This is a genomic window from Caulobacter endophyticus (assembly GCF_029543245.1).
Taxonomy (GTDB): Bacteria; Pseudomonadota; Alphaproteobacteria; order Caulobacterales; family Caulobacteraceae; genus Caulobacter; species Caulobacter endophyticus_A.
In genome coordinates, this window is record NZ_JARQWV010000018.1 from 53132 (window position 1) to 108140 (window position 55009).

The 55009-nt window shown below is 69.6% G+C and carries 55 protein-coding genes and 2 pseudogenes (2 of these 57 cut by a window edge); 32 read left to right on the plus strand and 25 right to left on the minus strand.

What is annotated here, in order from left to right; translation table 11 throughout:
* On the minus strand, window positions 1-696 hold the 5' portion of the coding sequence (locus P7A99_RS17310) for a site-specific DNA-methyltransferase (protein ID WP_277795016.1). It extends 387 nt beyond the left edge of the window; the window shows 696 of its 1083 coding nt (coding positions 1-696); the start codon lies at window positions 694-696; its stop codon lies off the left edge, out of view.
* A 202-nt stretch (window positions 697-898) separates the two neighbouring features.
* Between P7A99_RS17310 and P7A99_RS17315 the strand changes: the two genes are divergently transcribed.
* Window positions 899-1486, plus strand: coding sequence for a dihydrofolate reductase family protein (locus P7A99_RS17315; protein WP_277795017.1), 588 nt, complete (start codon window positions 899-901; stop codon window positions 1484-1486).
* Between the two features lie 48 nt (window positions 1487-1534).
* On the opposite strand, the gene P7A99_RS17320 is transcribed toward P7A99_RS17315, so the two are convergent.
* Complete coding sequence (locus P7A99_RS17320) at window positions 1535-2302, minus strand: glucose 1-dehydrogenase (RefSeq protein ID WP_277795018.1); 768 nt, start codon at window positions 2300-2302, stop codon at window positions 1535-1537.
* Window positions 2303-2595: 293 nt separating this feature from the next.
* Window positions 2596-3330, minus strand: a complete 735-nt coding sequence (gene arsH / locus P7A99_RS17325) for an arsenical resistance protein ArsH (protein WP_277795019.1) — start codon at window positions 3328-3330, stop codon at window positions 2596-2598.
* A 54-nt stretch (window positions 3331-3384) separates the two neighbouring features.
* Here arsH and P7A99_RS17330 point away from each other — a divergent pair, with 54 nt between their 5' ends.
* From P7A99_RS17330 to arsC, 3 genes are read left to right on the plus strand one after another with little or no spacing between them, the layout of a single operon-like run.
* Window positions 3385-3738, plus strand: coding sequence for an ArsR/SmtB family transcription factor (locus tag P7A99_RS17330; RefSeq protein ID WP_277795020.1), 354 nt, complete (start codon window positions 3385-3387; stop codon window positions 3736-3738).
* A gap of 2 nt (window positions 3739-3740) precedes the next feature.
* Complete coding sequence (locus tag P7A99_RS17335; protein WP_277795080.1) at window positions 3741-4415, plus strand: aquaporin; 675 nt, start codon at window positions 3741-3743, stop codon at window positions 4413-4415.
* Window positions 4412-4825 (plus strand): arsenate reductase (glutaredoxin), encoded by a 414-nt coding sequence (gene arsC / locus P7A99_RS17340; protein WP_277795021.1) that lies wholly within the window; start codon window positions 4412-4414, stop codon window positions 4823-4825. The genes P7A99_RS17335 and arsC overlap by 4 nt, the downstream gene beginning before the upstream one ends.
* A gap of 10 nt (window positions 4826-4835) precedes the next feature.
* On the opposite strand, the gene P7A99_RS17345 is transcribed toward arsC, so the two are convergent.
* Window positions 4836-5537 carry a class I SAM-dependent methyltransferase gene (locus P7A99_RS17345; RefSeq protein WP_277795022.1) on the minus strand — a complete coding sequence of 234 codons (702 nt, stop codon included), beginning with the start codon at window positions 5535-5537 and terminating at the stop codon, window positions 4836-4838.
* 135 nt (window positions 5538-5672) lie between these two features.
* On the opposite strand from P7A99_RS17345, the gene P7A99_RS17350 reads away from it, so the two are divergent.
* Together P7A99_RS17350 and P7A99_RS17355 are read left to right on the plus strand one after the other, a co-directional pair.
* Window positions 5673-6530: an SDR family oxidoreductase gene (locus P7A99_RS17350; RefSeq protein WP_277795023.1), complete on the plus strand. Its 858-nt coding sequence runs from the start codon at window positions 5673-5675 to the stop codon at window positions 6528-6530.
* A gap of 76 nt (window positions 6531-6606) precedes the next feature.
* Window positions 6607-7695 carry a Fic family protein gene (locus P7A99_RS17355; RefSeq protein WP_277795024.1) on the plus strand — a complete coding sequence of 363 codons (1089 nt, stop codon included), beginning with the start codon at window positions 6607-6609 and terminating at the stop codon, window positions 7693-7695.
* A 3-nt stretch (window positions 7696-7698) separates the two neighbouring features.
* On the opposite strand, the gene P7A99_RS17360 is transcribed toward P7A99_RS17355, so the two are convergent.
* On the minus strand, window positions 7699-8025 hold the full coding sequence (locus tag P7A99_RS17360; protein WP_277795025.1) for a TfoX/Sxy family protein: 327 nt from the start codon (window positions 8023-8025) through the stop codon (window positions 7699-7701).
* On the opposite strand from P7A99_RS17360, the pseudogene P7A99_RS17365 reads away from it, so the two are divergent.
* Window positions 8024-8503: pseudogene (locus P7A99_RS17365) on the plus strand (GNAT family N-acetyltransferase). The gene P7A99_RS17360 and the pseudogene P7A99_RS17365 overlap by 2 nt on opposite strands.
* Window positions 8504-8663: 160 nt before the next feature.
* Here the strand turns inward: P7A99_RS17365 and P7A99_RS17370 are convergent.
* Window positions 8664-9926, minus strand: coding sequence for an MFS transporter (locus P7A99_RS17370; RefSeq protein WP_277795026.1), 1263 nt, complete (start codon window positions 9924-9926; stop codon window positions 8664-8666).
* Window positions 9927-10190: 264 nt separating this feature from the next.
* Here P7A99_RS17370 and P7A99_RS17375 point away from each other — a divergent pair, with 264 nt between their 5' ends.
* From P7A99_RS17375 to P7A99_RS17400, 6 genes are all read left to right on the plus strand, one after another.
* Window positions 10191-10712 (plus strand): GNAT family N-acetyltransferase, encoded by a 522-nt coding sequence (locus P7A99_RS17375; RefSeq protein WP_277795027.1) that lies wholly within the window; start codon window positions 10191-10193, stop codon window positions 10710-10712.
* A gap of 212 nt (window positions 10713-10924) precedes the next feature.
* Window positions 10925-11500: a DUF1285 domain-containing protein gene (locus P7A99_RS17380; RefSeq protein WP_277795028.1), complete on the plus strand. Its 576-nt coding sequence runs from the start codon at window positions 10925-10927 to the stop codon at window positions 11498-11500.
* Window positions 11497-12153 (plus strand): CoA pyrophosphatase, encoded by a 657-nt coding sequence (locus P7A99_RS17385; RefSeq protein ID WP_277795029.1) that lies wholly within the window; start codon window positions 11497-11499, stop codon window positions 12151-12153. The genes P7A99_RS17380 and P7A99_RS17385 overlap by 4 nt, the downstream gene beginning before the upstream one ends.
* Window positions 12154-12523: 370 nt before the next feature.
* The gene (locus tag P7A99_RS17390) at window positions 12524-13744 is read left to right on the plus strand and encodes a CCA tRNA nucleotidyltransferase (protein WP_431307686.1); all 1221 of its coding nucleotides are present in this window, start codon (window positions 12524-12526) and stop codon (window positions 13742-13744) included.
* A gap of 87 nt (window positions 13745-13831) precedes the next feature.
* Window positions 13832-15616: an SLC13 family permease gene (locus P7A99_RS17395; protein WP_277795031.1), complete on the plus strand. Its 1785-nt coding sequence runs from the start codon at window positions 13832-13834 to the stop codon at window positions 15614-15616.
* 76 nt (window positions 15617-15692) lie between these two features.
* Window positions 15693-15902, plus strand: coding sequence for a cold-shock protein (locus P7A99_RS17400; protein WP_277795032.1), 210 nt, complete (start codon window positions 15693-15695; stop codon window positions 15900-15902).
* A 164-nt stretch (window positions 15903-16066) separates the two neighbouring features.
* Here P7A99_RS17400 and P7A99_RS17405 read toward each other — a convergent pair whose 3' ends face one another.
* On the minus strand, window positions 16067-16336 hold the full coding sequence (locus tag P7A99_RS17405; protein WP_277795033.1) for a hypothetical protein: 270 nt from the start codon (window positions 16334-16336) through the stop codon (window positions 16067-16069).
* A 136-nt stretch (window positions 16337-16472) separates the two neighbouring features.
* Between P7A99_RS17405 and P7A99_RS17410 the strand changes: the two genes are divergently transcribed.
* A complete protein-coding gene (locus tag P7A99_RS17410) occupies window positions 16473-16619 on the plus strand; it encodes a hypothetical protein (protein WP_277795034.1) in 147 nt (48 codons plus the stop codon).
* Window positions 16620-16623: 4 nt separating this feature from the next.
* On the opposite strand, the gene P7A99_RS17415 is transcribed toward P7A99_RS17410, so the two are convergent.
* Window positions 16624-16890 carry a hypothetical protein gene (locus P7A99_RS17415; protein WP_277795035.1) on the minus strand — a complete coding sequence of 89 codons (267 nt, stop codon included), beginning with the start codon at window positions 16888-16890 and terminating at the stop codon, window positions 16624-16626.
* A gap of 232 nt (window positions 16891-17122) precedes the next feature.
* On the opposite strand from P7A99_RS17415, the gene P7A99_RS17420 reads away from it, so the two are divergent.
* Together P7A99_RS17420 and P7A99_RS17425 are read left to right on the plus strand one after the other, a co-directional pair.
* Complete coding sequence (locus P7A99_RS17420; protein ID WP_277795036.1) at window positions 17123-17869, plus strand: electron transfer flavoprotein subunit beta/FixA family protein; 747 nt, start codon at window positions 17123-17125, stop codon at window positions 17867-17869.
* Window positions 17869-18810, plus strand: coding sequence for an electron transfer flavoprotein subunit alpha/FixB family protein (locus P7A99_RS17425; protein ID WP_277795037.1), 942 nt, complete (start codon window positions 17869-17871; stop codon window positions 18808-18810). Before P7A99_RS17420 ends, P7A99_RS17425 begins: the two co-directional genes overlap by 1 nt.
* Window positions 18811-18949: 139 nt before the next feature.
* Here the strand turns inward: P7A99_RS17425 and P7A99_RS17430 are convergent, their stop codons facing one another.
* Window positions 18950-19291: an endonuclease domain-containing protein gene (locus tag P7A99_RS17430; RefSeq protein WP_277795038.1), complete on the minus strand. Its 342-nt coding sequence runs from the start codon at window positions 19289-19291 to the stop codon at window positions 18950-18952.
* A 231-nt stretch (window positions 19292-19522) separates the two neighbouring features.
* Between P7A99_RS17430 and hemF the strand changes: the two genes are divergently transcribed.
* The gene (gene hemF, locus P7A99_RS17435; protein WP_277795039.1) at window positions 19523-20407 is read left to right on the plus strand and encodes an oxygen-dependent coproporphyrinogen oxidase; all 885 of its coding nucleotides are present in this window, start codon (window positions 19523-19525) and stop codon (window positions 20405-20407) included.
* Window positions 20408-20577: 170 nt separating this feature from the next.
* On the opposite strand, the gene P7A99_RS17440 is transcribed toward hemF, so the two are convergent.
* Window positions 20578-21420 (minus strand): S1 family peptidase, encoded by an 843-nt coding sequence (locus P7A99_RS17440; RefSeq protein ID WP_277795040.1) that lies wholly within the window; start codon window positions 21418-21420, stop codon window positions 20578-20580.
* Between the two features lie 28 nt (window positions 21421-21448).
* Window positions 21449-21874, minus strand: coding sequence for a DUF350 domain-containing protein (locus P7A99_RS17445; RefSeq protein WP_101718505.1), 426 nt, complete (start codon window positions 21872-21874; stop codon window positions 21449-21451).
* 160 nt (window positions 21875-22034) lie between these two features.
* Between P7A99_RS17445 and P7A99_RS25245 the strand changes: the two are divergent.
* Window positions 22035-22112: pseudogene (locus P7A99_RS25245) on the plus strand (hypothetical protein); the annotation flags it as partial.
* Between the two features lie 162 nt (window positions 22113-22274).
* Here P7A99_RS25245 and rlmN read toward each other — a convergent pair.
* Entirely contained in the window at window positions 22275-23480 is a 1206-nt protein-coding gene (rlmN, locus tag P7A99_RS17455; protein WP_277795041.1) for a 23S rRNA (adenine(2503)-C(2))-methyltransferase RlmN, read from the minus strand.
* A gap of 408 nt (window positions 23481-23888) precedes the next feature.
* Here rlmN and trmD point away from each other — a divergent pair, with 408 nt between their 5' ends.
* From trmD to P7A99_RS17495, 8 genes are all read left to right on the plus strand, one after another.
* On the plus strand, window positions 23889-24626 hold the full coding sequence (gene trmD, locus P7A99_RS17460) for a tRNA (guanosine(37)-N1)-methyltransferase TrmD (protein ID WP_277795042.1): 738 nt from the start codon (window positions 23889-23891) through the stop codon (window positions 24624-24626).
* A gap of 2 nt (window positions 24627-24628) precedes the next feature.
* Complete coding sequence (gene rplS / locus P7A99_RS17465) at window positions 24629-25012, plus strand: 50S ribosomal protein L19 (RefSeq protein WP_277795043.1); 384 nt, start codon at window positions 24629-24631, stop codon at window positions 25010-25012.
* Between the two features lie 121 nt (window positions 25013-25133).
* Window positions 25134-25598, plus strand: coding sequence for a hypothetical protein (locus tag P7A99_RS17470; protein ID WP_277795044.1), 465 nt, complete (start codon window positions 25134-25136; stop codon window positions 25596-25598).
* 439 nt (window positions 25599-26037) lie between these two features.
* Window positions 26038-27480 carry a 3-isopropylmalate dehydratase large subunit gene (leuC, locus tag P7A99_RS17475; RefSeq protein WP_277795045.1) on the plus strand — a complete coding sequence of 481 codons (1443 nt, stop codon included), beginning with the start codon at window positions 26038-26040 and terminating at the stop codon, window positions 27478-27480.
* Window positions 27480-28088 (plus strand): 3-isopropylmalate dehydratase small subunit, encoded by a 609-nt coding sequence (leuD, locus tag P7A99_RS17480; RefSeq protein WP_277795046.1) that lies wholly within the window; start codon window positions 27480-27482, stop codon window positions 28086-28088. Before leuC ends, leuD begins: the two co-directional genes overlap by 1 nt.
* A gap of 139 nt (window positions 28089-28227) precedes the next feature.
* Complete coding sequence (locus P7A99_RS17485; protein ID WP_277795047.1) at window positions 28228-28530, plus strand: putative quinol monooxygenase; 303 nt, start codon at window positions 28228-28230, stop codon at window positions 28528-28530.
* Between the two features lies 1 nt (window position 28531).
* Window positions 28532-29584, plus strand: coding sequence for a 3-isopropylmalate dehydrogenase (gene leuB / locus P7A99_RS17490; RefSeq protein ID WP_277795048.1), 1053 nt, complete (start codon window positions 28532-28534; stop codon window positions 29582-29584).
* 102 nt (window positions 29585-29686) lie between these two features.
* Window positions 29687-31609: a methyl-accepting chemotaxis protein gene (locus tag P7A99_RS17495; protein ID WP_277795049.1), complete on the plus strand. Its 1923-nt coding sequence runs from the start codon at window positions 29687-29689 to the stop codon at window positions 31607-31609.
* 417 nt (window positions 31610-32026) lie between these two features.
* On the opposite strand, the gene P7A99_RS17500 is transcribed toward P7A99_RS17495, so the two are convergent.
* From P7A99_RS17500 to P7A99_RS17525, 6 genes are all read right to left on the minus strand, one after another.
* On the minus strand, window positions 32027-33118 hold the full coding sequence (locus tag P7A99_RS17500; protein ID WP_277795050.1) for a DUF2336 domain-containing protein: 1092 nt from the start codon (window positions 33116-33118) through the stop codon (window positions 32027-32029).
* Window positions 33118-33891, minus strand: a complete 774-nt coding sequence (locus P7A99_RS17505; protein WP_277795051.1) for a hypothetical protein — start codon at window positions 33889-33891, stop codon at window positions 33118-33120. Before P7A99_RS17505 ends, P7A99_RS17500 begins: the two co-directional genes overlap by 1 nt.
* Window positions 33892-34052: 161 nt before the next feature.
* Window positions 34053-34394 (minus strand): endonuclease domain-containing protein, encoded by a 342-nt coding sequence (locus P7A99_RS17510; protein ID WP_277795052.1) that lies wholly within the window; start codon window positions 34392-34394, stop codon window positions 34053-34055.
* A 131-nt stretch (window positions 34395-34525) separates the two neighbouring features.
* Window positions 34526-35284 (minus strand): ABC transporter permease, encoded by a 759-nt coding sequence (locus P7A99_RS17515; protein ID WP_277795053.1) that lies wholly within the window; start codon window positions 35282-35284, stop codon window positions 34526-34528.
* 166 nt (window positions 35285-35450) lie between these two features.
* The gene (locus P7A99_RS17520; RefSeq protein WP_431307684.1) at window positions 35451-36185 is read right to left on the minus strand and encodes an ABC transporter ATP-binding protein; all 735 of its coding nucleotides are present in this window, start codon (window positions 36183-36185) and stop codon (window positions 35451-35453) included.
* Between the two features lie 151 nt (window positions 36186-36336).
* Window positions 36337-37317 (minus strand): ABC transporter substrate-binding protein, encoded by a 981-nt coding sequence (locus P7A99_RS17525; RefSeq protein WP_277795054.1) that lies wholly within the window; start codon window positions 37315-37317, stop codon window positions 36337-36339.
* A gap of 245 nt (window positions 37318-37562) precedes the next feature.
* On the opposite strand from P7A99_RS17525, the gene P7A99_RS17530 reads away from it, so the two are divergent.
* The gene (locus P7A99_RS17530; RefSeq protein ID WP_277795055.1) at window positions 37563-37919 is read left to right on the plus strand and encodes a GIY-YIG nuclease family protein; all 357 of its coding nucleotides are present in this window, start codon (window positions 37563-37565) and stop codon (window positions 37917-37919) included.
* 173 nt (window positions 37920-38092) lie between these two features.
* Here the strand turns inward: P7A99_RS17530 and P7A99_RS17535 are convergent, their stop codons facing one another.
* A complete protein-coding gene (locus P7A99_RS17535; RefSeq protein ID WP_277795056.1) occupies window positions 38093-40159 on the minus strand; it encodes an ATP-binding protein in 2067 nt (688 codons plus the stop codon).
* A gap of 244 nt (window positions 40160-40403) precedes the next feature.
* Between P7A99_RS17535 and P7A99_RS17540 the strand changes: the two genes are divergently transcribed.
* Both P7A99_RS17540 and P7A99_RS17545 read left to right on the plus strand, forming a co-directional pair.
* Window positions 40404-40814 carry a hypothetical protein gene (locus P7A99_RS17540; protein ID WP_277795057.1) on the plus strand — a complete coding sequence of 137 codons (411 nt, stop codon included), beginning with the start codon at window positions 40404-40406 and terminating at the stop codon, window positions 40812-40814.
* A 93-nt stretch (window positions 40815-40907) separates the two neighbouring features.
* Window positions 40908-41399, plus strand: coding sequence for a hypothetical protein (locus P7A99_RS17545; protein WP_277795058.1), 492 nt, complete (start codon window positions 40908-40910; stop codon window positions 41397-41399).
* Between the two features lie 20 nt (window positions 41400-41419).
* On the opposite strand, the gene P7A99_RS17550 is transcribed toward P7A99_RS17545, so the two are convergent.
* The 3 genes from P7A99_RS17550 to P7A99_RS17560 all read right to left on the minus strand — a co-directional run bounded on the left by P7A99_RS17550 (window position 41420) and on the right by P7A99_RS17560 (window position 47185).
* Entirely contained in the window at window positions 41420-43501 is a 2082-nt protein-coding gene (locus tag P7A99_RS17550) for an ATP-binding protein (RefSeq protein ID WP_277795059.1), read from the minus strand.
* Between the two features lie 72 nt (window positions 43502-43573).
* Complete coding sequence (locus P7A99_RS17555; RefSeq protein ID WP_277795060.1) at window positions 43574-45694, minus strand: ATP-binding protein; 2121 nt, start codon at window positions 45692-45694, stop codon at window positions 43574-43576.
* Between the two features lie 126 nt (window positions 45695-45820).
* Window positions 45821-47185 carry a hypothetical protein gene (locus P7A99_RS17560; RefSeq protein WP_277795061.1) on the minus strand — a complete coding sequence of 455 codons (1365 nt, stop codon included), beginning with the start codon at window positions 47183-47185 and terminating at the stop codon, window positions 45821-45823.
* A 339-nt stretch (window positions 47186-47524) separates the two neighbouring features.
* Here P7A99_RS17560 and P7A99_RS17565 point away from each other — a divergent pair, with 339 nt between their 5' ends.
* Window positions 47525-49861, plus strand: a complete 2337-nt coding sequence (locus P7A99_RS17565; RefSeq protein WP_431307685.1) for a beta-L-arabinofuranosidase domain-containing protein — start codon at window positions 47525-47527, stop codon at window positions 49859-49861.
* Between the two features lie 184 nt (window positions 49862-50045).
* Window positions 50046-53162 (plus strand): TonB-dependent receptor, encoded by a 3117-nt coding sequence (locus tag P7A99_RS17570; RefSeq protein ID WP_277795063.1) that lies wholly within the window; start codon window positions 50046-50048, stop codon window positions 53160-53162.
* Window positions 53163-53174: 12 nt separating this feature from the next.
* On the opposite strand, the gene P7A99_RS17575 is transcribed toward P7A99_RS17570, so the two are convergent.
* Window positions 53175-53867: a hypothetical protein gene (locus P7A99_RS17575; protein ID WP_277795064.1), complete on the minus strand. Its 693-nt coding sequence runs from the start codon at window positions 53865-53867 to the stop codon at window positions 53175-53177.
* A 62-nt stretch (window positions 53868-53929) separates the two neighbouring features.
* Window positions 53930-54328: a hypothetical protein gene (locus tag P7A99_RS17580; protein ID WP_277795065.1), complete on the minus strand. Its 399-nt coding sequence runs from the start codon at window positions 54326-54328 to the stop codon at window positions 53930-53932.
* A gap of 125 nt (window positions 54329-54453) precedes the next feature.
* On the opposite strand from P7A99_RS17580, the gene P7A99_RS17585 reads away from it, so the two are divergent.
* Window positions 54454-54708 carry a hypothetical protein gene (locus P7A99_RS17585; RefSeq protein WP_277795066.1) on the plus strand — a complete coding sequence of 85 codons (255 nt, stop codon included), beginning with the start codon at window positions 54454-54456 and terminating at the stop codon, window positions 54706-54708.
* A 164-nt stretch (window positions 54709-54872) separates the two neighbouring features.
* Here the strand turns inward: P7A99_RS17585 and arr are convergent, their stop codons facing one another.
* Window positions 54873-55009, minus strand: the 3' portion of a protein-coding gene (gene arr, locus P7A99_RS17590) for an NAD(+)--rifampin ADP-ribosyltransferase (protein ID WP_347276699.1). Its footprint extends 298 nt past the window's final position; 137 of the gene's 435 nt are visible here — the last part of the coding sequence; its start codon lies beyond the right edge, outside the window; the stop codon is at window positions 54873-54875.

The window sequence follows — 55009 nt, forward strand, 5'->3', positions numbered from 1 at the left end:
CTTGCGGCCCAGGCGCTTGGCGGCCGCGCCCGTGGTGCCCACGCCGAAGAACGGATCCAGGATCACGTCGCCCGGCTTGGTGGTCGACAGGATCACCCGGTAGAGCAGGGCTTCGGGCTTCTGGGTCGGGTGAGCCTTAGTTCCGTCGGCGCCCTTGATGCGCTCCTCGCCGGTGCACAGCGGGATGGTCCAGTCCGAGCGCATCTGCACTTCGTCATTGGCCATCTTCAGGGCGTCGTAATTGAAGGTGTAGCGCTTGGCGTTCTGGCTCTTGGAGGCCCAGATCAGGGTCTCGTGGGCGTTGGCGAAGCGGGTGCCCTTGAAGTTGGGCATCGGGTTGGTCTTGCGCCAGATGACGTCGTTGAGGATCCAGAAGCCCAGATCCTGCACCGCCACGCCGACGCGGAAGATGTTGTGATAGCTGCCGATCACCCAGATCGCGCCGTCGTCCTTGAGCACGCGGCGGGCGGCCTTCAGCCACTCGCGGGTAAACTTGTCATAGGCCGCGAAGCTCTCGAACTGGTCCCAGTGATCATCGACCGCGTCGACCTTGGAATTGTCCGGACGCAGCAGGTCGCCGCCGAGTTGAAGGTTGTACGGGGGGTCGGCGAAGATCAGGTCGACCGACTTTTCGGGCAGGGCGTTCATCGCCTCGATGCAATCGCCCTGAATGATGGTTTCCGGCCCGAACGCCATGTCCGCTTCCTTGCAAAACACCCAACGGAATCATGGAGTCCCGTGGTTACCCGGGAATGAACGGTCATGGTTAGCCACTGGTTAATCGCGATTCGAAAAGCGGTTAACGGTGCTTGATGTTCTGTAAATGTTCTCTATCGTGGACTCGACCGAGGCGCGAAACGCCCGGCCGCTTTGACGACGTTGGGGGACGTGAGGGGGCATGGCGCTGATCCGCGGGTTCATCGCGTCCAGCCTCGACGGCCGGGTCGCCGACGCCGGCGGCGGGGTCGAGTGGCTGGCGCCGTTCCGCAAGGTGGATCCCGGCTACGGCGCCTTCATCGATCTCGTGGGCACGGTGGTCATGGGCCGGACGACCTATGACCAGATCCCCAGCCTGGGCATGGGCTGGCCCTATGCCGGCAAGCGCGGCTTCGTCGTCACCTCGCGGCGGGGCGACCCGGTGCAGCGCGGGGTGCGGTTCTGGCGCGAGGGTCTGCCGGCCCTGGTCGACCGCCTGCGCGACCTCGACGACGGCGACGCCTGGGTGGTGGGCGGGGCGGGCCTGCTGGCCGCCTTCGCCGAGCAGGGGGCGCTGGATCGCCTGTCGCTGCTGATCGCCCCGGTGCTGCTGGGCGAGGGCCCGCCGCTGTTCCCCGCCCGCGCCGGCCCGCCCCGGGGCCTGGTCCTGCGCGGGACGGCCGCCCTGGCCATGGGCGTGGTGCGGCTGGACTACGAGCTTCTGCCGATGAAGCCGGGGCGGGGCAGGGGCCGGGCGGCGGGCGCGCCAGGTGAAGAGGCGCAGGCTTGAGCGACAGGCGGCTGCGGGCTGGTGAGGCCGCCCGCGGCCGCCGGCCGATCATTGCGCGGTGAAGCCTCCGTCCACCGGCAGGGCGACGCCGACGACGAAGCTCGCCGCCGGGCTGCACAGCCAGAGCACGGCCGCGGCGACTTCCTCGGGCCGTCCGAGGCGGGCGATGGGTTGCGCCTTGACGAAGCCGGCCATGGCCTCGGCCTGTCCTTCCAGCATCGCCTGGACCATCGGGGTGTCGATGACGCCGGGGCAGACGGCGTTGATGCGGATTCCGCGTGGCGCATATTCGACGCCCGCGCTCTTGGTCATGCCCAGAACGGCGTGCTTGGCGCCGTGATAGGCGGCGCGCCCGGGCAGGCCGACCAGGCCGCCCAGCGACGAGCAGTTGACGATCGCGCCCGAGCCCTGCTCGCGCATCACTCTCAGCTCGTGCTTCATGCAGGCCCACACGCCACGCTGGTTGACGGCGGTGACGCGCTCGAAGCTGTCGAGCGGTTCGAGGGCGGCGTCGGACGGCGGGACCTGGATGCCGGCGTTGTTGAACGCCATGTCGAGGCGCCCGTATTCGGCCACCGCCTTGTCGATCGCCGCCGCGGCCTGGACCTCGTCCGAGACGTCGCAGGCCACGCCGATCGCGCGGCCGCCCTCGTCGACGATGCGCCGGGCCTCCTCGTCGGCCAGCGCGCCGTCGAGGTCGGCCAGCACCACCGACGCGCCATTGGCGGCGAACGCGCGAGCCGTCGCCAGGCCCATGCCCCTGGCCGCGCCGGTCACCAGCGCCACCTGGCCCTTGAAGTCGTAGATCGGGTTCATTCGGGGGCTCCGCGTGGTGTTGCTGAACGTCGCCACGACGACTGGCCCGGCGCCCGCCGTCCGTGAATGCGACGGGGACACAGCTACTGCATGCCGCTGCCTGTGATTAGGCTCATATATTGCAACGAACTACTGAACTATTTTCATTAGTGTGTCCCCTCGCGCGTACGCCGCCCCGGGGCCGCCGAGTGAAGGCCGCGCGGGACAGGGTCACGTCGGTGAAGCCGTCTTCCGGGGCGCTCATGCTGATGTCGGCGGCCACCGCGTCGCGGGCGCTCCGAGGCCGACCAGACCTACGGCGTCGCCGTCTCGTGGCGCATCGCTTCGGCGGCCAGCGCCACGTGCTCGGGAATGCGTCCGTCCGCCTTGCGTTCGCTGTAGCGATCGACGAGGTAGCCGGCCCTGCCGCGGGTCAGCAGGGTGAACTTCACCAGTTCCTCCATCACGTCGACGACGCGGTCGTAGTAGCTGGAGGGCTTCATCCGGTCGTTCTCGTCGAACTCCTTGTAGGCCATGGCCACCGACGACTGGTTGGGGATGGTGATCATCCGCATCCAGCGACCCAGCAGGCGCAGGGTGTTGACGGCGTTGAACGACTGCGAGCCGCCGCTGACCTGCATGACGGCCAGGGTCTTGCCCTGGGTGGGCCTGACGCTGCCGATCTCCAGGGGGATCCAGTCGATCTGGGCCTTGATGACGCCGGTGATCGCGCCATGTCGCTCCGGGCTGCACCAGACCTGGCCTTCCGACCATTGCGACAGCGCCCGCAGTTCCTGGACCTTGGGATGCTGGGGGTCGCAGGCGTCGGGCAGCGGCAGGTCGCGGGGATCGAAGATGCGGGTTTCGCAGCCCAGGGCCTGGAGGATGCGTGCAGCCTCCTCGACCAGCAGGCGGCTGAACGAACGCGCCCGCAGCGAGCCGTAGAGCAGCAGGATGCGCGGCGGATGCGCGGGCGTGGCCGTCGCCTCCAGCCTGTCCGCATCGACCTGGGCCAGGAACCTGGCGTCGAGGGCGGGGAACTCGATCATGGGGGACTCCAGCAAGGCGATTGAAAGATTCGATATTTCGAGCATATTGGAAATATGGAATCGAAAGCCGCTGTCAACATGCTCTCCGCCCTCGGCCACGAGGGGCGTCTGGCGATCTTCCGCCTGCTGGTGAAGGCCGGCCCCGGCGGCGTCGCGGCGGGCGAGGTCGCGCGCGCCCTGGACGTCGCGCCCAGCAGCCTGTCGGCCAATCTGAACGTGCTGTCCCACGCCGGCCTGGTCGCTTCCCGGCGCGAAGGCCGCTCGATCATCTACTCGGCGGACTACGGCGCGATGAGCGCGATGCTCGGCTTTCTGATGGAAGACTGCTGCAACGGCGCACCCGAGATCTGCGCGCCGCTGGACTCGATCCTGGCCCGCGCGAGGACTTGCGCGCCCGGCGCCTGCTGAGCATGGAAACCTTCGGCGCATCGCGACGTCTGCTGGCCGAGGGCCTGGGAACGGCCTTGCTGCTGGCGGTGGTGGTCGGCTCGGGGATCATGGGCGAGCGCCTGGCCGGCGGGAACCTCGCCCTGGCCCTGCTGGGCAACACCCTGGCGACGGGCGCGGCCCTGGTCGTGCTGATCTGGGTGTTCGGCCCGATCTCAGGGGCCCATTTCAACCCGGTCGTGACCCTGGTCGCGGTCCTGCGGCGAGAGATGCCGTGGCGGCTGGCCCTGGCCTATGGAGCCGCCCAGGCGGCGGGCGCCGTGCTCGGCGTCTGGACCGCCCACGCCATGTTCGGCGAGCCGGTCCTGCAGGTGTCGACAAGGCTGCGCGACGGCGGCGCCCAGGCCGTCTCGGAGGTGGTGGCGACCTTCGGCCTGGTCGCCACCATCCTCGGAACGGCGCGCTTCCGGCCCCAGAGCACGCCCATGGCCGTGGGTCTCTACATCACCGCCGCCTACTGGTTCACGGCGTCGACCGCGTTCGCCAACCCCGCCGTGACTCTGGCGCGCAGCCTGTCCGACACCTTCGCCGGGATCGCGCCCTCCAGCGTCCCGGCCTTCATCCTGGCCCAGGTCGTCGGCGCGCTGCTCGCCGCAGGCGTCTTCGGCTGGCTCCTGGAGGCGGAGAAGACTGCATGAGCGACGCCGATTTCCCGATCACCATCTTTCACAATCCGGCCTGCGGCACCTCGCGCAACGTCGTCGCCATGGTGCAGGCCGCCGGCTACGCGCCGCAGGTGGTGGCGTATCTTGAGGTCGGGTGGACCCACGACCAGTTGCGCGACCTGGCGGGCAGGGCGGGGCTGACCTTCCGCGAACTGATGCGGGAAAAGGGCACGCCCGCCGCGGAGCTGGGCCTGCTGGCCGACGGCGTCGGCGAGGAGGCGATCCTCGACGCCATGGTCGAGCATCCGATCCTGGTGAACCGGCCCATCGTGGCGACGCCCAGGGGCGTCAAGCTGTGCCGCCCGTCGGAAGCCGTTCTCGACCTGCTGGACCGCAGGCCCGAAAGCTTCATCAAGGAAGACGGCGAGATCCTGCGGCTCTGATCACCCGCCTTCACGCATACGCCGCCCAGGCCCGCCAAGTGAAGGCCGCGTAGAACGGGGTCACGTCGGTGAAGCCGGCGGCGCGGAGGATGGCTTCGTCTTCCTCCGGGGCGATCATGTTGACGCTGGCGGCCACGGCGTCGCGGGCGCCCCGGGCCTGGACGGGGTCGAAGCCCGAGGCGACGGCGAAGGCGGCGTAGCGGTCGAGCCAGGCGTCGCGCCGGCCGGGGTCTTGGGGAAAGCTGCCGTGGGCGGCGACGAAGGGGGCGCCGGGCTTCAGGCGCCTGTGGATCTCGCGCTCGGTCCGCAGGCGCTCGTCATGACCCAGGAAGTGCAGTGTCAGCAGGCAGGTCGCCGCGTCGAAATCACGCTCGGCCACGTCCTCGACATAGCCCTCGACCAGCGTCACCCGCTCGTTCAGAGGGCCCAGCAGGCGCTGCGCTCCGCGCAGCATCTCGGCGGCCGGATCGACGCCGACGAAGGTCCAGCCGGGGTGTGCTTCGGCCAGCGCCTTCAGCTCCAGCCCGCCGCCGGCCCCGACCACCAGCACCCGGGCGTTCTGCGGCGCGCGCTCGGCCAGCATCACCCCGCACATGCGGTGCAGGTCGTGGAAGCCCGGCACGAAGCGCGGCGGCCCCTCGGCGTAGCGGGCCACGGCCGCCGGGTCGGAGAAGGCCGCCAGGAAGTGTTTCGATCCATCCTCGGTGCGCATGGGCAGGGCTCCGCCGTCGTCGACGCACGCCGCTCGGCCGCCGTTCACGTAACTTTATATGTTGCGAGAATCGCGGGGCTGCAAGAGGGGCGCGTTCGGCCTTAGGGTGGCGGCAATCAACAAGGAGGGAGCGCCATGAGCCTCTCGGGCAAGACGCTGTTCATCACCGGGGCCAGCCGGGGCATCGGTCTTTCCATCGCGCTGCGGGCCGCCCGCGACGGCGCCAATGTGGTGGTCGCGGCCAAGACCGCAGACCCGCATCCCAAGCTGCCCGGCACCATCTACACCGCCGCCGACGAGATCGCCGCGGCCGGCGGCCAGGCCCTGCCGCTGGTGGTCGATGTGCGCGACGAGGCCAGCGTGCAGTCGGCCGTCGACCAGGCGGTAGAGCGCTTCGGCGGCATCGACATCCTGGTCAACAACGCCTCGGCCATCTCGCTGACCGGCACCCTGTCGACCGACATGAAGCGCTACGACCTGATGCACCAGGTCAATACGCGCGGCACGTTCCTGACGTCGAAGGCCTGCATCCCGCACCTGAAGAAGTCGGCCAATCCGCACGTGCTGATGCTGTCGCCGCCGCTGGACATGAGCCCGCGCTGGTTCGGCGGCCACGTGGCCTACACCATGGCCAAGTTCGGCATGTCGATGTGCGTGCTGGGCATGGCCAAGGAGTTCGAGGCCGACGGGATCGCCTTCAACGCCCTGTGGCCGCGCACCGGCATCGCCACCGCCGCCATCCAGTTCGCCCTGACCGGCGAGGAGGGCCTGCGCCACTGCCGCACGCCCGAGATCATGGCCGACGCCGCCCACGCGATCTTCCAAAAGCCCTCGCGCGAGTTCACCGGCCAGTTCCTGATCGACGACACCTTCCTCTATGGCGAGGGCGTTCGCGAGTTCGACAAGTACCGCGTCGACCCGACCGCCAGCCTGATGCCCGACTTCTTCGTGCCGGAGGACAGCGTCCCGCCGCCGGGGGTGGTGATCGGTTAGGAAACGCCGCTTTACTTTTACATGTTGCGCCCGTCGTGTTATCGAAATGCGATATTTTTAACATGACGGGCGCGACGTGTTGAAGGCGACCTATGCCATTCCTCCGCTTCCGCCGCTCGCGGAGCTCGAGACGACGGCGGTCCTGCGCGAGGCCGCACGTGCGCACCGCTATCTGGCCGAGCTGAAGGGCCGGGCGGCTACGATCCCCAACCAGGGCATCCTGATCGACACCCTGTCGCTGCAGGAAGCGCGCGCCAGTTCGGAAATCGAGAACATCGTCACCACCCAGGACGAGATGTTCCAGGCAACGCTGTTTCCCGAGGCGGGCGAGGGCGGGCCAGGCAAGGAGGTCGCCCTCTACCGCGACGCCCTCAAGCGCGGCTTTGACCGCCTGCACGATACCGGCCTGCTGACCAACAACACGCTGGTCGAGATGTTCCAGATGCTCAAGCGCACCGGCGGCGACTTTCGGGCGACGCCTGGAACGGCCTTGCGCAACGACGCCACCGGCCAGATCGTCTACGTGCCGCCGCAGGAACGCGACGCGATCATCGGCCACATGACCGCGTTGGAGCGGTTCGTGAACGACGATGCGGTCTGCGATCTGGATCCGCTGATCAAGATGGCGCTGATCCACCATCAGTTCGAGAGCATCCATCCGTTTCCGGACGGCAATGGTCGCCTCGGCCGGATTTTGAACGTGCTCTACCTGACCCGGATGGGGCTTCTGGACATCCCGATCCTCTATCTCAGCCGCTACATCACCACCCACAAGGCCGAGTACTACCGCCTGCTGCAGCGGGTGCGCGACGAAGGCGCGTGGGAGGCCTGGGTGCTCTACATGCTGCGCGCGGTCGCCGAGACCTCGATCCAGACGCTGGAGCTGGTCCAGGGCGTCGGCGCGCTGATGGCCGACTACAAGGCCCGCCTGCGCTCGGGCCATCCCAAGCTCTATTCGCAGGACCTGCTCAACAACCTGTTCCGCCACCCCTATACGCGCATCGATTTCGTGCAGAACGACCTGGGCGTCGTGCGGCAGACGGCGGCGAAGTATCTCGACGAACTCGCCGCCGGCGGCCTGCTGGAAAAGCACAGCCAGGGGCGCAACAACTACTACGTCAACCGGCCGCTGGTGGCCCTGCTGCTGCGGGTGTCTGGCGGCTGAGGCTCAGCGCTTCTTCCGCCCCGCCACGGCCAGGGCCCAGTGGGCCCATTCCACCAGCAGGTCCGCGTCGTCCATGGCCTCGGCCGGGGCGCTCCAGTAGGCCATGGGCTTGCCTTCGCCGAAGGGATCGAAGGCGTGGCTGCCCGCCGCCTCGAACCGGGGTTTGAGCTCGGCGTCGCCTTTCAGGTAGAGGGTGTCGTCGTCGAGGATCGCGAAGAACAGGCCATTGGCGTAGATCCCGACCCCGCCGAACATCCGCTTGGGCTGCAGCGCTCCCAGGGGCGCCAGCTGCTCGAGCACGAACTCCAGGAAGTCTTCCGAAACCGCCATGCCCGTCACCGTCCGTCCCGCCGCGCCCGAAGACGCCGCCCTGATCCTGTCGTTCATCCGCGACCTGGCGGAATACGAGAAGCTGCTGCACGAGGTGGAGGCCACGCAAGCCCACATCGAGGCGGCGCTGTTTGGCGATGCGCCCAAGGCCTTCTGCGACATCGCGCAGATCGACGGCTAGCCGGTGGGGATCGCCCTGTGGTTCTACAACTATTCGACCTTCGTCGGCCGCCACGGGATCTATCTGGAGGACCTGTTCGTACGGCCGGCCGCGCGCGGCGCGGGCGCGGGCAAGGCGCTGCTGGCGGGCCTGGCCCGCCGCTGCATCGCCGAGAACCTGGGCCGGCTGGAATGGGCCGTGCTCGACTGGAACGCCCCGTCGATCGCCTTCTACGACAGCCTGGGCGCGGCGGCGATGGACGAGTGGACCGTGCGGCGGATGACCGGCGATGCGCTGGAGCGGCTGGCGGCGGGCTGATCTTCAGCCGGGCTCTCTCTTCTTCGCCTTCCTCGGCCTTGTGCCGAGGATCCATGGCGCCGCTTCCGCTGCGGCCGAGGTCGTCCGAGGTCTGAGCGGCTGAACGATGGGCCCTGGGCACGAGGCCCAGGGAGGCAAGGTTGTTGTGGCTGGCGGGTGATCACTCCAGCCGGTCGGCCTTGCGCAGCGCCGGGAACAGCCAGGCCCACAGGCCGGTGACGCCGATGGCCCCCAGGCCGCCGAACACCGCCGCGCCCACGGGGCCGAGCAGCCAGGCGACCGCGCCGCTCTCGACCTCGCCCAGCTCGTTCGAGGCGCTGATGAACACGCCCGACACGGCCGAGACGCGGCCGCGCATGGCGTCCGGCGTGACCAGCTGCACCAGGGTCTGGCGCACATAGACCGACAACATGTCGGCCCCGCCCAGGATCGCCAGGGCCGCCACCGACAGCCAGACCAGCTTGGACAGGCCGAAGACGACGGTGGCTGCGCCGAACACCGCCACGCCGGCGAACATGATCCGGCCCGCATGGCGGCGGATCGGGTTGCTGGCCAGGTAGATCGCCACCGCCGTCGCGCCGATGGCGGGCGAGGCGCGCAGCAGGCCAAAGCCGCCGGGGCCGATGTGCAGCACGTCGCGGGCGAAGACCGGCAGCAGGGCCGTGGCCCCGCCCAGGATCACCGCGAACAGGTCCAGCGAGATCGAGCCGAAGACGATCTTGTTGTTCCACACATAGGCCAGCCCCTCCTTGATCAGCTCCAGGCGCGAGCCGGGCTGGGCCACGGGCGTGGTCGATTTCCTGATCGACGCCAGCAGGACCTGGCCGACGATGTACAGCGCCGCCGCCCCGCCGAAGGCCAGGCCCGCCGAGTGCACCAGCAGGAGGCCGCCCAGCGCCGGTCCGGCGATCGAGGCGCTCTGCCAGGCCAGCGAGTTCCAGGCGATGGCGCGCGGCAAGAGCGGGCGCGGCACCAGCATCGGCCCCATGGCGCTGACGGCCGGCGACATGAAGGCCCGGCTGGCCCCGAAGAACACCGCCATGGTGAAGATCGGCCACAGGGCGTGGATGCCCTTCACGGCCAGGAACAGCAGCACCAGCACGCTCACCGTGTCGACGCCCAGGGTGATCATGGCGATGTGCTTGCGGCTGCGGCGGTCGGCCGTCTCGCCGGCGATCAGGGTCAAGAGGAACAGCGGCACGAACTGCGCCAGGCCGATCATGCTGACCATGAAGGCCGACTCGCCCACCGACATGGTCTGGCGGGCGATGGCGTAGACCTGCCAGCCCAGCGCCACGGCCTGGATCTGCACGCCCAGGGTGCCCACGAACCGCGCCCCCCAGAACAGCAGGTAGTCGCGCTCGCGCAGCAGGGCGCGGGTCGAGGTGTCGGGATCGGCGGGGAGGGCGGAGGGGTCTGACATTTCGGCGCGGACCCTGCCCCTTGAGACGAAGCGTCGCAATCGCGTTTGTCTCATAAGGTCGTCGATTTCGTTGACGTGGGGGGCGTTGGGCCGTATGCCGCGCGCCTCTGCCACGGGGAGAGCGCCGCCGATGCGACGCCAACGACGAACCTGCGCCGCGCGGACCGCCGTCCGCGCCTAAAGCCCCCCGGGAACGGCGGCCGTCGCGGCCGCGTCACGCGCCGGGGATAAAGCCCCTGTTCGCACCCGGATATTCGTCGCCTCATGACCGCTTCTTCCGCCGCCCTCGTTCCGCAAGACGTCCCCTCGATCGAGCTCGAGACCCCGCATCACGCCGCCGCCGTCGAGGCGCTGGTCGATCGCGCCTTCGGCCCGGGCCGCTTCGCCAAGTCGTCGGAACGGCTGCGCGAGACCAATCAGAAGCTCGACGCCTGTTCGTTCGTCGCCCTGCGCGGCGGCCAGGTGATCGGCAGCGTGCGGCTGTGGCCGGTGACGATCGGCGGCAAGCCCGCCGCGTTCCTGGGCCCGCTGGCCGTGGATTCCGAGCAGCGCAGCGCGGGTCTGGGCCAGGCCCTGGTCGAGGCCGCCTGCGCCGCGGCCGCCAAGGCCGGCTGGAACGCCGTGCTGCTGGTCGGCGACGCGCCCTACTTCGCCCGCATCGGCTTTTCGGCCGCGCCCGCCGCCAAGGTCGTGATGCCCGGCCCGGCCGACCAGCACCGGGTGCTGCTGAAGGCCCTGGTCCCCGGCGGCGACCAGGGTTTCGAAGGGCGCGTGGCGGTTCGCTAGGGCGGCCCCGAAGCTCCAGCCTCTTCACCATGCATCCCCGCGAAGGCGAGGACCCAAGCTGACTTTCAGGATCGGGCGCGCTCTGTGGATAGCCCGCAAGCGCGGCTTGGATCCCCGCCTTCGTGGGGAAGGTCGGATTTGGGGAGGGCGGGCGGCTGCTCCCCCGCGTGCTCCAGCTTGAGCCCGGGCCGCGCATGACCTAACTGAGGTCCATGCCCTCAGACACAGCCCGCACCGGACTCGACGGCGTCGCCAAGGCCGCCCAAGCGGCCGGCGGCAAGGGCCTGCCGCCCGTGCATCTGTGGAACCCGCCCCACTGCGGCGACATCGACATCCGCATCGCCAGGGACGGGGTCTGGTTCCACGAGGGTACGCCGATCGGCCGCGAGGCCCTGGTGCGGCTGTTCTCGACCATCCTGCGGCGCGACCCCGACGGCTTCCACCTGGTCACGCCGGTGGAGAAGATGAAGATCACGGTCGAGGACGCCCCGTTCATCGCCGTGCGCGTCGACCGCGACGGCGAGGCCCTGCGCTTCCGGACCAATGTCGGCGACGAGGTCGAGGCCGGTCCCGACCACGCCATCCGGGTGGAGGAAGATCCGGCCACCGGCGAGCCGCGGCCCTATCTGCACGTGCGCCGGGGCCTGGAGGCGCTGATCGCCCGGCCGGTGTTCTATGAGCTGGTCGAGATGGCCAGCGAGCGCGACACGGACCAAGGGCGGCGCTTCGGCGTCGCCTCCAACGGCGCCTGGTTCCCGGTGGGGCCTGCTGCGAGTGATCGGGCATGATCCCCCAGTGCAACGCCGCCGCGCGCCGGGCCTTCATCAAGAGCCGGCTCGACCCGATCGAGGCCTACGATCCCAGCCTGAAGAACGACTGGCGTTCGGACTTCGACCTCAATCCGGGGATGAAGATCGACAATCCCCACGCCCTGCGGCCAGCCGCCGTGCTGATCGGCCTGGTGCAGCGGCCAGGCAGCCTGAACGTCATCCTCACCAGGCGCTCGGACACCCTGCGCAGCCACACCGGCCAGATCGCTTTTCCCGGCGGCCGCTGCGATCCGGGCGAGACGCCGTGGGGCACGGCCCTGCGCGAGGCCAACGAGGAGGTGGGCCTGGATCCCCGCTTCGTCGAGGTGGCCGGCCTGATCCAGGGCTACGCCACGGTGACCGGCTTCCACGTCACGCCGGTGGTCGGGTTCGTCGATCCTGACTGCGAGCTGGTCGCCAATCCCGACGAGGTGGCCGACGTCTTCGAGACGCCGTTCGACTTCCTGATGGATCCGGCCAACCACCAGCGCCAGCACCGCGACACGCCCACGGGCCGCCGGTTCTTCTACGCCATGCCGTGGAACGAGCGGTTCATCTGGGGCGCGACGGCGGGCATGCTGCGGGCGTTGTACGAGCGGCTGCACCCCGAGAGCGTCGCGGTCGAGGCGTAAGCCTTTAGGTTCGAAGCCCCCAAAATCCGTCATCCCGGGCGTAGGGCCGCGTAGCGGTCCGAAGACCCGGGATCCAGGGGACTGGGCGAGACGGTCAGGCTGGCGATGGCAACCGCTGTGCGCCGGCCCCTGGGTCCCGGCTCTCCGCTTCGCTGCGGCCGGTATGACGGCCTTTGGTGCGGGGGCGGCCGAGACCTGGACCTATCGCCGACAGTTGGGGACGAGCGCGTTTCCGCTCTTGGCGCGAGCGTCCATTCCCTGAAATAGTCGTTTGAAAGCAGGACGTCCCGCCCGCGCCAACGGGTGGCGGCCTGCCGTTGCGTAAGGGGGATGTCGCGTGGAAACCCAGACCATCGGCCAGCCGCCGTGGATGACATGGCCCGAGACCAAGGCGGTGATCGCCGCCCTGGAGGCCAAGGGCCGTCCGGGCTGCGCCCGCTTCGTCGGCGGCTGCGTGCGCAACACCCTGATGAACAAGCCGGTCGACGACATCGACATCGCCACCACGCTTACGCCCGACCAGGTGATCGAGGCGCTGGGCGAGGCGGGGCTGAAGGCCATCCCGACCGGCGTCGACCACGGCACGGTCACGGCCGTCTCCGGCAAGATCCCGTTCGAGATCACCACCCTGCGCCGCGACGTCTCCACCGACGGCCGCCGGGCGGTGGTGGCCTTCACCCACGCCTGGGAAGAGGACGCCCAGCGCCGCGACTTCCGCTTCAACGCCCTCTATGTCGACGGCGAGGGCCGCCTCTACGACCCCACCGGCCACGGGGTGCAGGACGCCAAGGACGGCAAGGTGGTGTTCGTCGGCGAGCCGATGACCCGCATCCGCGAGGACTATCTGCGGATCCTGCGCTTCTTCCGCTTCCAGGCCTGGTACGGCAAGGGCGAGCCCGACGCCAAGGCCCTGGCCGCCTGCAAGGCGCTTAAAGGTCTGGTCTCGGGCCGCGCCGCCGAGCGCACCCAGAAAGAGATCCTCAAGCTGCTGGCGGCCGAGGATCCGCGTCCGGCCCTGCGGCTGATGGCGGCCACCGGCGTGCTCGCCGCCATCCTGCCGTTCGTGAAGTCGCTGGCGCGCCTGGACGGCCTGGTCGCCATCGAGACCGAGCAATTGTTCGAGAACGACGTCGAGCTGCGCCTGGCCGCCCTGATCCCCGACGACGGCGTGCTGGCCCGCGAGCTGGCCGAGCGCCTGCGCCTGTCGAACGCCCTGAAGGAACGGCTGATCGAGGCGGTCGGAACCTCGCCGCGCATCGTCTCGTGGATGAGCCCGCGCGAGGCCCGCCGCGCCGTCTACGCGCTCAGCCTGCGCACCTTCACCGACCGGGTGAAGCTGGCCTGGGCCGGCTCGACCCGTCCGGCCACCACCTCGCAGTGGCGCGCCCTCCTGGCCCTGGCCGAGAACTGGGATCCTCCGACCTTCCCGCTTACCGGCGAGGAGGTGATGCGCGCCGGCGTGGCCAAGGGTCCGCTGGTCGGCGAGGTGATGCGCGAGGTCGAGATCTGGTGGATCGACCAGGACTTCATCGAGGACAAGCTGTCGGTCATCGAGCGCCTCAAGGCGGTGGTCCAGGGCATGGCGGTTTGAGGCGGGTCTGAGCAACACCGCCGCTGAACGGATCGCCCCTCCGCTCGTTACCTTTCCGGAGCTAAGCTTTGGGGGAGGGCGCCGGACGTGACGTTGCAGCAGGGACTGTCCTTCGCGCTGGTGGGCGCCACGGTGCTGTGCTTCGTGTGGGGCCGCTGGCGCTACGACCTGATCGCCGTCGGGGCCCTGGCCGTGGGCGTGGTGTCGGGACTGATCCCAGTGAAGAGCGCCTTCGACGGCTTTTCCAACGACATCGTCATCATCATCGCCAGCGCCCTGGTGCTCAGCGCGGCGGTGTCGCGTTCGGGCATAGTCGACACCCTGATGGCCCCGCTGCTGCCGCGGCTGAAGACCGCCCGCAGCCAGGCGCCGGTGATGGCGGCGATCACCGCGGTGCTGTCGATGGCCACCAAGAACGTCGGGGCCCTGGCCCTGATGATGCCCTCGGCCTTGAGGATGGCGAAGAACACCGGCGTGCCGCCGTCGCGGATCCTGATGCCGATGTCGTTCGGCTCGCTGGTCGGCGGCCTGGCCGTGCTGGTCGGCACCTCGCCCAACATCATCGTCTCCGAGGTGCGACAGGAGGCGCTGGGCAAGCCCTTCGCCATGTTCGACTTCATGCCGGTGGGCGCGGCCCTGACGGTGATGGCCATCGCCTATCTGGCCTTCGCCTATCGCCTGCTGCCGGCCGGACGCGAGGCGGCGGTCGACATCGACGCGGCCCTGGCCGCCAACGCCTATGTCACCGAGGTGGAGATCCCGGGCGACTGGAGCTTCGAGCAGGGCCGGGTTGGCGACCTTAAGCGCGCCGCCGAAGGCGCCGTGGCGGTGGTGGCCATACTGCGGGGCCGCGAGCGGATCGCCTCGCCGAACGCCGCCCGCAAGATCCAGCCCGGCGACGTGCTGCTGCTGGAGGGCCAGCAGCAGGCGCTGAACGAGCTGATCCTCAAGGCCCGCCTGCGCCTGTCCGACGCCAAGCGGCCGGTGGTGATGGACGAGCCGACCGACGAGGTGCGGGTGGTCGAGGCGGTGATCGGCGCTGAAAGCGACCTGATCGGCAAGACCGCCAAGGGCCTGGCCCTGAACGAGACCTACGGCGTCAACCTGCTGGGCGTCAGCCGCGCCGGCTATCGCCTGGCCGGGCGGCTGGCGACGATCCGCATGAAGGCCGGCGACATTCTCGTGCTGCAGGGAAGCGAGCAGCAGTTGCCCGGCGCGCTGCAGGCCCTGGGCTGCCTGCCGCTGGCCGAGCGCGAGGTGCGGCTGGGCGGGGTGCGCCATGCGGTCCTGCCGGCCGCCATACTGGCCGGGGCCATGGTGCTGGTGGCGCTGGGCGTGCTGCCGGTGGCGGCCGGCTTCTTCGCCGCTGCGGTGCTGGTGGTGGCCACCGGCGCCCTGCGCATGCGCGAGGCCTATGCCTCGCTGGAGGGGCCGGTGCTGGTGCTGGTGGCGGCGATGATCCCGGTCAGCGACACCATCCAGAAGAGCGGCGGCACCGACCTGATCGCCGCCTGGCTGTCGGGCGCCTTCGACGGCCTGCCGCCGCTTCTGACCCTCACGGCGATGATGGCCGTGGCGATGCTGGCCACGCCCTTCCTCAACAACGCCGCCACCGTGCTGATCGTCGCGCCCATCGGGCTGGGCCTGGCCGAGCGGCTGGGCCTCAGTCCCGACCCGTTCCTGATGGCCGTAGCGGTGGGCGCCGGCTGCGACTTCCTCACGCCGGTCGGCCACCAGTGCAACACCCTGGTGCTGGGTCCCGGCGGCTACCGGTTCGGAGACTACGCCCGGCTGGGCGCTCCGCTCTCCCTGCTGATCCTGCTGACGGCGCCGGCCCTGATCGCGCTGGTCTGGCCTCTGGCCGGGCGTTGACGGTTGGGGAAGGCTTGCCGCGCTGCAAAACCTCGTCATAGTCCGGCTATCGCGACCGTTGACGAGGGGCGTCCGCATGGCGACGGGCACTGTGCTGTGGTTCGACACCGCCAAGGGCTTTGGCTATATCGCGCCCGACGGCGACGACGGATCCGAGATCCGCGTCAACGCCGCCGCGGTCGAGCGCGCGGGCCTGCCGCCCCTGGAGGACGGCCAGATCATCGCCTACGAACTGGAGCGCGACCCGTTCAGCGGCCAGATGGTGGCCGGCAAGCTTAGGGCCTGAGCGCGGGGCGTGGGCGCGGATGCGCTCAAACAACCGTTCTTCCCCGCGTAGGCGGGGACCCAAGCTGACTTTCCGAGTGAGGCGCGGCCGTGGATCGACCGCTGGCGCCGCTTGGATCCCCGCCTGCGCGGGGATGCTCGGATGAAGAGGCGGGGGGCGAACCCCTACCGCAGCTCGAAATAGGCCGTGCCGTCGCCTTCGGTGTGGGCGACGATGGCGATCTGGTGCTCGGTGCCGTCGTCGAGGGTCAGGCGAGCGTCGCCGGCGCGGAAGGCCTGGCGCATGGCCTCGGGCTCGCCCGTCAGGCTGCCCTTGCCGGAGCGGCGGCCCGCGGGGCCGCTGGAGACCAGCAGCGAGAAGCCGATCTCCTGGCTGTGGCGGGCGATGGTCAGGGCGCCTTGGCCCGTACGCGGAACGGCTGAACTTTTACGCATGAAGAGGGAACGCCCAGCTTGGCCGTTCGCTCCATTCGATGTGGACCTTTCCGTCCGAACACGGCCAAGGTTAGGAACGCAGAGGCGCCCGCCCGCGCTTCATAGGCTGGGCGGTCTGTCGACGAAGGGGAGCCGCATGGCCCGCAAGCCGAACTACAATTTCGAGCGTCAGGAACGCGAGCGCCAGAAGGCGGCCAAGGCCGCGGAAAAGGCGGCCGACAAGGCCGCCGCCAAGGCCGCCAAGCGGGCCGAGGGCGGTGAGGGCGAGCCCTCGCCCGAATAGGCGCTTACTTCTTTTCCGGGTTCCGCACCGACGGGCCTTCCATCTTGGAGGTGTCGGTGTTGATCGGCGGCACGTTGGCCGGGCGGCCGGTCAGGGTCTCGATCGGATAGACCGTGGCGCACTTGAGCCACTTGCCGGCCCAGGCGCCGCCGCGCGCCTCGCACTTCGCCTTCGGCCACACCCAAAGGTAGTGGTAGCCGAACACGCCGACGATGCTGGCGAGGAAGATTCCGATGAAGATGATCTTCAGGCGGTTGATGTTGCGGTTCATGGCGGCGTCTTAAGCACCGGGCGCGCTATGTGGCTAGTCCCATTTCACGGGCGGGAGCGCGCTGGGGCGCAGACGGCTCGTCAAAGGTGTCGTACATTTGTTTGAATGATCCTTGAGAAAGCGCATTACGCTTACGTCAGGGGAAACTTGCAAACCTGTGAGGACGCGCTAAGTCGATGGTCCAAGCAGGGGAAACCTCGAAAGAGAAGCAGCCAGGAGGCGGCGTAGACCGATGAAGGTTCTGGTCCCGGTCAAACGGGTTATCGATTACAACGTGAAGGCTCGGGTGAAAGCCGACCAGACGGGCGTCGACCTGGCGAACGTCAAGATGTCGATGAACCCGTTCTGCGAGATCGCGGTCGAAGAGGCGGTGCGCCTCAAGGAAAAGGGCGCGGCGACCGAGGTCGTCATCGTCTCGATCGGCCCGGCTCAAGCCCAGGAAACCATCCGCACGGCCCTGGCCATGGGCGGCGACCGCGGCATCCTGATCACCAGCGACGCCGACCTCGAGCCGCTGGCCGTGGCCAAGCTGCTGAAGGCTGTGGTGGCCGAAGAGCAGCCCGGCCTCGTCCTGATGGGCAAGCAGGCCATCGACGGCGACAACAACGCCGTGGGCCAGATGCTGTCGGCCCTGCTCGACTGGCCGCAGGCGACCTTCGCCTCGGCCATCGAGATCGCCGGCTCGTCGGCCAAGGTCACCCGTGAAGTCGACGGGGGCTTGCAGACCCTCGACGTCGACCTGCCGGCCGTGATCACCGCCGACCTGCGCCTCAACGAGCCGCGCTACGCGTCTCTGCCCAACATCATGAAGGCCAAGAAGAAGGAAATCGCGCAGAAGACCGTCGCCGACTACGGCGTCGACGTCGCTCCGCGCCTGACCGTCGTCAAGGTCACCGAGCCCGCCAAGCGTTCGGCGGGCGTCAAGGTCGAGTCCGCCGCCGATCTCGTCTCCAAGCTCACGACCGCGGGGGTGCTGTAATGGCCGTTCTCGTCATCGCCGACAACGACAACGCGCACCTGCGCGACGGCACCAACAAGACCGTCACCGCCGCCCTGAAGCTGTCGGGCGACGTCGACGTGCTGGTGCTGGGCAAGGGCGTCTCGGGCGTGGCTGACGCCGCCGCCAAGATCGCCGGCGTCCGCAAGGTTCTGGTCGCCGAAAGCGACGCCCTGGGTCACGGGATCGCCGAAGCCCAGGCCGACGCGGCCCTGGCCCTGGCCGGCAATTACGACGCGATCCTCGTCCCGGCCACCGCCGGCGGCAAGAACTTCGCCCCGCGCATCGCCGCCAAGCTCGACGTCGCCCCGATCAGCGACATCATCGAAGTGGTCTCGGCCGACACCTTCGTGCGTCCGATCTACGCCGGCAACGCGCTGGAGACCGTCCAGTCGGCCGACGCCAAGAAGGTGATCACCGTGCGTCCGACCGCCTTCGCGGCGGCCGCCGACGGCGGTTCGGCCTCGGTCGAAACCGTCTCGGGCGCCGATGCGGCCAAGACCCGCTTCGTCAGCGAAGAGATGGTCAAGTCCGACCGTCCGGAACTGGCCGCGGCCAAGATCGTCGTCTCGGGCGGCCGCGCCATGGGCTCGGCCGAAGAGTTCCAGGCGGTCATCGAGCCCCTGGCCGACAAGCTGGGCGCCGCCGTCGGCGCCTCGCGCGCCGCTGTCGACGCGGGCTACGCCCCGAACGACTACCAGGTCGGCCAGACCGGCAAGGTCGTCGCCCCGCAGCTCTACATCGCCGTGGGCATCTCGGGCGCCATCCAGCACCTGGCCGGCATGAAGGACTCCAAGGTGATCGTCGCGATCAACAAGGACGCCGACGCGCCGATCTTCCAGGTCGCCGACTACGGCCTGGTCGCCGACTACAAGTCGGCCGTGCCGGACCTGATGAGCGCGCTCACCGCCGCCGGCAAGTAAGGCGTCTGGAGCGATCCAGAACCAAAGGCCCGGGAGCAATCCCGGGCCTTTTTGTTTTTCAGCCCAGGCGCCATCCGGGATCCCTCTCTCTTAGAGAGAGGGAGGGGCCCGCCGCCGCAGGCGGTGGGAGGGTGAGTGGTTACGGCCTGGCCGACTGGAGCGCAGTCATGATCTCGTCGGCGGTCCCGCCGGGATCGGCCAGGACCTGCTCGTTTTGAAACCTCAACACCACGTATCCAAGCTGTTCCAAAGTTTCGGTGCGCTGGCGGTCATAGTCTTCGCGACCGTCATGGGCCGCGCCGTCGAGCTCCACGATCAGCTTGCCCGCCTCGCAGACGAAGTCCGCGAAATAGCGGCCGATCGCAATCTGCCGCATGAACTTGAAGCCTGAGAGCCGACGGTTGCGGACCAGGGCCCAAAGCGTCTTTTCGGCCAGGGTCTGCTTCTGGCGAAGGCGGCGGGCGTAGGCGGTCCTGTCCATCAGCAAAGCCTGGGCGCTGGGCTCCTGCGTTTTCAATCAAAGGCATCGGGATTTTTCTGTGAGGGCGAAACCACTCACCCTCCCACCGCTGCGCGGCGGGCCCCTCCCTCTCTCTAAGAGAGAGGGTTTCACGGGGGAACCTGCCCCCGTTTTTGATCTATATCTTCCGCAAAACCCCTTATGCGGCCGCCCGGATTTGCCTGTTATCCGGCTTGGGCTTAAGCCGATCCCATGACGCAACAAGCCGACACCCTTTCCGATCTCGAAGCCAGCAAGGCCCGCGCCCGGGCCTGGTTCGAGAGCCTTCGCGACCAGATCTGCGCCGCCTTCGAGACCCTCGAGGACGAGGCGCCGGCCGAGCTGTACGGCGACCAGCCGGGCCGCTTCGAGCTGAAGCCGTGGGATCGCCCGGCCGGCGGCGGCGGGGTGATGGGCATGATGCGCGGGCGGCTGTTCGAGAAGGTCGGCGTGCACGTCTCCACCGTGTTCGGGACCTTCCCGCCGGAGATGGCCAAGACCATGCCGGGCGCGGCCGAGGATCCGCGCTTCTTCGCCACCGGCATCAGCCTGATCGCGCACATGACCAATCCGCGCGTGCCGGCCGTGCACATGAACACCCGCTTCATCGCCACCACCAAGGGCTGGTTCGGCGGCGGCGGCGACCTGACCCCCCTGCTGGGCTACCAGCGCCAGCAGGACTTTCCCGACGCCATCGACTTCCACGCCGCCTACAAGCGCGCCTGCGACAGGCACGATCCGGACTGGTACGCCAAGTACAAGGCCTGGTGCGACGAGTACTTCTTCCTGCCGCACCGCAACGAGCCGCGCGGCATCGGCGGCATCTTCTACGACCACCATGACAGCGGCGACTGGGAGCGCGACTTCGCCTTCACGCAGGACGTCGGCCGGGCCTTCCTCGAGATCTACCCCACCCTGGTGCGCCGCCGCATGAACGAGGCCTGGACGCCCGAGGAGCGCGAGCAGCAGCTGATCCAGCGTGGCCGCTATGTCGAGTTCAACCTGCTCTACGACCGCGGCACGATGTTCGGCCTGAAGACCGGCGGCAACACCGAGTCGATCCTCAGCTCCATGCCCCCCGAGGTGAAGTGGCCGTAAGCTGATCCTTCTCCCCTTGCGGGAGAAGGTGTCGGCGTAAGCCGACGGATGAGGGGTCTCTCAAATGCAGGACGCCGCGAAAGCTGATCGGCTTTCGCGGCGTTTCCGTTCGTGCGACCCCTCACCCGACCTCCCTTCGGGAGGCCACCCTCTCCCGCAGGGGGAGAGGGCTAGACAGCCAAACACACCACCTGCGCCACGCGCAGATCCCGCCGCAGGCCGTCGGCGATGCGGCCGTAGTTGTCGGTGGTGATGGCCTCGCCCGGGGCGAACTCGGGGATGCTGGCGTCGCCGCCGCGGCGGGGCGTGCGGGCGATCAGGGTGCGCAGGCTTTCGGGGGCGGTGGTGTAGATGCGGCCGCGACGCGGCGACTCCGCCACGGTCACGCCGATCACGCGGCCGGCGCTGTCCAGCGCCGGGGCGCCGGAGAGGCCCGCCAGCGTGCCCTTCAGATTGTCGGTGCGGCCGACCTCGGCCCAGACCAGCACCGGCTCGGTGCGCGCGCCGCGCCCGTGGATCACCAGGTTCTCGCGGCCGATCAGGCGCGAGGCCACCTCGCCGGCGTGGCCCTGCGGGAAGCCGGGGTGGAAGGCCCGCATGCCCTTGCGCGGGTCGCCGAGATTGACCGGCATGGCCGGCGCGCCGCCTTCGGTGGTCAGTATGGCCGCGTCGAACCGCGGGTCGATGGTCACCCGCGCGGCCACGCCGCGTCCGTCGGCGACCAGGATGGCGGCCTGCTTGCAGCCGTCGACCACGTGGCGGGCCGTCAGCCAGACGCCGTTCTGCCCCACCGAGAAGGCCGTGCCCGAGGCCGGCTCCTGCTTGTCGGGCACCTGCACCACGATCGACGGGTCGAAGGGCGAGGCCGGGCCAAGCGGCACGCCTTCCTCGCCGGGCACCGGCGGCGGCGGCGGAGGCGCGTCGGCGCGCTCCTGGCGGCCGATGGCGACCACCAGCAGGGCGGCGACCACGGCGCCGTAGACCAGCCAGTCTGGAAGCTTGGGGAAATGCACGCGCCCCGCTCCGTCAGCCCCCTTGCTCTCAGCCCGCCACGCCGGCGGCGATGATGATGGCGGTGGCCAGCTTGGCGCCCACCAGCAGGGCGGCGGCCGAGACCTCGCCCTCGTTGATCCGCTCGGGCAGGCCCTTCAGCATCATGTCGGTCAGGCGGAACACCAGCAGCTGCAGCGCCAGCGTCGCCACGCCCCACAGCAGGATCTCGATCACCGAGGTCGAGGCCGCCAGCGAGGCGGCCAGCGGTATGGCCAGGCCCGTCATCACGCCGCCCAGCGACAGGGCGGCGGCCGCATTGCCCTCGCGGATCAGCTTGATCTCGCGGTGCGGGGTCAGAAGGATGTAGATCGCCGCCCCGGCGATCAGCATCGCCATGGTCACGCCCACATGGGTCAGGGTCGTCAGCAGGCCGTTGGCGAAGGCCTGGATCTCGGGCGACTGGATCTGAGGCATGTTTACGCGACCCCCTGGGACTTGAGGGGCAAGCTCTAACACGGGTTGGCGAGGCTTGCGTAGGGGGCTCGCCTTTGGAGCGTCGAACCCTCTCTCTTTGAGAGAGGGAGGGGCCCGCCGCGGAGCGGTGGGAGGGTGAGAGGTTTCACCGCCGGCCTGTTCAGGCCGTCATCCCGGGCGGAGCGCAGCGGAGACCCGGGACCCAGGGGCCGCCGCAATGCATCGGCGTCCGCTGGGGCGCTTGAGTTGGCCGCAGAGCCCAGTCCCCTGGGTCCCGGATAAGCCCTGCGGGCTTTCCGGGATGACGAGGGTAGGTTGTTTTAATGGGAGAGGGCGTACCCTCTCACCCTCCCATCGCCTGCGGCGACGGGCCCCTCCCTCTCTCCATGAGAGAGGGAAATTACGCCGTGTCGTCGGCGTCGTCTTCCAGCATGCCGGCCATGGCGGCCATCGACAGCTTGCGCAGGGCGCTGGCGCGGACCTTTTCGCTTTCGCTCTTCAGCTGGCCGCAGGCGGCCAGGATGTCGCGGCCGCGCGGGGTGCGGATCGGCGAGGAGTAGCCGGCCTTGTTGAGGATCGCCGCGAAGGTCTCGATCGCGCCCCAGTCCGAGCACTCGTACTGGCTGCCCGGCCAGGGATTGAACGGGATCAGGTTGATCTTGGCGGGGATGCCCTTGATCAGCTTGACCAGCGCCCGGGCCTCGTCGGGGCTGTCGTTGACGCCCTTCAGCATCACGTACTCGAAGGTCACGCGGCGGGCGTTGGAGAGGCCCGGATAGGCGCGGATGCCGGCCATCAGCTCGGCGATCGGGTACTTCTTGTTCAGCGGCACCAGCACGTCGCGCAGCTCGTCGTTGGTGGCGTGCAGGCTGATGGCCAGCATGGCCTGGGTCGTATCGCCCAGCTTCTCCAGCATCGGCACGACGCCCGAGGTCGACACCGTGATCCGGCGACGCGAGATGCCGATGCCCTCGTTGTCGCTGATGATCTCGATGGCGTCGGCCACCTGGCCCAGATTGTAGAGCGGCTCGCCCATGCCCATGAACACGATGTTGCTGAGCAGGCGGTCTTCCTTGTCCGACGGCCATTCGGCCAGGTCGTCCTTGGCGATCTGCACCTGGGCGACGATCTCGGCGGTGGTCAGGTTGCGCACCAGCGGCTGGGTGCCGGTGTGGCAGAAGCTGCAGTTCAGCGTGCAGCCGACCTGGCTGGACACGCACAGCGCCCCGACCCGGCCCACCGACGGGATATAGACGGTCTCGACCTCGATGCCCGGGGCCATGCGGATCAGCCACTTGCGGGTGCCGTCCTTGGAGACCTGGCGCTCGACCACCTCGGGGCGGGCGATGGTGAAGGTCTCGGCCAGCCGCGCGCGGGTTTCCTTGGCCACGTCGCTCATCTGGGAAAAGTCGGTGACGCCGCGATGGTGGATCCAGCGGAACACCTGGGTGGCGCGCATCTTGGCCTTGCCGTGCTCGACCACGCCGCTCTCGGTCAGGGCGGCGATCAGCTGCGGGCGGGTCAGGCCCGACAGGTTGACGGGCGGCTTGGCCGCGTCGGCCTTTTCAGCGGGCGCAACGCGGGACAGGTCGAGGGTGACGCTCAAGGGGCGGTCCGGGAAATTCGAGGAATGTGCGGGGTCGAGGCGGGGATATAGCAGATGTGAGGCGGTTTTCCAAAAAGCGAGGATCCTCCCCCTCTGGGGGAGGTGGCCCGGAGGGCCGGAGGGGGGACGTTTTCAGCTTTCTGGGCGGTGGATCGTCATCAGCTACTCCCCCCACCCTCCCCGTCGCGGACACCACCCCCCCAGGGGGGTGGCGCTCGGGGCGCGCGGCGCGCCGGCGGGGCGCCCGGGGCGGGGGGGGGGGGGCGCGCCGCGGGCCCCCCCCCCCCGAGACTGGGCGCCGTGCCGGCCGTCGCCCCCTCCGTCACGGCGCGTATCCGCACCGCGCCACCTCCCCCGCTTCGCGAGGGAGGAGCAGACAATCCCCCCATCTCCCGCTAAACCGCGCCCATGCCGTTCACCGCCACCGTCATGACCATGTTCCCCGAGGCCTTCCCCGGCCCGCTCGGCGTCTCGATGATCGGGACCGCCTGGAAGGAGGCCGACCTGTGGCGATTGGAAACACTGGACATTCGCGCCTTTTCCAAGGATAAGCGCGGCTTCCTCGACGACACCCCCGCGGGTGGCGGCGCGGGAGCCGTGCTCAAAGCGGACGTCATCGCCTCTGCGCTGGATAGCCTGGAGCTCGATGGGCGGCCGCTTTTGTACATGAGCGCCCGGGGCAGGCCCCTGACCCAGGCGCGCGTTCGTGAATGGTCCAAGGCGCCTGGCGTCGTGGTGCTGTGCGGCCGCTTCGAGGGGGTGGACCAGCGGGTGCTCGACGCTCGCGGGTTCGAGGAGGTCTCCGTCGGAGACGCGGTTCTCGCCGGTGGCGAGGCGGCGGCGATGGTGGTGATCGAGGCGTGTGTTCGACTTGCCCCGGGTGTGCTGGGGAATATCGAGAGCACGCTGGAAGAAAGCTTCGAGGACGGTCTCCTCGAGCATCCGCAGTACACGAGACCGCGGACGTTCGAAGGGCTCGACATCCCCGAGGTGCTGCTGTCGGGCGACCACAAGAAGGTCGACCAGTGGCGGCGCAGTATGCGTGAAGAAACGACCCGCGAGCGGCGTCCAGATCTCTGGGAAGCGCATCTCGCCAATCAACAGGCAAAAGGCGGCCCGAAAACGGGTAAGCCCAAGGAGAAATGATCATGGCGATCAACATCATCGCTCAGCTCGAGCAAGAAGAATCGGCCCGTCTGCTGGCCGTCCGCGCGATCCCGGAATTCCGTCCCGGCGACACCCTGCGCGTCAACGTGAAGATCAAGGAAGGCGAGCGCGAGCGCGTTCAGGCCTACGAAGGCGTCTGCATCGCTCGTCAGGGCGCCGGCGTCCACGAGAGCTTCACCGTCCGCAAGATCTCGTTCGGCGAAGGCGTGGAACGTCTGTTCCCGCTGCTCTCGCCGAGCATCGAAAGCATCGAAGTCAAGCGTCGCGGCGTCGTCCGTCGCGCCAAGCTGTACTACCTGCGCGACCGTCGCGGTAAGTCGGCCCGTATCGCCGAGCGCGTCAACGTCCGTAAGGACGCCGAATAAGCAGCTCGCTCGCTACGGCGAAGTGTTCGAAGGCCCCGGCGGAAACGCCGGGGCCTTTTGCTTTTGCGGTTGCTCCCTCTTCCGCGCCGCGCAATCCTGGGGCGAGCGACGGGGAGGGCGCATGCGGCGCGTGATGAAGGCGGCCGGCCTGCTGGCTGTAGCGGTGCTGGCGAGCGCCGGGGCGGCGGTGACGACTCCCGACCTGCCTGGAACCCGGGACGAGCCCGAGCTGCTGGCGCCGAACGGCCGGCGCGGGACGAGCGTCGACCTCAACGAGATCCGCATCTATTTCGCCGGCGGCTACGGCGGCGACTGGATCCGCCGCTCGAACATGAGGTTCGTCCGCTCGATCCACGGCATGACCTTCTACAAGGTCAATGGTCGGCTCTATGTCGACCGCGATGGCGACCGGGTGATCGACGCCGGCGCCTTCTACGTGCCCAGGACCGGGCTGGTGCTCGCCGACTGGAACTGCGACGGCCGGGGCGACCAGATCCTGTTGAGCATGCGTCCCGTGCCCAAGGGCTCGTGGGAGGGGCTGCTCAAGCGTGTCCGCGAGGAAGGCGCCAAGACCCCGGCCCGTTGAATGGTCAAGCTTGGTGCATAAGCACGCATCTTGACGGACCGTTGTTCTGTGGCATGATGATTTCACCCTCGCTGTTCAGACACGGCGGGCTTCCAGACCGTCTCCTTTCTAGTGGACGGCCCTCTTCAGGCGGAGCCATCGGCCCCTGGAGTGTACAAACGATGCCAGGGCGCGCCGACAGGTCACTACGACCGGCGCGCCCTTAGTCGTTCGAGGTTGCGTTCAATGGTCCTCGTCCCGCCGGATGGGGACCAAGGCGACCGCCGCGGGCTCGCGCTTCCACGACCAGGGGTCAGGCTTCGGGGCAAGAAATGTGCGCCTGGACGTTGTTTCAGCATCCCCTCGGGGCAGGATCGATCGCTGCGCGGCGATCACACAGCGGATTTTTGGCGCTTCCTCGCTTTACGCGCCCGCGCTTCAGGCCTAGATGCGGGTCGCTATGACCCGCGCAACAAAGACCCTCTACGACAAGATCTGGGACGCCCACGTCGTCAACGAAACCGACGGCGAGGCCATCCTGTACATCGACCTGCACCTGATCCACGAGGTGACCACGCCGCAGGCCTTCGCCGGCCTTCGCGCCGCGCGTCGCCCCGTGCGCCGTCCGGACCGCACGCTCGCCGTGGCCGACCACAACGTGCCGACGCAGAACCAGGCCGCCGGCGTCGAAGCCGTGCAGGACGAGGAAGCGCGTCTTCAGCTCCAGACGCTGGGCCGCAACGTCGCCGACAACGGGATCGAATATTTCCCGATGGGCGACATCCGCAACGGCATTGTCCACGTGGTGGGCCCCGAGCAGGGCCGCACCCAGCCGGGCATGACCATCGTCTGCGGCGACAGCCACACCTCGACCCACGGCGCCTTCGGGGCCCTGGCCCACGGCATCGGCACCTCGGAAGTCGAGCACGTGCTGGCCACCCAGACCCTGCGCCAGAAGAAGGCCAGGAACATGCTGGTCCGCGTCGACGGCCAGCTGGGTCCCGGCGTCACGGCCAAGGACATCGCCCTGGCCGTCATCGGCGAGATCGGCACGGCCGGCGGCACCGGCTATGTCATCGAATACGCCGGCGAGGCCGTGCGCGGCCTGACCATGGAGGGCCGCATGACCCTCTGCAACCTGACCATCGAGGGCGGCGCAAAGGCCGGCCTGGTGGCGCCGGACGAGACCACCTTCGCCTATGTGCAGGGCAAGCCCGCCGCGCCGAAGGGCGCGGCCTGGGACATGGCCGTCAGCCACTGGAAGACCTTCTTCTCCGACGAGGACGCCGTCTTCGACCGCACCGTCGTCATCGATGGCGCGGCCCTCGTGCCGATGGTCACCTGGGGCACCTCGCCGGAAGACGTCGTGCCGATCACCGGCAACGTCCCCGAGCCGGAAAGCTTCGCCACCGCCGACAAGCGCGCCGCCGCTCACCGGGCCCTGGACTATATGGGCCTGACCGCCGGCCAGCCGATCTCGGAAGCCCGCATCGACCGCGTCTTCATCGGCTCGTGCACCAACAGCCGCATCGAGGACATGCGCGCCGCCGCCGCCGTGGTGCAGGAAGCCTTCCTGCACGGCCGCATGGTGGCCCCGCACGTCAAGGCGATGGTCGTGCCGGGCTCGGGTCTGGTGAAGGAACAGGCCGAGTCCGAAGGCCTGGACGCCATCTTCAAGGCCGCGGGCTTCGACTGGCGCGAGCCGGGCTGCTCGATGTGCCTTGGCATGAACCCCGACCGTCTGGAGCCGGGCGAGCGCTGCGCCTCGACCAGCAACCGCAACTTCGAGGGCCGTCAGGGCCGCGGCGGCCGCACCCACCTCGTCTCGCCCGCCATGGCGGCGGCGGCGGCGATCGCCGGCCACCTGGTCGACGTGCGGACCCTGCTGTCGGAGACGAACTGATGCAAGCCTTCACCCGTCTCGACGGCCGCGCGGCGCCCCTGTCGCTGGCCAATATCGACACCGACCAGATCATCCCTAAGCAGTTCCTCAAGACCGTCGAGCGTGAGGGCCTGGGCAAGGGCCTGTTCTTCGACTTCCGCTTCGATCCGAACGGGAACGAGATCGCCGACTTCGTGCTCAACCGCCCGGAGTACAAGGGCTCGTCCGTGCTGATCGCCGGCGACAACTTCGGCTGCGGCTCCTCGCGCGAACATGCTCCCTGGGCCCTGATGGACTTCGGGATCATGTGCGTGATCTCGACCAGCTTCGCCGACATCTTCAACAACAACTGCTTCAACAACGGCCTCTTGCCGGTGGTGCTGGCGGCCGACGAGGTCAGCGTCCTGATGGACGAGGCCAAGGGCGGCAACCACATGGTCAGCGTCGACCTGGAAGCCCAGACGGTGGTTTCGCCCTCGGGCAAGACCTTCAGCTTCCAGATCGACCCGGTCCGCAAGGCCAAGATGCTCAAGGGTCTCGACGCCATCGGCGAGACCCTGCAGCACGCGACCGACATCGACGTCTTCGAAAGCAAGCGCGCCATCGGCCAGCCCTGGCTGGAGTCCTGAACGCGCGCTCCCTCCCCCTTGATGGGGGAGGGCTGGGGTGGGGGTGACCGCGGCGGCTGGGTTCGCGCTACATCCTGACAGGCTTCCACCCCCATCCCCGACCCTTCCCCCATCAAAGGGGGAAGGGGGAGAGTTTCGAATGACCCTGATCCTCGCCGGCTCCATCCGCTTCGCGCCCGAGCGCCTGGAGGCCCTGCGTCCGCACATGGCCGCCCAGGTGGCCGGATCGCGCGGCGAGCCGGGCTGCCTGGCCTACGCCCTGTCGGAGGATCCGCTCGATCCGGGGCTGATCCGGGTTTTCGAGCACTTCACCGACGAAGCGGCCTTGGCCTTCCACCGCGCTTCGCCGCATATGGCCGCGTGGCGCGCGGCTCAGGCCGAGCACGGCGTCCACGACCGCCGCATGTCGTCCTTCGACGTTTCCGACTATCGCGAGATCTGAAATGGCTACGCTTCTCCTGCTCCCCGGCGACGGCATCGGTCCGGAAGTCTGCGCGGAGGTGCGCCGCGTGGCCGCCGCCCTCGTGCCCAGCCTGAATGTCGAGGAAGCCATCTACGGCGGCGCCAGCTACGACGCCCACGGCACGCCGCTGACCGACGAGGTCCGCGACCGCGCCCTGGCCAGCGACGCGGTGCTGATGGGCGCGGTCGGTGGTCCCAAGTGGGCCGACGCCCCGCGCCACCTGCGCCCGGAAGCGGGCCTCTTGAACCTGCGCAAGGCGATGAACGTCTACGCCAACCTGCGCCCGGCCTATTGCTTCGAGGCCCTGGCCGGCGCCTCCAGCCTGAAGACCGAGCTGGTCTCGGGCCTGGACATCATGTTCGTGCGCGAGCTGGTCGGCGGCGTCTATTTCGGCGAGCCGCGCGGCATCGACGTGCTGCCCGACGGCCAGAAGAAGGGCTACGACACCGCCCTCTACACCACCAGCGAGATCGAGCGCGCCGGGCGCGTGGCCTTCGAGCTGGCCCGCGGCCGCAAGAACAAGGTCCACTCGGCCGAGAAGTCGAACGTCATGGAGTCGGGCCTGCTGTGGAAGCAGGTGATCACCGAGCTGCACGCCCGCGAATATCCGGACGTCGAGCTCGAGCACATCCTGGCCGACAACTGCGCCATGCAGCTGGTGCGCGCCCCCAAGCAGTTCGACGTCATCGTCACCGACAACCTGTTCGGCGACATCCTGTCGGACGCCGCGGCCATGTTGACCGGCTCGCTGGGCATGCTGCCCTCGGCCGCCATCGGCGATCCCAACAAGCCGGGCCTCTACGAGCCGATCCACGGCTCGGCCCCCGACATCGCCGGCAAGGGCCTGGCCAATCCGCTGGCCGCCATCCTGTCGTTCGAGATGGCCCTGCGCTGGTCGCTGAAGGAGGTCGAAGCCGCCGACCGCCTGCTCGCCGCCGTCAAGGGCGCCCTGGATTCGGGCGCGCGTACCCGTGATCTCGGTGGAGAACTGACCACTGTTCAGATGGGTGATGCGGTATTGTGTCGCATCTGATTAAGTAGAATAGCGCCGTTATTTCGGCGTTTTACAATTTCTGCTTAAGTTTTTTCGCCCAGTTCCTTGGCTTATCAAAAGATAAGTCGGGACCTGGGCGAAATGCGTTTCAACGACCTGAAGATATCGGCGAAGCTGGGGATCGCGTTCAGCGCCCTGATCATCGCCTTCGTGGCCTCTTCGGCCGTGGTGTTCACCAGCCTTCAGCGCATCGAGGACGCCTCGGTCTCCACTCAGCGCAGCCTTTCCCTGGCCACCGAGGCCGAGGAGATGATGACCTTGGTCCTCGAGCAGCAGAACGCCCTGCGCGCCTACGCCCTGCTTGGCGACGCCGAATTCGCCACGGCCTACAAGGAGAACGCCGCCCAGTTCGACAAGGCGCTGGACGCCTTCGAGGGCAAGACCACGATCGCCGAACAGAAGGCCCGCATCCAGCGCCTGCGCGCGGCTGTGGGCGTCTGGCGCAAGACCATCGCCGAGCCCGCCCAGACGGCGGTCGACAACGATCCGGTCATGGGCCGGATCACCGCCGGCGAACTGATGGGCCGCAAGAGCCTGACCGACATCCGGAGCGTCCAGCAGGAACTGACCGACGCCGCCGCCGAGCGCGTCGCCCTGCGCGCCAAGGAGATGAAGTCGGCCATGGATCTGGCCATCCTGTCGCTGGTGCTGGGGGGCGTGGCCGCCCTGGTCATCGCCGGCCTGATGGGCTGGATGCTGTCGGGCACCATCGGCGCCTCGGTGGCCGCCATGACCGCCGCCATGCGCCGCCTGGCCTCGGGCGACAACACCATCGAAGTCCCCGCCGTCGGCCGCAAGGACGAGGTCGGCCAGATGGCCCAGGCCGTGCTGAGCTTCAAGGACGCCGCCATCCACAAGCTGCGCCTGGAAGACGAGGCCGTCGAACAGCGCCGCATGACCGAGGCCGAGCGCGCCCGCGTCGAGGCCGACAAGGCCCGCAAGGCCCAGGAAGACGCCGTCGCCGTGTCGGCCCTGGCCGAGGCCCTGGGTCACCTGTCGAACGGTGACCTGACCTTCCGCATCACCGCCGCCTTCGCCCCGGACGCCGAGCAGCTGAAGACCGACTTCAACGCCGCCGCCGCCCGTCTGGAAGAAGCCATGCGCGGCATTAACGGCGCCGCCGGCGGCATCCGCGCGGGTTCGGAAGAGATCGCCCAGGCTTCGGACGACCTGTCGCGTCGCACCGAGCAGCAGGCCGCCAGCCTGGAAGAGACCGCCGCCGCCCTCGACCAGATCACCGCCACGGTCCGCAAGACCGCCTCGGGCGCCAAGGAAGTCTCCAGCCTGGTGGCCGGCGCCCGCGCCGGCGCCGAGCGCTCGGGCCGCATCGTCGACCAGGCGGTCGGCGCCATGGCCGGCATCGAGCAGTCCTCGGGCCAGATCGGCAACATCATCGGCGTCATCGACGAGATCGCCTTCCAGACCAACCTTCTGGCCCTGAACGCCGGCGTCGAAGCCGCGCGCGCCGGTGACGCGGGCAAGGGCTTCGCGGTCGTCGCCCAGGAAGTCCGGGCCCTGGCCCAGCGCTCGGCCGAAGCGGCCAAGGAGATCAAGGGCCTGATCTCGACCTCGACCCAGCAGGTCGAGGCCGGCGTGTCCCTGGTCGGCCAGACCGGCGAGGCCCTGCGCGCCATCGTCGACCAGGTGGCCAGCATCGACGCCCTGGTCGGCGAGATCGCCGCCAGCGCCCAGGAGCAGTCCACCGGCCTGCACCAGGTGAACGTCGCGGTGAACCAGATGGACCAGGTCGTCCAGCAGAACGCCGCCATGGTGGAAGAAGCCACCGCCGCCACCCACTCGCTGAAGGGCGAGGCCGGCGAGCTGGCCGTCCAGGTCGGCCGCTTCAAGGTCGCCGGCGCCGCCATGGCCGCCTCGGCCCCGCGCGCCGCCACCCCGGCCTCGCGCCCGGCCGCCAGCCCGGCCCGCGCCGCCCAGGCCCGCGCCGCCGCCTTCGCCACCGAAGGCTCGGCCGCCCTGGCGGTGGATAGCTGGGAAGAGTTCTAAGGCTTCCCCCTTTGGGGGAGGTGGTCCCAAGACCGGAAAGGGGGAGCGTCGCAAGGCGTTCCCCTTTTTCGTTCCTGATCCCTCTCTCTGAGAGAGAGGGAGGGGCCCGCGCCGCAGGCGCGGGAGGGTGAGAGGTTTCAGGGTTTCAAGATAGGGCTCCGCCCCTAAGCCAACCCGCTCGTCATCCCGGAAAGCGCGCAGCGCTTATCCGGGACCCAGGAGGGGCGGGCGCCGCGCCAGGGTTCGCCGCCAGGCGGTAGCCGACGTCATGCGCCTGCCCCTGGGTCCCGGCTCTCCGCTACGCTACGGCCGGGATGACGAAGCGAGGGATCGAGAATTATCCGAGAGGGCGTACCCTCTCACCCTCCCATCGCCTGCGGCGACGGGCCCCTCCCTCTCTCCATGAGAGAGGGGTTTTTAAGCCGCCGCCACCGCGCCCGTGGTCCGGCGCAGGCGCCAGAAGCGGATGGTGCGCAGGGCGCTTTCGCGGGGCAGGGCGGCGTAGAGCTCGCCATAGGCCTTGGCCTTGCCCATCACCTCGTCGGACGGATCCAGGATCAGCAGAGCGAAGGTCAGGAACAGGGCGCGGTCGAAATCGGCCGCCTTGCAGACCACGGCCAGGCCGTCGAGCTCCTTGCGCTCGAGGATTTTGCGGGCGGTGTGGAAGTCGATGTCGGCCATGTCCGACAGGGCGCAGAGGAACAGGGTCGTCTGCTTGGCGCGCAGCATGCTGGCCAGGGCCTGGGGCGTGATCCGTCCCCGGGCCTGGATCAGGCCAAGCTCGTGCATGGCGGCGTCGTAGTCGGCCGGCAGGGCGCCGTCGCGGGCGGCCAGGCGGTTGCGGCCGGCGGCCAGGGCCGCCTCCAGCACCGTCGGGTCGACGCTTTCGTTGCGGGCCATGATCCGGTCGCGCAGCCGCGCCTCGGCCACGAAGTACATCTCGTTGAGCAGGTCGATCGGCAGGCTCTGGCGGTCGATCACCGCCTCGTGCAGGGCCGGATTGGCCTGGGCGCGGTCGACCACGGTCTCGTGGGCCTGGCGCGACAGCTCCGCGCCCTCGTTGCGGATCAGGACGCCCAGGGTGTCGTCGTCGCCGCGCGCGACGATGGCGTCGGAGACGGCGCTGGGCACGTGGGCCCGGCTGGAGATCGCCCGCAGGTGCTCCTGGCCCTGCGTCTGGGCCACGTGCAGCAGATCGGCGTCCGACAGCGGCGCCGCGCCGGTCAGGATCGGGCGGGCCACGGCGATGCTGTCGGCGGCCAGGTTGCGCACCAGGCTCGGCGGCGGCGCGGCCGACTGGCCCAGGCGCTCGGCCAGCTCGACACGCACGGCCTCTTCCATCTCGCCGGCCAGCTGGCCCATGACCTGGTCGAACAGGCCCATCTCCACCGCGCCGTGGTCGTCGCCGGTGAAGAACAGGTCGGTCACCCCGCGCAGCAGCTCGCGGCGCTTGGCGCTCGACGGCTCGTCGGCCAGGGCGATCAGGTCGTGCAGGCGCGATTGCAGCATCAGAAATCGCTCTCCTGGGCGGTGGTCTTCTTCTTGCGCGACGCCGAGGTCGAGGTGTCGCGGCCGGCGTCCCGGGCGGCCTCCGCCAGCCAGTCGGCCGAGCCGTGCTGGGGCTCGTCGTCGGCCGGAGCCGTGGCCACGGCGGCCGGGTCGACCGCCATCAGCACCGTGTTGGGCGGGCCGGGGGCGGCGATCTGGTCCGGCGTCAGGCCGAACATCCGGCCGACCGAATAGGTGCGCGGCGCCAGGCCCTCGGCGGCGCGGGGATTGGCGTAGGCCGGCGCGGCGGCGACCTGAGCGGGCGCCGGGGCCGGGCGCGGTTGGGGCGGCTGCACGGGAGGCGGTCCGCCGGCCAGCTCGCTCGACGGATAGACGCGCGGCGCGGCGGGCCTGGCAGGGGCGATCGGCGCGGCGGCCACGGGCGGGCTGTAGAGGCTGGTCGGCAGGGCGCCTTGCGGGGCCTGGGGGTGAGGCGGAACGTAGCGCTGCTGCGGTTGCGGCTGCTGGATCTGCGGCGCGGCCGGAGCGTTGGCGTAGCCGGCCCAGGCGGCCAACGGCGCGGGGCGTTCGACGGCGCGGGAAGCGGTGTCGGCTGCGGCGGGCGCCATGGGCGCCTCGACCTTGCCGGCCCAGCCCAGCATCGGCCCGCGATAGGCCGAGGCGGCGGCCTGGGCGCGCGGGCTGCGCGGCCCGTAGCGGCTCTCGCGCACGTCGTCGGCGTGCGCCGGAACGGCGACGCTGGCGAGCAGCAGCAGGGGCAGAACGAGGCGCATGCCGGTCCGGACGGAGTTTCTCCAGTCTCGAACCCTTAGCCGACGCCGCTTAATCGCCGCCTAACGGCGCCGTGCGAACCGTCGGACATGCGACTATTGTTCCCTCTCTCTTTGAGAGAGGGAGGGGCCCGCCGCCGCAGGCGGTGGGAGGGTGAGAGGTTTCACCGCCGGCCGCTTTGAAGCACCGTCAGGATCTCATCTCCAATCCCGCCAGGATCGCTCAGCACCCGCTCGTTGGGAAACCGCAGGACCACGTAGCCGAACAGCTCCAGCGTCTCGGTGCGGCGTTCGTCGTAGTCCTCGCGCCCTTCGTGCGAGGCGCCGTCCAGCTCGACGACAAGCTTGCCGGCCTCGCAGACGAAGTCGGCGAAGTAGCGGTCGATCGGAAGTTGCCGCAGGAAACGGAACCCTCCCAGCCGGCGGTTGCGAACGAGCGCCCACATGGTCTTTTCTGCCAGGGTCTGGTCCCGACGCAGGCGGCGGGCGTTGACGGTCTTGTCCATGCAGCCGAGCCTGAATGTTTGCTTCGAGGCGTCGCAACGGAAGGAATCGGGATTTTCCGGCCGAGGGTGAAACCTCTCACCCTCCCACCGCTGCGCGGCGGGCCCCTCCCTCTCTCCAAGAGAGAGGGTTTTCAGCGCCCCCGCCACCAGGCCAGCAGCCGCGCCTCGGCCGCGGCCAGGGCGGCGTGCAGCGCGACGCCCATGGCGGCCAGCACGGCGAGCGCGGCGAAGCCGCGCGCGGTCTGTAGCCGGTTGAAGCTTTCCAGCATCCGCCAGGCCAGGCCCTGGCTGGATCCCGAGCCGGCCACGAACTCGGCCGCCACCGCGCCGACCAGGGCAAGGCCGGCTGCGACCTTCAGCCCCTCCAGCATGGCCGGCAGGGCCGACGGCAGGCGCAGGCGCCACAGCCGCTGCCAGGGCGCGGCGCCGTAGAGGTCGAAGAGGCGCGACAGGTCCGGATCGGCCGCCTTCAGCCCGGCGATCGCGCCCGAATAGATCGGGAAGAAGGCGATCACGGCGGCCAGGGCGGTGACCGCGCGGCCCGGATGGTCGATGCCGGCCCAGATGGTCACCAGCGGCGCGATGGCGATCACCGGCGTCACCTGCAGGATCGCCGCGACGGGGGCGAAGGCGTCCTCGACGATCGGCTTCAGGGCCGCGCAGAACGCCAGGGCCAGGGCGACCAGGGCGGCCAGCGCCAGCCCCGCCAGCGCCGTCGACAGCGTGCCCCAGGCGCTGAGCGCCAGCAGCGGCCCGGCCTCGACCAGGGCCTTGGCCACTTCCGAAGGGGCCGGCAGCAGATAGGCCGGCACGTGCAGCGCCCGGCAGGCGCCTTCCCAGGCGGCCAGCAGGAAGGCTGTGAACAGGATGGGGGCGAGGCGGCGGGTCATGGGGCGAGTCTCCCTGAACCGCTCCAAAGACCGAGCTTCCCCGCGAAGGCGGGGACCCTAGCCGAGTCCGACACGCAAGCCGACGTTCGCAGATGCTCTGGAAAGCCAGCTTGGATCCCCGCCTTCGCGGGGAAACTCGGAGAAAGGAAGGGGCTTGGGAGAATTGTCACCGACCCGCCTCCAGCAGCGCGGAAACCGCCTCGACCGTCTCGCGGAACGCCACCGTCGTGCGGAACCCCGCCGGCCGCATCAGCGGACCCTCGACCCGCACCTCGCCGGCCACGACGCCCGGACCCGGGGTCAGCACCACCACCCGGCCGGCCATGTAGACGGCCTCTTCGACATTGTGGGTGACGAACACCACGGCCGGCGACAGCGCCGCGCACAGGGCCAAAACGTCGTCGGCCAGGGCCCGGCGGGTGATCTCGTCCAGGGCCGCGAAGGGCTCGTCCAGCAGCAGCAGGCGGGGAGCCGTGACCAGCGCCCGGGCCAGCGAGGCCCGCATGGCCATGCCGCCCGACAGCTGGGCCGGCCGGGCGTCCTGCGCTCCGTCCAGCCCCACTCGGGCCAGCGCCTCGCGCGCCTTCGTCCTGGCTTCGCGCGCCGGAACCCCGGCCAGCTCCAGCGGCAGGGCCACGTTCGCCGCCGCGCTCATCCACGGCGCCAGGGTCGGGGCCTGGAACACCACCGAGGTCTCGCCCTTGCCGGCGGCCCGGGCGACGGTCCCGCGCGTCGGCTGCTCCAGCCCGGCCAGAAGCCGCAGCGCCGTCGACTTGCCGCACCCCGACGGCCCGACCAGCGCCGTCACCTCGCCGGCGGCCAGCGCCAGGTCGACGGGGCCGAGCGCCCGGCCGCGCGGATAGTCGACCTCGACGGCGGAGAGGGAAGCGATCGTGGTCACGACCCCTCCCCCTCGATGGGGGAGGGGCAGGGGTGGGGGTGACTACTGAGCGCAAGGGCGTCGACGCCGTGTCCGGTCGGACCGCCGCGCCACCCCCATCCCCGGCCCTTCCCCCATCGAGGGGGAAGGGAGCTTGCTCGCAAGCCCCGCATCACTTCGGCAGGAACGCCAGGCTGTAGGCCTGCTTGTAGTCCATGGTCTTGGGATAGACGCCCTGGTCGGCGGCCACCTCGAAGAACTGCGCCCAGCGCGCGTCGGTCATGGCGCCGATCCCGTCCTTGGGCACGATGCCGTAGGACCGCATCTTGTCCCGAGCCTGGTCGAGCAGGTCCTGGGTCATTTCGGGGTTGTCCTTGAGGATCGCCGCGTCGCCCGGTTTGGCGTCGCCGTAGAGATAGCTCTTCCAGCCGGCGGCGATGGCGTCGCTGATCGCCTGCACCTGGGCGGGCTTTTCCGCGATCATCTTGTCGGTCACCAGGGCGAACGACGCATAGGCCGGATAGCCGTCGTCGGCCAGCAGGAACACCGCCGGCTTATCCCCGCCCGCCTTCTCGATCAGATAGGGCTCGGAGGTCGCGTAGCCCTGCTGGATCAGGCTCTTGTCGGCCAGGAACGGGGCGACCGAGTAGTTGTACTTGCGCACCTGGGCGTCGGTGAAGCCGTGCTTGGCCTTAAGCCACACCCAGAACGCCGTCACCGAGGCGTCCGACAGCAGGATCGGCTTGCCCTTCATGTCGGCGATGCTGGCGACCCCGGTTCCCGGGTGGGCGATCAGCACCTGCGGGTCCTTGTCCATGTAGGCGGCCACGGCTTTGACCGGCACGCCTTCCTTGGCCAGGTTCAGCACGATGAAGCTGTTGGAGCCGACGCCGATGTCCACCGCGCCGGTGGCCAGGAGCTGGGGCACGTTCACGCCCGGCCCGCCCTGGACGATCGAGACGTCCAGCCCGCGCCTGGTGAACTCGCCCGTCGCCACGGCCTGGTAGTAGCCGCCCAGCTCCGCCTGGCCCCGCCAGTCGGTGGCCAGCTTCAGCTTCGTCAGGCCCGGGGCTGCGTCCTTCTTGGCCGGCGAGCAGGCGGCGGCCAGCAGGGCCAGGCCCGATGCGGTCACGGCGCGGCGCGAAAAGGTCATGGCGGATCCCCCGGTACGATGCGGCGCGGAGGTTAGCGGGGGCGATCCGCTAGGCAAAGCCCGTCTCCATAATCTCCCGTCATTCCCGCCCTCGTGGCGGGAACCCCTGGTTCCGTTCGCACGTGCGGCGCAAGCGGACTGCTCGGCAGTCCGCCCCCACTGTCCTTGCGGCTGACAGAGGGGTTCCCGCCACAAGGGCGGGAATGACGGGAGGAAAAGAAATGTCGTGAACAAAATAAGAACTTATGGTTGGGTTCGTCGACCGGAGCCGTCCCAGGGACCTCAACACCGCCTGGATCGCCGTCTACATCATGAGCGATGGTTATCGCCGCACGCTCTACACAGGTGTCACCGCGCAGTTCCAAACCCGGATCGTCCAGCATCGCGAAGGCGTCGGCTCGGCTTTCACTCGCAAGTACGGACTGACCCGTCTTGTCTGGTACGAGGTCCATGCCGTCATGACCGAGGCCATCCAGCGCGAAACCTCTATCAAGCGCTGGCCGCGCCAGTGGAAGATCAACCTGATCGAGCGCGACAATCCGCTTTGGGATGATCTGTACGACGCGGTTTTCGAATGGACGCCCGTTCCGCGACAGGTGTGAGCGGCCCCCTCAATCTCCCGTCATTCCCGCCCTTGTGGCGGGAACCCCTCTATCGGCCGCAAGGGCAGTTGGGGCGGACTGCTGAGCAGTCCGCTGGCGTCGCACGTGCAAGCGGAACCAGGGGTTCCCGCCACAAGGGCGGGAATGACGGGAAGAAAAGGGAAAGGCCGCAGCTATTCCCCCGCCTCCAGCCAGCGCCCGACCTTGGCGTACAGCACCTCGCGCTGCACGGGCTTGGCGATGTGGTCGACCATGCCGGCGGCGAAGCAGCGTTCCACCTGCTGGGGCAGGGCGTCGGCGCTCATGGCGATGATCGGCACGCGGCCGGCCGGGCCTTCCAGGCCGCGGATGGCCCGGGTGGCGGCCAGGCCGTCCATCTCGGGCATGTGGATGTCCATCAGGATGATGTCGAAATGGCCGCGCGCGGCCGCCGCCAGGGCCTGACGGCCGTTCTCGGCGGTCTCGACGTGGCAGCCGGCCAGGCGCAGCAGACCAACCCCGATCTCGCGGTTCATCGGATGGTCGTCGACCAGCAGGATGCGGGCGGCCTTGGGATCGCGGGCGACCTCGGTCGCCGGCGCGGCCAGGGGCTCGGCCTCGGCGGCGGGAACCTCGAACCAGAAGCACGAGCCGTGTCCCGGCGCGCTGTCGGCCCCGATCCGCCCGCCCATCAGCTCGACCAGCGACTTGCTGATCGCCAGGCCCAGGCCAGCCCCGCCATAGGCCCGGGTGGCGCCGCTGTCGAGCTGGACGAAGCGCTGGAAGAGCCGCGCCTGGTCCTCGATCGGCACGCCCACGCCGGTGTCGGCGATCTCGAAGCGCAGGCGGTCCTCGACCTCGCCGGGCTCGACGATCAGCCGGGCGACGATCTTGCCGCGCTCGGTGAACTTCACGGCGTTGTTGAGCAGGTTCAGCAGCACCTGGCGCAGGCGCAGGGCGTCCAGGTCGTGCAGGCCGCCGACCGGGTCGATGACGTCGATCTCGAGGCTCAGGTGCTTGGCCTGCGCCTCGGGCAGGACGATGCCGACGGCGTCGTGCAGCACCGCCGAGGCCGAGGCCGGCTGAAGCATCAGTTCGACCTGGCCGGAATCCACGCGCGACACGTCGAGGATGTCGCTGACCACGGTCAGCAGGGCCGCGCCGGCGGTGTCGATCATGCCCACCTGCCGATGGGCGTCGGCCGGCAGGTCGTCGCGGCCGGCCAGCAGCTGGGCGAAGCCGAGGATGCTGTTCAGCGGCGTGCGGATCTCGTGGCTCATGGTGGCCAGGAACTCGGTCTTGGCCTCGGCCGCGGCCAGGGCCCGGGCGCGGGCCGCGCGGGTCAGCTGCTCGCGCCGCACCAGGAGGCGCCGCAGCCGCTCCTGCTGGGCCAGGGCCAGGCCCGCCGCCAGGGCGGTGGCGAAGACCACCGTGACGAAGCACTGGATCAGCCGGGTCATCTGGACCGGATCCCACGGCGCCAGCAGCTGGCCCAGCCAGATGTTCCACACCCCCAGCGGCAGCGACACCACGGCGATGGTCAGGGCCGCTTCCGCCGCCCCGCGCGGCCCCAGGCGGAAGGCGCAGAGGATGGCGGCGGGGAACAGCACGAAGGGCAGGGGCGCGCGGGTGTCGTGGAACACCGCCGCCGTCAGCACCGCCATCAGCAGGAAAAGGCCCAGCCGCTCGCCCAGCGAGCGGTGGAAGGTGCGCTTGTGCTCGGCGTCGATCAGCACCAGCACGGCCGGCACGATCAGCACCATGCCCAGCGACCCGCTGACGAACCAGTCGCGCCACAGCGAAACGAAGGGCGCGTGGTCCAGCAGGTTCATCAGCCCGGCGGCGATCGCGGCGGTCACCGCCACGACCGGCACGGTCACCGTCACCAGCAGGGCCAGGTGGCGCATGGTGCGCACCCGGGCCGCCCCGCCGAAGGCCCGCCGCACGGCCTCGCGCGCGGCCCAGGCCTCGGCCAGGTTGACGGCGGTGAACACCACGGCCCGCTCCAGGCTGTCGCCGAAGGCCAGGCAGAGGGCGAAATGGACGACGCCGATCACGACGGTCAGGATCAGCCGGCGCGGCGGGCCCAGCGCCATCAGGCCCACGGCCAGCAGGGCCGCGCCGGGCCACAGCGCCGCCACGCCGGTGGGACCGCGCGTCAGGCCGTCGCTGAACAGCTGGGCGGCGGCGAAGGCGGCCGTCAGCACGAGCAGCAGCACCGTCTGGCGGCGGGTCTCCTGTAGGGCGGCGCTTCGCGTCATTCTTGACCCCGTTTTCCCCGGTTTCTACGCCGAACAACGGTTTCAGTTTCGGGACCAATGCCTTCTGTGACGCTTTGCCGCAATGGGTTTTGGTAGCGTCGACTATCCGACCAACGGCGCTGTTTCCTTGGCTGGCAAGGAAAAACGCGCGCCGGGGTTGAACGATTATCGGACTCTCTGCGAGAGTTGCGCGGGGCCCCTGCATGTCAGGTTGCGGCCCTTGTGAGGATGGAGGGATCGACGCATGCTTCTCGCGCTCTATCTGGCCGGCGCGCTGGCCAACGCCGAGCCGGCGGTGGTTTCCGGGGTCGAGCTGAAGGCGGCCGCGCCGCAGGGCCTCAGCTACGAGGGCCAGTGCGGACCGCATGCGATCGCGCTTTCGCAAGGCGTGACCAGGGCGCCGGCCCTGACCGTCGACCGCAAGCCGGTGGCGCTGTCGGCGCAGGCGGAGGCCTTCCTCAACATGCGCGGCGCGGCCTACCGCGCCTACAGCCGCTGCAACGGCGAGAGCTTCGGCCTGGTGGTCCACCGGGTGACCTGGGAGGCGGGCAAGGGCGAGGCCTATGCCGTCTACGGGGCGCAGGTCGGCGCCGGCGGGGCGGTCACGCGCGAGCGGGTCGAGGCCTCCAGCGCCGAGGGCTTCTTCTACCGGTAGGGCTTGCCCGCCTGTGACGAACGCGATCTTTGAGGGCTGTCCGCCAGCGGCTGGGCGCGGGGCGGTTGATACGGGGTTGTCGTGAAGTTCCGGATGTTGCTGATGTTCGTGGCGACGAGCATCTTTTTCCTCGGTGTTTGCTTCCTCATTCGGGATGTGAATCGCATCCTTCCCAGCGATCCTCGGGCGGCGGCGTCAGTCGCCCCCCGGGCCGTGGGTGAGATCGCCGGTTCGAAGCCGGCCGGCGTCGAAGAGGCCTGGCGGGCGCAGGACGACGCGGCGGCGCGGGCCAAGGCCGCCGTCCGCCGGGCCAGGATCGCCGAGGCTCGCGAAGACAGGCTTGTCTACCTGATGGGGGAAGCCAAGCTGCTCGTCGGCGGCCTGATGGCGGTCATATTGGGCGTGGCGGTTTGGGGCTCTCGAGGCGCCGGGCTGGCCGACGAGCTCGCCACCGAGCTCCTGCTGGTTCAGCGCCGGTTGGATCAGGAGGTATGGCGCTTCTGCGAGACCTCGGTGAAGCTCGCCGAAGCCCAGGAGGAGGTCACGCTTCTCAGGTTCAGGCTCAGCGAGGAAGGACGGGCCTGAAGCCGAGCGACGACCGCCCCCTACGCCGCCTTCGTCTCCACCCCGATCCAGCGGTTCAGCGCCGCGATCAGGGTGTCGCGCTGGATCGGCTTGGCGACGTGGTCGACCATCCCGGCCTGGCGGCAGCGCTCGATCTGCTGGGGCATGACGTCGGCCGACAGGGCGATGATCGGCGCGCGGCCGGCGCGGCCGGGCAGGGCCTTGATGGCGCGGGCCGCGGCCAGGCCGTCCATGCGCGGCATGTGGATGTCCATCAGGATGATGTCGAAGTCGCCGGCCGCTGCGGCGCGCACGGCCTCGTCGCCGTCCTCGGCGGTCTCGACCGCGCAGCCGGCCAGGGTCAGCAGGGCCGCGCCCAGTTCGCGGTTCATCGGATGGTCGTCGACCAGCAGCACCCGGGCGGCGGCCTCCTGCTCGGGGGCGGGAACGTCGGCGGCGCAGACCGGCTCGGCCGGGGTGGTGAACCAGAAGGTCGCGCCCTTGCCCAGGGCGCTGTCTAGGCCGATCTCGCCGCCCATGCGGGTGACCAGGGTCCTGCTGATCGCCAGGCCCAGGCCGGCGCCGCCGAAGGCGCGGCTGATCGAGCCGTCGGCCTGGGAAAAGCGCTGGAACAGGCGCTTCTGCACCTCGGGCGCGATGCCGATGCCGGTGTCGGCGACGGTGAAGCGCAGGCGCTCGGGCCCGCCGGGATAGGTCGTCTCCAGCGCCACCCTGGCCCTGACCGATCCGCTCGACGTGAACTTCACGGCGTTGTTGAGCAGGTTCAGCAGCACCTGGCGCAGGCGGGCCGGATCCAGGGCGTAGTCGAAGCCGTCGGGAAGGTCGGCCTCGACCGACAGCGCCAGGCCCTTGGCCTGGGCGTCCAGGGCGATGATCGAGGCGGCGTCGGCCAGCAGGGCGGCCGGGTCGACGGCCTCGGGCCGCAGCTCCACGCGCCCGGCCTCCAGCCGCGAGAAATCCAGAATGTCGTCGACGATGGTGGCCAGCGAGCCGCCGGCCTGGGCGATCAGCTCGAGCTTGCGGCGGCCGGCGGGACTGAGCCCGTCCTCGGTCTCGGCCAGCAGGTTCGCAAAGCCCAGCACGCTGTTGAGCGGCGTGCGGATCTCGTGGCTCATGGTCGCCAGGAAGTCGGTGCGGGCCCTGCCGGCGGCCTGGGCGCGGGCGCGGGCGGCGCGGGCGGCGGCGCTGCGGCGGGCCATCAGCCCCTTCAGCCGCTGTTCCTTGTACAGCGACAGGGCGGCCGCCAGGCAGGTGAAGAAGATCGTCGTGACGAAGGCCTGCACCAGGCGGATGCGGTCGATCTCGGCCCAGCGCGGGGCCAGGCGGGCCAGGCCGTCGCCGGCCACGGTCATCGGGGCGGTGATGGCGATGACGATCACCGCGCTCCAGGCCGCGCCGCGCGGACCCAGCTGGAAGGCCGCCAGCATTGCCGCCGGAAAGATCAGGAACGGCATCGGCATGGCCGGCTTGAGGAAGGCGAACACCGTGGCCCCGGCCACCATGGCGTACAGCCCCAGCTGCACCGCCGGCGGCCGGCGAAAGGCCTCCTCGTTGGTCGGGTCCAGGATCACCAGGGCCGCGGGCAGGGCGATGATCATGCCCATGCTGTTGCAGGCCGCCCAGGCGGCGAAGAACGGCCACAGCTGCGCCCCCGCGGCGGGAGCCGCGACGCTGGAGCCGATGGCCGCGACGGTGATGGTGATCGGCAGCATCGCCGCCACCAGGATCAGGGCGTGGCGCACGCTGCGGATCGACGGCCGGGCGCCGCGCAGCCGCCGGGTCAGGGCGGCGGCCGCCAGGCTCTCGGTCATGTCGCAGGCGGTGTAGACGGCGATGACGAACCAGGGGTCGCCCGCCAGGGCGTGCACCGACAGGTTGGTGACCAGCGCGATGGCCAGAAGCAGCCGCCGCCCGACCGGGTCCATGCGCAGCAGGCCGGCCGCCAGTATGGCGTTCATCGGCCACAGCGAGGGCATGCCGTTGCTGTCGCGGGTCAGGAGGTCGCTGAACAGGAACGAGCCGACATAGGCGCAGACCAGCGCGACCAGCAGTCCCCAGCGGACGGCCGCGGTGTCGGCTTGTCGGTCGGCGCGTGCGTTCAAGACCCCTCGTCCCCCTTCCGGCGGCCAGGGCCCCCGGAAACCTCCACCCATCACGCCGGCCCCGAAAAAGCGTTAAGGCGCGACGCTTTTTCCGTGTGTCGCGCCATCATGCGACGTTCGGTCGCGCCCGGGCGGCTGGCTCAACGCCCGCGACACCGCCGCCAGCAGCTCGTCGCGGCGGATCGGCTTGGCCACGTGGCCGTCCATGCCGGCGGCGCGGCAGCGGGCCACCTGCTCGGGCAGCACGTCGGCGCTCAGGGCCAGGATCGGCGTGTCGGCGACCGGCCCGTCGAGGGCGCGGATGGCGCGGGCGGCGGCCAGGCCGTCCATCCCCGGCATGTGCACGTCCATCAGGATCAGGTCGAAGCCGCCGGTGCGGGCGGCGTCCACCGCCTGGAAGCCGTCCTCGGCGGTGAACACCTGGCAGCCGGCCAGGGTCAGCAGGGCGTCGCCCAGCTCGCGGTTCATCGGATGGTCGTCGACCAGCAGCACCCGGGCGGCGGCGCGCTCGGGGCAGGACTCCTCGGCGGGCTCGGGCGCCTGGGCGGCTTGCGCCTCCAGGGCGATGTGGAACACCGCGCCCACGCCCAGGGCGCTCTCCACCCAGATCGTCCCGCCCATCTGGCCGACCAGGGCCTTGCTGATCGCCAGCCCCAGGCCGGTGCCGCCATAGGCGCGGCTGATCGAGCTGTCGGCCTGGGAGAAGCGCTGGAACAGGCGGGCCTGCACCTCCGGCGCGATGCCGATGCCGGTGTCGGCCACGGAAAAGCGCAGCAGGCCCGGCTCGGGGCCGATGGAAAGCCGGGCCGTCACCCCGCCTTGGGTCGTGAACTTCACGGCGTTGTTGAGCAGGTTCAGCAGCACCTGGCGCAGGCGCGTCTCGTCCAGCGCGAACAGCGCCTCGGGGTCCTGGACGCCCAGCGGACCGGCAAGCCCCTCGACCTCGACGGTCACGCTCAGGCCCTTTCCCTGCGCGTCGGGGGCGATGATGGCGGCGGCGTCGCGCAGCAGGGCGGCGGGCGAGGCGGGGGACAGAACCAGCTCCAGGCGGCCGGCCTCGACCTTGGCGAAGTCAAGCAGGTCGCCGACGATCTCGGCCAGCGAGCGGCCGGCGCGGCCCACCAGGTCCAGCCGGCGGCGGTTCTCGGGCGACAGTTCGGCGTCCTCGGCCACCAGGGCGGCGAAGCCCAGAATGCTGTTCAGCGGCGTGCGGATCTCGTGGCTGATCGTGGCCAGGAAGTCGGACTTGGCGGCGTTGGCGGCCTGGGCCCGGGACTGCGCCGCGCGGGCTGCGGCCTGGCGGCGCACCAGCAAGGCCGACAGCCGCGCCTGGCGGCTCAGCGCCAGGGCCGCGGCCATGCTCACCGCATAGAGCACGATGTGGAACAGCAGCAGATGGCGCATCGGCTCGGCGGCGGCCTTGGGGTCCAGCCCCACGATCGACAGCACCGCGGGAATGGCGAAGGCCAGGGCGGCCATCACCGACAGCGCCGCCGCCCGCGGGCCGCCGCGGAACGCCGCCAGCAGCACCGGGGCGAACACCAGCACCCGCATCTGCGGCGGGCCGGTGAACACGGTCCACGACACGGCCGCGATGATCGCAAGCCCGGCCGCCGGCTCCAGCCAGCCGCGCACCGGGAAGGCCTCGGCGTGGCGACGGTCAAGCAGGATCAGGATGGTCGGCAGGGCGATGGCCACGCCCAGCACGTTGCTGGTGGTCCAGCCGCTCCAGCCGGTCCAGAAACCGCCGCCCTCGACCACCGAGGCCACGCCGTTGACGGCGATCGAGGTCACGGCCGTGAACACCGCCGACACCGCCGTCAGCACCAGGAGGCCGCGCATGTTGCGCACCTTGCCCGGCAACCGCAGCAGGCGCAGGGCGAAGGCCGTGGCGGCGATCTGCACGCCGTCGAGCAGGGTCACGGCCAGGGCGAAGGCGCTGCTGGTGCTGGTGGCGAGACTCAGCAGCAGGTGCAGCACGCTGGTCACCGCCAGCAGCATCGCGCCGCGCCGACGGTCCAGGGTCATCAGCCCGGCGATGATGACGGCGTTGGCCGTCCAGATGGTGGCGATTTCCTGGGCCGCGCCGGTCAGGAACAGGCTGTAGGCCATCGACGCCACATAGGCGACCGTCAGCCCCGTCGGCCGCCGCCAGCGACGCCACAGCGCCGCGCGATCGCTCGCGATGTCCAAGCGGCCGAACCCCAAGATCACAAACCCCCAGGCTCCCGATCGAAGTCCGCCGGAAGCTGTCGGGTTCCACCATGAGCCCGAAACGTCGGTTTTTGGTTAAGTGGGAGGCGGGAGGTTCTGGGGCGGCTAACGAGGGAGTGGGTGTATTTTTGATGCGACGTTTACTACCAGGTGTCCAATTGCAATAAGGGTCGTTATCGCCCAGAATAGAAATGGTCTTCTTTCATAGAGTCTTTCCAGGGGCCACTTCCCGTGCCGGCGAATTGAATCTTGCACATGGTCAAGGAAGTCCATGTGATCGAAATCTTCTTCGCTAAGGGTGGAGAAATATTGGAATTTTGATTCTATAATTGAAGCTGTATGTGTGGATATTTTTCCGATCGAATCTGGAAGGGCTAGGTCTTTAGATATTACTGACCATATATGCGTTCCGTTAACGGATTTCGGAATAATGGCATTTTCTTGTAGCATTGGCTTTGCTAGATAATATAGAAAGTCTGCCAAATTTTCATTACTTTCCCTAATTCTCGGAAATTTCGTCGAAAATTTATGAAGCGCAAGGGCGAATTCAAGGAAAACAATACGTTTTTCGTGATCGCGCATCATGTCGATGCGAACCGTTTCCTCTTGTGATGTGAAAGCGGTTACAATTCCTTGCTTATTCACAATGGAAAGCGCGTGGGAGGAATGTTTTATGTCTATTTCGCGATTTGCGTCAAAAATTTTGTCGGCGAAATCAGGATCTTGAGACTTCCATTTCTTATTGTTTGTGGCCAATCCTGCAATTAATCGCTTATTTTCTTCCTTCCAGTCTTCGAACGCCGCCGGGTCGATATCGACCGGAAAGTAAATGATGGGGCGCTCGATGCGCGAATTTCTCAGCTCGATATCGTGTAAATTTCCGGACTTGACGATCCCGATGAGCAGGTCGACCACCCGCGACGCTGCTCTGTGAACGGCGAGTTCGCGGACGGCGAATGCTTCTGCAAGATCACAATCTATCGAGTCAAGTAGTCTCACTTCTATGGCTAGAATGTTAGGTCTATATAGTCTAATCGAGAAGGTATAGCGTCGCGCATTGATTTGACCTGGATCGGTCAATGTTAAGGTCGACGTTCTTCCGCTGGCTTGGCCGCCGAACGCTTGGTTGATGTCGCGGACGACGGCTTGCCATACACTCAGGTCTGGAATGACGGCCCATGGGCGGTAGGCCCGGGTGTCGCCGATGCTGATCTCTTTGAGAAAGCCTGGGTTGGGCTGTAGGCGGAGGTGCGCATCGCCACCAATGCTCTCATAAGCGTCCAGCCCCACCTCGGCGATGGTGATCCACGAAAGTAACATCGGGCCCTGGTTGATGGGTGCGGGTGATGGGTGCTGCCCCCACTGCCCAGAGGGCTCCTCTAGTTCGGCACCCGCACAACTCTTAGACAGGGCGTTCCTATCCAACGCGCGGCGGTTTGTGAAGCTTTGATTGTATTTTTTATAAAGCACTCAAGGCGCGTGTTTCCAGTGTCGTGACTGCCACTTCAGCCCTTACTATCGCAGATTTATCCTGCGTAGTTACCTGGGTTGGCCACATATGGTTGGGCTTGTCGTGCGGCGGCTTTTGGCTCCGACCTTTCATATGTGTGGCATCTTTGTCCGACAAATGTTGTCTGGAGTGTCACGTGCGAATGATCTCTCATGCGCGGCTGATGAAGCTCTCTGAGGCTGAATCCCGAAAAACTGACCTCTTGGCGGCAAATGCGGTGTTCTTGAGCCGCGACGCTAGTCGTGCTTTCGTGTAAAATAATCAGACAAATTATTGGGGGATTTATGAGGCGACCTCGATTGACCCGTCGGGGTTTCCTGCTGGCGTCGACGGCGCTCGCCTTCGCCGGCGGGGCCGCCGTCGCCGCGCCCCTGGCCGTGGACCCCGCCCGCGTCGTCGCCCGACCGGTGGCTGCCCGCCATGTCGCGCTGAAGCCGTCGATCTTCAGCCAGGCCCAGGCGGCCAACCGCGCTTATCTGGTCTCGCTGTCGCCCGACCGTCTGCTGCACAACTTCCACAAGGGCGCGGGCCTGCCGGTCAAGGCGCCGGTCTATGGCGGCTGGGAGGCCCAGAGCATCGCCGGCCACACCCTGGGCCACTGGCTGACGGCCTGCGCGCTGCAGGTGGCCAACACCGGCGATCCGGAGTTGCGGGCGCGCCTGGCCTACACGGTCGCCGAGCTGGCCCGCGTGCAGGCCGCCCACGGCGACGGCTATGTCGGCGGGACCACCCGCTGGAACCAGGACGATCCGGTCGGCGGCAAGCAGGTGTTCGAGGAACTGCGGCGGGGCGACATCCGCTCCTCGCGCTTCAGCCTCAACGACGGCTGGGTGCCGGTCTACACCTGGCACAAGGTGCATGCCGGCCTGCTGGACGCCCATGAGCTGGCCGCCACGCCCGGCGCGCTGGACGTGGCGGTCGGGGTCGCCGGCTACTTCGCCGGGGTGATCGACGGCCTTTCCGACGAGCAGGTGCAGAAGATCCTGGTCACCGAGCACGGCGGCATCAACGAGGCTTACGCCCAGACCTACGCCCTGACCGGGGACGAGCGCTGGCTGAAGGTCGCCCGCCGCCTGCGCCACAGGGCCGTGCTCGACCCGATCGCCGCCGAGCGCGACGAGCTGGCCGGCCTGCACGCCAACACCCAGATCCCCAAGGTCATCGGCCTAGCGCGCCTTTACGAGGCAGCCGGCGACGATCCGGCCGAGGCGACGGCCGCGCGGTTCTTCCACCGGGCGGTGACCCGCGACCACAGCTACGTCATCGGCGGCAATTCCGACCGCGAGCACTTCGGCAAGCCGCGCCAGATCGCCCGCCACATGGCCGAGACCACCTGCGAGGCCTGCAACAGCTACAACATGCTGAAGCTGACCCGCCAGCTGTGGAGCTGGAAGCCCGACGGCGCCCTGTTCGACTACTACGAGCGCGCCCAACTGAACCACATCATGGCCCACCAGCGGCCCGGCGACGGCCGGTTCGTCTATTTCATGCCGATGGCCGCGGGCGGGCGGCGCAGCTACTCCACCTACGAGGACAGCTTCTGGTGCTGCGTCGGCTCGGGCATGGAAAGCCACGCCAAGCACGCCGACAGCATCTGGTGGCAGGGCGCCGACGGCGCGCTCTATCTGAACCTCTTCATCCCCTCGACGCTGGATCTGCCAGGCGGCGATTTCGCCATCGACCTGGCCACCCGCTATCCCGCCGACGGCCAGGTCGCCCTGACCATCGCCCGCGCGCCCAGGGAGGAGCGCGAGATCGCCCTGCGCCTGCCGGCCTGGTGCGCGGTCCCGCAGGTCACGCTCAACGGCAGGTCCATGGGGCGCGGCGGCGCCGACGGCTATCTGCGGATCCGGCGCGTCTGGAAGGCCGGCGACCGCATCGCCCTGTTCCTGCCGATGACCCTGCGGGCCGAGCCGACGCCGGACGATCCCAACCTCGTGGCCTTCGTCTCGGGGCCGCTGGTGCTGGCCGCCGACGTGGGACCGGCCGACCGGCCCTTCGAGGCGACCGCGCCGGCCCTGGTGGGCGACGGCGCGCCCGCCGCCCTGCTGAGCAAGACCGGCCAGGCGCCGCACGCCTACGCCGCCCGCACGGCCCGGGGCGCCCCGGTGGTCTTCAGCCCGTTCTTCGCCCAGTACGACAACCGCACGGCCGTCTACGTCCCCACCTTCACCAAGGCCCGCTGGGACGCCGAGGGCCAGGCCTTCCTGGCGGCCGAGCAGGCCCGCATCGACACCGTCGCCCGCACCGTCGACACGGTCTATCTGGGCGAGCAACAGCCCGAGGTCGACCACAAGGTCGCGGCCGCGAACGGCGAGATCATCCAGCTGAACGGCCGCAGCGGCCGCAAGCTGAACCCCGGCGGCGGCTGGCTGGAAGCCACCCTGGCCCGCCGCGCCGGCCCTCTGACCCTGCAACTGGTCTACTGGGGCGCCGACGTGGGCCAGTCGGCCAAGGTGCTGATCGACGGCGCGCCGGTCGGCACGTTCACCACCCCGGCCGGCAAGCGCGACGGCTTCTTCACCGCCGAGATCCCCCTGCCGCCCGGAACCACCCCCGCCCGCGTGCGCATCGAGGCGGGCGACGAGCCGGCGGTGGTCTACGAGCTGCGGGTGATGGCGGGAGCTGTGGCGTAAGGGGCTGATCGCCGGTCGGTCCTGCCGCTTTCCGGGGCGCCCCCACGTAGGGGACCCGTCGCGTGGGGGCGGGCTGGCCAGGCTGCGCCGGTAACGCTATCAATCGTTGCAGTCCCTGTTGCTTGCTCAATCCTGGCTCGCGCCCCGTCCTCGGGGCCGGGCGCATGCCTGCCTGGGGGAAGGGGTGCATCGACCAAAGCGCGGCAGACTGGCGGGCGGCCTTGCCGGGGCGCTGCTGGCGGTTCTGACGGCGACGCCGGACGAGGCGCGGGCCATGGCCGGTCCGGCCCGCGTCGACGTGCGCGCCGGCCCGCTGGGCGACGCCCTGGACGAGCTGGCCCGCGAGCAGGGTCTGGAAATCCTGTTCAGCGACGAGCTGGTGCGCGGCCTGCGGGTCGGCGGCGTCAGGGGCCGCCTGACCCCGGACCAGGCCCTGACGGCGTTGCTGGCGGGCGCCGATCTCGACTACCGCGTCACCCGCGACGGCTCGCGCGTGCTTGTGCGCCGACCGCCTACGGCCCTGGCCGATCCCGGCGACGGGGCGGTCTCGGAAATCCTGGTCGTGGGCCGCCGCACCCAGAACGCCGGCATCCGCCGCACCCAGAACGACATCCAGCCCTACAAGGTGGCCGGCCCGCGTGAGCTGGCCATGGCCCCGCAGGACAATCTCGACCAACTGTTCCGCGACCGCATGCCGTCCAACGGCCAGGTCATATCCCCCTCCCAGTACGTGCTGGGCGGGGCCGCGGCCAACTCGGCCATCGACCTGCGCGGCGTCGGGCTCCAGCGGACCCTGGTGCTGGTCGACGGCCGCCGCCTGCCGGGCCTGCCGACCCTCAACGCCGGTTTCGGCCAGGCCGACCTCAACGCCGTTCCGCTGGGCCTCGTCGAGCGGATCGAGACCCTGACGGCCACGGCCGGGGGCATCCACGGTCCGGCCGCGGTGGGCGGGGTCGTCAACCTGGTGCTCGATCGCGATTACCGGGGCGCGGACCTCACCCTGGTGACAGGCCTGTCCAGCCGGGGCGATGCGGGACGGGCGCGGCTGGAGTTGCGGGCCGGGTTCACGCCCAACGACGGGCGGACCGACGTCATGCTGGCCGGGTCCTACGCCGCCGCCCGGCCGCTGACGGCGGGCCGGCGAGACTATGCCGATCAGTCGCTGCAGCGGCAGGCGGCCAAGTTTCCCTCCTTCTACCTGTCCGACGCCACGGCCCGGAACGCCATCGTGGTGCGCAGCTGGGGCGGCGAGCCCCTGCGTCTGGACGCGCGGCTGGGCGGGACCGTGCTGCCCAGTCACTTCACCCTGCTGCCGATCGGGTTCTCGGGGACGGACCAGGAGCGCGCCGCCGTGCTGGTCGCCAACGCCGGCAAGCTGTCGACCGAGCAGCCGCCGGGCCTGGCGGGGGCCGACACCTCGCTGGTCAGCACGCCCCGGTCGGGCTCGCTTCTGGTCAATGTCCGCCACCAGGCGAGCGATCGCCTGGAGCTGTTCGTCGACGGCCTTTATCTGAGCAACAAGGCCTTCGCCTACCTGCCGCAATCGCGCACCACGACCCCCACCCACGGCGACGCGGGCGACAATCCCTTCGCCAACACCGTGCTGATCAGCTTTCCGGTCGAGAGCCTGGTCAGGAAGAGCCAGAGCAGCGTCGAAACCTATCGCCTGACCGGCGGGGCGCTGGCCGCCCTGCCCGGGCGCTGGCAGGCGGCCGCCGACTACACGGTGGGGCGCACCGTGCTGGAGACCCGCGACGACGCCGTGCGGGTGACCAACGAGGGGATCCAGCTGAACGACCTCTATCTGGCCCTGTGGTACGGCGCGACCGGGCCCAGTCCGCGGCCCTTCGTCCTGCCGCTGGGCGACTACGAGGCGCTGCAGACCGCGCTGGGCGCCTATCTGAGCCCGTACGGATCCTGGTCGCGGCTGGAGAACCGCTTCGTGAACGCGGCGCTGCGGGCGGCCGGCCCGCTGCTGGACCTGCCGGGCGGTCCGCTCACCCTCACCGTGCTGGGTGAGTTCCGCCGCGAGCACGCGCCGGCGACGCAGGCCTATATTCTGGGGAACGGGGCGCCGCGGGCCACGCCGGTGCTGGAGCGCGGCGTGGAGGTGCGCTCGGCCTATGCGGAGCTGCGCGCGCCGCTGGTCGCCCAGGACGCCGCCCTGGCGCCGTTGCGGGGTCTGGAGCTGCAGGCCGCACTGCGCCGCGACGACGTCGAGACCACCTATCCGCTGAACGCCCTGCGCGCGGGCGAGCGTCCGCCGAACGCGAGCGCCCGCCACCGGGCCGACGTCTTCACCCTGGGCGCCCGGGCCCTGCCGGCCTCATGGCTGATGCTGCGGGCCAGCCTGGCCACCGGCGAGAGCCCGCCGGACCTGCGTCACCTGCAGGAGGTGCTGATCCCGATCCTCGACGCCGGGCTCGTCGATCCCCGGCGCGGCGGGCGTTCGACCCTGGCCGAAGGGCCGGTGACCCAGGCGCGGGGCGGCTCGCACAAGGTCGGCCAGGAGAAGGGCCGCACCCTGTCGGCCGGCGTGGTGTTCAATCCCGAGGGGCGGCGCGGGCCGCGCCTGTCGATCGACGTCTCCCGCGTCGACATCCGCGACGAGCTGGTGTCGCTGCAGCTTACGCCCCAGGCGGCGATCAGCGGCGAGGCGCTCTATCCCGAATGGATCGACCGCGAGCCGCTGTCGGCCGCCGACGCCGCCCTGGGCTACACCGCCGGCCGCATCACCAAGATCTATTCGGGCTTCGGCAACGTCGGCCGCACCCGCGCCGAGACCGTCGACCTGCAGCTCGACTGGACCCTGTCGCCGCCGCCGCCCCTGCCGCGGGGCCAGGTCCGGCTGTACGGCGCGGCGACCTGGCAGCCGGTGCTGCGGTCCAAGCTGCGGCGCGGCGAGCCGTGGCTCGACCGCGCCGGCTATCGCGACTCGCCGCTGGAATGGCGCAGCGTCTCGGGCGTGGAGTGGACGCGCGGGCCGCTGAGCGTCGACCTGAACGTCCAGTACCTGGGCGGCTACGACCTGGTCTATTCGGCCGTCTCCGTCCAGGCGCCGCTCAAGCAGCCGAGCGAGGTTCCGCGCATGCCGTCCCAGACCTATGTCGACCTGGTCGCCCGCCGCCGGATCGACCTGCCGGACGGCGGCCGGCTGCGGTCGGTCGATCTGCGGCTGGCCGTGCAGAACCTGCTGGACGCCAGCCCGCCGATCCTCGCCGAGGCCGCCCACATGGGCTACGACTACCGCGGCGACCCCCGCCGCCGCCGGTTCGAGCTGCTGGTCGCGGCGCGGTTCTGACCGACGGCCCGGCTAGGGCGAGCATCCCGGATCTGGATGCTCGCGGCCGTCGGGGCAGGCGTAGAAGCCCTCGTCGTGGCCGGGCAGGGTGATCCCCTCGTCGGCCAGGTCGAGGAACCAGCGGCCGTCGCGGAACGGGGCGATGCCGGTGGCGACCATCTCCCGGCTCAGGGCCGGCTCCAGGAACGGAAAGGCCGCCCGCATGCGCGCGTCGCCGGTCCAGGCCGGGGCGTCCACCAGCCGATAGGCGAAGTTCAGGGTCTTGCCGTCCTCGCCCACCAGCCAGGCGCGGGTGATCTTCCGCCGGGCGTAGCAGAGCTCGATGCTGGCGGGCAGGGCGCGATTGCGCCTGCGCTCGCGGAACCAGTGGGCGGCCTTGCGGGTCGGGGCCAGCTGCACCTTGCCGGCCGGGGCGCCGGCGACCTCTTCCATCAGGCCTGCTTCGACCAGGGCGCGGACGGTGTCGAGCCGGGCGGTGCGGTCGCTGATCTCGACGGGCGACACCCCGGTCAGCACCGCGGCGCACTGGCCCAGCGGCAGGCCCTGGGCGCGGGCGTCGAAGAAGGTCTGAATCTCGGCCACGGCCTGGCCGCTCTCGATCGAGCGGCGGGCCTGCTCCTCGGGGCTGGGCGCGCAGGCGGCCGGAACCATCAGCAGGGTCAGCAGCAGGGCGCGGGCGCCGCCCAATCCGTTCCGGGCCGTCATCGGTTCCTCGCGCCGCCGTGGGTCCGGCGGAAACGATCCAGCGCGACCGAGGTTGCCGCCGCTCAGCCGGCGAAGGTCTCCAGCGTCGCGGCCAGGCCGGCCAGGTTGGCGCTGTTGGCGGCCATGGCCTCGGCGATGTCTGGTCGCTCGGGGATCACCGCGACCACGCCGCCGCCGGCGGCGCGCAGGGTGAAGCCGTCGCGTTGCAGCTTCAGCAGGTGGCGGCGGGTGGTCTCGATGGGCAGGCCCATGGAACGCGCGATGGCCGTCAGCCGCACGGGACGTTCCCCCGAGGCGTCCTGCGGCGCGTGGGCCGACAGCCGCAGCGCCGTCAGGAACACCAGGCCCCGCATGATGTCGCCGTCGAACACCGACGACAGCAGGCCCGCGCTGCGCAGCACGTAGTCGGCGCCGACGTCCAGGTGATGGCGGGCGAGCGTCGATCGGACGTCATTGGGCATGGGCCTTGTTCCTCCTCTTTGGGGGCAGGTCCCATGCCGCGCGGCGGGCGGCCTTGATCCTGATCAAGGCGCGAACGGCGATCTTGCGGCAGGAGGCGCGGCCAGTACCAGGAGTCCCCCCAACGATGTCGCCCGCCGGTCCTTCCGATCCTCCAGGCCTGCCCGGCCCCGACGTGCCGGCCTTCACCGGCGAGGACATCGTGCGCCTGTTCGCCGCCACCTACCTGCCGCTGTGCCGCTCGCTCGAGGCGGCCGGCGCCCTCGATCCGGCCGCCCTGGCCCGCGACATCCGCGCCCGCCTCGACCCCCAGCCCGGCGAGCCCTGGGAAATCCTGGCGGCGGCGCTGTGCAAGGTGCTGGACGAGGCGGGGCGGGGGTAGGGGGCATCCAGCAACTCCGCCCATTCTTCCCGAGCATCCCCGCGAAGGCGGGGATCCAAGCCGCCTCTCAGGATGGGGCTGTGATCGTGGGCGACCCGCAGGCCCCGCTTGGATCCCCGCCTTCGCGGGGAAAGTCGGATTTTTTGGGGGGCGGGTGATGCCCCTCAGTCCTCGATCGCCTCGATCCCCTGCTGCTTCAGCGCCTCCAGGTGCTGTCGCATGGCCGCCAGCTGCTGCGGCGCATGACCGGTCCAGTCCTCGACCTCGCCGATTATCCGCAGCGGGTCGCGGGTGCGGTACG

What these genes read in the sequence shown, in the direction of transcription:
- P7A99_RS17530 (WP_277795055.1), top strand. Translation starts at nt 37,563, where the DNA reads ATGGTTGGGTTCGTCGACCGGAGCCGTCCCAGGGACCTCAACACCGCC.
- P7A99_RS17535 (WP_277795056.1), bottom strand. Translation starts at nt 40,159, where the DNA reads ATGACGCGAAGCGCCGCCCTACAGGAGACCCGCCGCCAGACGGTGCTG.
- arsC (WP_277795021.1), top strand. Translation starts at nt 4,412, where the DNA reads ATGAGCGACGCCGATTTCCCGATCACCATCTTTCACAATCCGGCCTGC.
- P7A99_RS17370 (WP_277795026.1), bottom strand. Translation starts at nt 9,926, where the DNA reads ATGTCAGACCCCTCCGCCCTCCCCGCCGATCCCGACACCTCGACCCGC.
- P7A99_RS17330 (WP_277795020.1), top strand. Translation starts at nt 3,385, where the DNA reads ATGGAATCGAAAGCCGCTGTCAACATGCTCTCCGCCCTCGGCCACGAG.
- P7A99_RS17385 (WP_277795029.1), top strand. Translation starts at nt 11,497, where the DNA reads ATGATCCCCCAGTGCAACGCCGCCGCGCGCCGGGCCTTCATCAAGAGC.
- P7A99_RS17415 (WP_277795035.1), bottom strand. Translation starts at nt 16,890, where the DNA reads ATGAACCGCAACATCAACCGCCTGAAGATCATCTTCATCGGAATCTTC.
- P7A99_RS17495 (WP_277795049.1), top strand. Translation starts at nt 29,687, where the DNA reads ATGCGTTTCAACGACCTGAAGATATCGGCGAAGCTGGGGATCGCGTTC.
- arsH (WP_277795019.1), bottom strand. Translation starts at nt 3,330, where the DNA reads ATGATCGAGTTCCCCGCCCTCGACGCCAGGTTCCTGGCCCAGGTCGAT.
- leuC (WP_277795045.1), top strand. Translation starts at nt 26,038, where the DNA reads ATGACCCGCGCAACAAAGACCCTCTACGACAAGATCTGGGACGCCCAC.
- P7A99_RS17345 (WP_277795022.1), bottom strand. Translation starts at nt 5,537, where the DNA reads ATGCGCACCGAGGATGGATCGAAACACTTCCTGGCGGCCTTCTCCGAC.
- P7A99_RS17585 (WP_277795066.1), top strand. Translation starts at nt 54,454, where the DNA reads ATGTCGCCCGCCGGTCCTTCCGATCCTCCAGGCCTGCCCGGCCCCGAC.
- P7A99_RS17410 (WP_277795034.1), top strand. Translation starts at nt 16,473, where the DNA reads ATGGCCCGCAAGCCGAACTACAATTTCGAGCGTCAGGAACGCGAGCGC.
- P7A99_RS17315 (WP_277795017.1), top strand. Translation starts at nt 899, where the DNA reads ATGGCGCTGATCCGCGGGTTCATCGCGTCCAGCCTCGACGGCCGGGTC.
- P7A99_RS17470 (WP_277795044.1), top strand. Translation starts at nt 25,134, where the DNA reads ATGCGGCGCGTGATGAAGGCGGCCGGCCTGCTGGCTGTAGCGGTGCTG.
- P7A99_RS17545 (WP_277795058.1), top strand. Translation starts at nt 40,908, where the DNA reads ATGTTGCTGATGTTCGTGGCGACGAGCATCTTTTTCCTCGGTGTTTGC.
- P7A99_RS17360 (WP_277795025.1), bottom strand. Translation starts at nt 8,025, where the DNA reads ATGGCGGTTTCGGAAGACTTCCTGGAGTTCGTGCTCGAGCAGCTGGCG.
- P7A99_RS17485 (WP_277795047.1), top strand. Translation starts at nt 28,228, where the DNA reads ATGACCCTGATCCTCGCCGGCTCCATCCGCTTCGCGCCCGAGCGCCTG.
- P7A99_RS17580 (WP_277795065.1), bottom strand. Translation starts at nt 54,328, where the DNA reads ATGCCCAATGACGTCCGATCGACGCTCGCCCGCCATCACCTGGACGTC.
- P7A99_RS17390 (WP_431307686.1), top strand. Translation starts at nt 12,524, where the DNA reads ATGACATGGCCCGAGACCAAGGCGGTGATCGCCGCCCTGGAGGCCAAG.
- P7A99_RS17540 (WP_277795057.1), top strand. Translation starts at nt 40,404, where the DNA reads ATGCTTCTCGCGCTCTATCTGGCCGGCGCGCTGGCCAACGCCGAGCCG.
- P7A99_RS17510 (WP_277795052.1), bottom strand. Translation starts at nt 34,394, where the DNA reads ATGGACAAGACCGTCAACGCCCGCCGCCTGCGTCGGGACCAGACCCTG.
- leuB (WP_277795048.1), top strand. Translation starts at nt 28,532, where the DNA reads ATGGCTACGCTTCTCCTGCTCCCCGGCGACGGCATCGGTCCGGAAGTC.
- P7A99_RS17425 (WP_277795037.1), top strand. Translation starts at nt 17,869, where the DNA reads ATGGCCGTTCTCGTCATCGCCGACAACGACAACGCGCACCTGCGCGAC.
- hemF (WP_277795039.1), top strand. Translation starts at nt 19,523, where the DNA reads ATGACGCAACAAGCCGACACCCTTTCCGATCTCGAAGCCAGCAAGGCC.
- P7A99_RS17400 (WP_277795032.1), top strand. Translation starts at nt 15,693, where the DNA reads ATGGCGACGGGCACTGTGCTGTGGTTCGACACCGCCAAGGGCTTTGGC.
- P7A99_RS17445 (WP_101718505.1), bottom strand. Translation starts at nt 21,874, where the DNA reads ATGCCTCAGATCCAGTCGCCCGAGATCCAGGCCTTCGCCAACGGCCTG.
- P7A99_RS17335 (WP_277795080.1), top strand. Translation starts at nt 3,741, where the DNA reads ATGGAAACCTTCGGCGCATCGCGACGTCTGCTGGCCGAGGGCCTGGGA.
- rplS (WP_277795043.1), top strand. Translation starts at nt 24,629, where the DNA reads ATGGCGATCAACATCATCGCTCAGCTCGAGCAAGAAGAATCGGCCCGT.
- P7A99_RS17505 (WP_277795051.1), bottom strand. Translation starts at nt 33,891, where the DNA reads ATGCGCCTCGTTCTGCCCCTGCTGCTGCTCGCCAGCGTCGCCGTTCCG.
- P7A99_RS17320 (WP_277795018.1), bottom strand. Translation starts at nt 2,302, where the DNA reads ATGAACCCGATCTACGACTTCAAGGGCCAGGTGGCGCTGGTGACCGGC.
- P7A99_RS17575 (WP_277795064.1), bottom strand. Translation starts at nt 53,867, where the DNA reads ATGACGGCCCGGAACGGATTGGGCGGCGCCCGCGCCCTGCTGCTGACC.
- P7A99_RS17430 (WP_277795038.1), bottom strand. Translation starts at nt 19,291, where the DNA reads ATGGACAGGACCGCCTACGCCCGCCGCCTTCGCCAGAAGCAGACCCTG.
- P7A99_RS17350 (WP_277795023.1), top strand. Translation starts at nt 5,673, where the DNA reads ATGAGCCTCTCGGGCAAGACGCTGTTCATCACCGGGGCCAGCCGGGGC.
- P7A99_RS17500 (WP_277795050.1), bottom strand. Translation starts at nt 33,118, where the DNA reads ATGCTGCAATCGCGCCTGCACGACCTGATCGCCCTGGCCGACGAGCCG.
- P7A99_RS17380 (WP_277795028.1), top strand. Translation starts at nt 10,925, where the DNA reads ATGCCCTCAGACACAGCCCGCACCGGACTCGACGGCGTCGCCAAGGCC.
- P7A99_RS17525 (WP_277795054.1), bottom strand. Translation starts at nt 37,317, where the DNA reads ATGACCTTTTCGCGCCGCGCCGTGACCGCATCGGGCCTGGCCCTGCTG.
- leuD (WP_277795046.1), top strand. Translation starts at nt 27,480, where the DNA reads ATGCAAGCCTTCACCCGTCTCGACGGCCGCGCGGCGCCCCTGTCGCTG.
- P7A99_RS17405 (WP_277795033.1), bottom strand. Translation starts at nt 16,336, where the DNA reads ATGCGTAAAAGTTCAGCCGTTCCGCGTACGGGCCAAGGCGCCCTGACC.
- P7A99_RS17375 (WP_277795027.1), top strand. Translation starts at nt 10,191, where the DNA reads ATGACCGCTTCTTCCGCCGCCCTCGTTCCGCAAGACGTCCCCTCGATC.
- P7A99_RS17515 (WP_277795053.1), bottom strand. Translation starts at nt 35,284, where the DNA reads ATGACCCGCCGCCTCGCCCCCATCCTGTTCACAGCCTTCCTGCTGGCC.
- trmD (WP_277795042.1), top strand. Translation starts at nt 23,889, where the DNA reads ATGCCGTTCACCGCCACCGTCATGACCATGTTCCCCGAGGCCTTCCCC.
- P7A99_RS17420 (WP_277795036.1), top strand. Translation starts at nt 17,123, where the DNA reads ATGAAGGTTCTGGTCCCGGTCAAACGGGTTATCGATTACAACGTGAAG.